At 57.4% G+C, this 44,907-nt stretch carries 35 protein-coding genes, 4 tRNA genes and 1 pseudogene; 20 read left to right on the top strand and 20 right to left on the bottom strand.

Features of this window, described 5'->3' with window-relative positions:
- Nucleotides 1-104 precede the first annotated feature (104 nt).
- From ACCC96_RS25430 to ACCC96_RS25445, 4 genes are all read left to right on the top strand, one after another.
- Nucleotides 105-740, top strand: a complete 636-nt coding sequence (locus tag ACCC96_RS25430; protein ID WP_018925180.1) for an RluA family pseudouridine synthase — start codon at nucleotides 105-107, stop codon at nucleotides 738-740.
- A gap of 272 nt (nucleotides 741-1,012) precedes the next feature.
- A complete protein-coding gene (locus tag ACCC96_RS25435; RefSeq protein WP_018925179.1) occupies nucleotides 1,013-2,302 on the top strand; it encodes a M18 family aminopeptidase in 1,290 nt (429 codons plus the stop codon).
- Between the two features lie 248 nt (nucleotides 2,303-2,550).
- On the top strand, nucleotides 2,551-2,727 hold the full coding sequence (locus ACCC96_RS25440; protein ID WP_008005668.1) for a hypothetical protein: 177 nt from the start codon (nucleotides 2,551-2,553) through the stop codon (nucleotides 2,725-2,727).
- A gap of 77 nt (nucleotides 2,728-2,804) precedes the next feature.
- Nucleotides 2,805-4,958, top strand: a complete 2,154-nt coding sequence (locus tag ACCC96_RS25445; RefSeq protein WP_413697251.1) for a mechanosensitive ion channel family protein — start codon at nucleotides 2,805-2,807, stop codon at nucleotides 4,956-4,958.
- Nucleotides 4,959-4,965: 7 nt separating this feature from the next.
- Here the strand turns inward: ACCC96_RS25445 and ACCC96_RS25450 are convergent, their stop codons facing one another.
- Complete coding sequence (locus ACCC96_RS25450; RefSeq protein WP_007940851.1) at nucleotides 4,966-5,679, bottom strand: UTRA domain-containing protein; 714 nt, start codon at nucleotides 5,677-5,679, stop codon at nucleotides 4,966-4,968.
- A gap of 351 nt (nucleotides 5,680-6,030) precedes the next feature.
- Here ACCC96_RS25450 and ACCC96_RS25455 point away from each other — a divergent pair, with 351 nt between their 5' ends.
- The 6 genes from ACCC96_RS25455 (at nucleotide 6,031) to ACCC96_RS25480 (ending at nucleotide 11,342) form a co-directional block, all read left to right on the top strand.
- Nucleotides 6,031-7,098: an ABC transporter substrate-binding protein gene (locus tag ACCC96_RS25455; RefSeq protein ID WP_413697252.1), complete on the top strand. Its 1,068-nt coding sequence runs from the start codon at nucleotides 6,031-6,033 to the stop codon at nucleotides 7,096-7,098.
- 134 nt (nucleotides 7,099-7,232) lie between these two features.
- The gene (locus ACCC96_RS25460) at nucleotides 7,233-8,039 is read left to right on the top strand and encodes an alkaline phosphatase family protein (RefSeq protein WP_018925176.1); all 807 of its coding nucleotides are present in this window, start codon (nucleotides 7,233-7,235) and stop codon (nucleotides 8,037-8,039) included.
- Between the two features lie 5 nt (nucleotides 8,040-8,044).
- Nucleotides 8,045-8,881 carry an ABC transporter permease gene (locus ACCC96_RS25465; RefSeq protein WP_169342458.1) on the top strand — a complete coding sequence of 279 codons (837 nt, stop codon included), beginning with the start codon at nucleotides 8,045-8,047 and terminating at the stop codon, nucleotides 8,879-8,881.
- Nucleotides 8,868-9,668, top strand: a complete 801-nt coding sequence (locus tag ACCC96_RS25470; protein ID WP_018925174.1) for an ABC transporter permease — start codon at nucleotides 8,868-8,870, stop codon at nucleotides 9,666-9,668. The genes ACCC96_RS25465 and ACCC96_RS25470 overlap by 14 nt, the downstream gene beginning before the upstream one ends.
- Nucleotides 9,665-10,654, top strand: a complete 990-nt coding sequence (locus ACCC96_RS25475) for an ABC transporter ATP-binding protein (protein ID WP_138866072.1) — start codon at nucleotides 9,665-9,667, stop codon at nucleotides 10,652-10,654. Before ACCC96_RS25470 ends, ACCC96_RS25475 begins: the two co-directional genes overlap by 4 nt.
- 34 nt (nucleotides 10,655-10,688) lie before the next feature.
- Entirely contained in the window at nucleotides 10,689-11,342 is a 654-nt protein-coding gene (locus ACCC96_RS25480) for an HAD family hydrolase (protein ID WP_413697253.1), read from the top strand.
- 167 nt (nucleotides 11,343-11,509) lie between these two features.
- On the opposite strand, the gene ACCC96_RS25485 is transcribed toward ACCC96_RS25480, so the two are convergent.
- The gene (locus tag ACCC96_RS25485) at nucleotides 11,510-12,472 is read right to left on the bottom strand and encodes a zinc-binding dehydrogenase (RefSeq protein ID WP_413697254.1); all 963 of its coding nucleotides are present in this window, start codon (nucleotides 12,470-12,472) and stop codon (nucleotides 11,510-11,512) included.
- A 140-nt stretch (nucleotides 12,473-12,612) separates the two neighbouring features.
- Between ACCC96_RS25485 and ACCC96_RS25490 the strand changes: the two genes are divergently transcribed.
- A complete protein-coding gene (locus tag ACCC96_RS25490) occupies nucleotides 12,613-14,694 on the top strand; it encodes a carboxy terminal-processing peptidase (RefSeq protein WP_177324930.1) in 2,082 nt (693 codons plus the stop codon).
- 134 nt (nucleotides 14,695-14,828) lie between these two features.
- Nucleotides 14,829-16,619 (top strand): bifunctional diguanylate cyclase/phosphodiesterase, encoded by a 1,791-nt coding sequence (locus ACCC96_RS25495; protein ID WP_019648201.1) that lies wholly within the window; start codon nucleotides 14,829-14,831, stop codon nucleotides 16,617-16,619.
- 289 nt (nucleotides 16,620-16,908) lie between these two features.
- Here ACCC96_RS25495 and ACCC96_RS25500 read toward each other — a convergent pair whose 3' ends face one another.
- Together ACCC96_RS25500 and ACCC96_RS25505 are read right to left on the bottom strand one after the other, a co-directional pair.
- Nucleotides 16,909-17,232 carry a hypothetical protein gene (locus ACCC96_RS25500; protein WP_026286336.1) on the bottom strand — a complete coding sequence of 108 codons (324 nt, stop codon included), beginning with the start codon at nucleotides 17,230-17,232 and terminating at the stop codon, nucleotides 16,909-16,911.
- 499 nt (nucleotides 17,233-17,731) lie between these two features.
- Complete coding sequence (locus ACCC96_RS25505; RefSeq protein WP_413697255.1) at nucleotides 17,732-19,777, bottom strand: P-loop ATPase, Sll1717 family; 2,046 nt, start codon at nucleotides 19,775-19,777, stop codon at nucleotides 17,732-17,734.
- A gap of 644 nt (nucleotides 19,778-20,421) precedes the next feature.
- Between ACCC96_RS25505 and ACCC96_RS25510 the strand changes: the two genes are divergently transcribed.
- Nucleotides 20,422-22,557: a hypothetical protein gene (locus ACCC96_RS25510; protein WP_413697256.1), complete on the top strand. Its 2,136-nt coding sequence runs from the start codon at nucleotides 20,422-20,424 to the stop codon at nucleotides 22,555-22,557.
- A 471-nt stretch (nucleotides 22,558-23,028) separates the two neighbouring features.
- Here ACCC96_RS25510 and ACCC96_RS25515 read toward each other — a convergent pair whose 3' ends face one another.
- The 8 genes from ACCC96_RS25515 to ACCC96_RS25550 form a co-directional block, all read right to left on the bottom strand.
- Nucleotides 23,029-24,534 (bottom strand): YaaC family protein, encoded by a 1,506-nt coding sequence (locus ACCC96_RS25515; protein ID WP_413697257.1) that lies wholly within the window; start codon nucleotides 24,532-24,534, stop codon nucleotides 23,029-23,031.
- Between the two features lie 246 nt (nucleotides 24,535-24,780).
- Nucleotides 24,781-25,722 (bottom strand): DHH family phosphoesterase, encoded by a 942-nt coding sequence (locus tag ACCC96_RS25520; RefSeq protein WP_413697265.1) that lies wholly within the window; start codon nucleotides 25,720-25,722, stop codon nucleotides 24,781-24,783.
- 283 nt (nucleotides 25,723-26,005) lie between these two features.
- Nucleotides 26,006-26,218 carry a hypothetical protein gene (locus ACCC96_RS25525; RefSeq protein ID WP_064619300.1) on the bottom strand — a complete coding sequence of 71 codons (213 nt, stop codon included), beginning with the start codon at nucleotides 26,216-26,218 and terminating at the stop codon, nucleotides 26,006-26,008.
- 79 nt (nucleotides 26,219-26,297) lie between these two features.
- On the bottom strand, nucleotides 26,298-26,705 hold the full coding sequence (locus tag ACCC96_RS25530; protein WP_413697258.1) for a sel1 repeat family protein: 408 nt from the start codon (nucleotides 26,703-26,705) through the stop codon (nucleotides 26,298-26,300).
- Nucleotides 26,706-27,077, bottom strand: a complete 372-nt coding sequence (locus ACCC96_RS25535) for a hypothetical protein (RefSeq protein WP_003223109.1) — start codon at nucleotides 27,075-27,077, stop codon at nucleotides 26,706-26,708.
- On the bottom strand, nucleotides 27,074-27,415 hold the full coding sequence (locus tag ACCC96_RS25540) for a helix-turn-helix domain-containing protein (protein ID WP_019648193.1): 342 nt from the start codon (nucleotides 27,413-27,415) through the stop codon (nucleotides 27,074-27,076). Before ACCC96_RS25540 ends, ACCC96_RS25535 begins: the two co-directional genes overlap by 4 nt.
- Nucleotides 27,416-27,527: 112 nt before the next feature.
- Entirely contained in the window at nucleotides 27,528-27,983 is a 456-nt protein-coding gene (locus ACCC96_RS25545) for a YkvA family protein (protein WP_019579662.1), read from the bottom strand.
- Nucleotides 27,984-28,277: 294 nt separating this feature from the next.
- A complete protein-coding gene (locus ACCC96_RS25550; RefSeq protein ID WP_019648192.1) occupies nucleotides 28,278-28,991 on the bottom strand; it encodes an FKBP-type peptidyl-prolyl cis-trans isomerase in 714 nt (237 codons plus the stop codon).
- A gap of 269 nt (nucleotides 28,992-29,260) precedes the next feature.
- Here ACCC96_RS25550 and ACCC96_RS25555 point away from each other — a divergent pair, with 269 nt between their 5' ends.
- Together ACCC96_RS25555 and ACCC96_RS25560 are read left to right on the top strand one after the other, a co-directional pair.
- Nucleotides 29,261-31,093: a di-heme-cytochrome C peroxidase gene (locus ACCC96_RS25555; protein ID WP_413697259.1), complete on the top strand. Its 1,833-nt coding sequence runs from the start codon at nucleotides 29,261-29,263 to the stop codon at nucleotides 31,091-31,093.
- Nucleotides 31,094-31,096: 3 nt separating this feature from the next.
- Entirely contained in the window at nucleotides 31,097-32,233 is a 1,137-nt protein-coding gene (locus ACCC96_RS25560; protein ID WP_413697260.1) for a catalase family protein, read from the top strand.
- A 143-nt stretch (nucleotides 32,234-32,376) separates the two neighbouring features.
- Here the strand turns inward: ACCC96_RS25560 and ACCC96_RS25565 are convergent.
- The 4 genes from ACCC96_RS25565 to ACCC96_RS25580 all read right to left on the bottom strand — a co-directional run bounded on the left by ACCC96_RS25565 (nucleotide 32,377) and on the right by ACCC96_RS25580 (nucleotide 32,918).
- Nucleotides 32,377-32,453, bottom strand: a tRNA-Asp gene (locus tag ACCC96_RS25565).
- A 19-nt stretch (nucleotides 32,454-32,472) separates the two neighbouring features.
- Nucleotides 32,473-32,548 (bottom strand) — tRNA-Val (locus tag ACCC96_RS25570).
- Nucleotides 32,549-32,746: 198 nt separating this feature from the next.
- Nucleotides 32,747-32,823, bottom strand: a tRNA-Asp gene (locus ACCC96_RS25575).
- A 19-nt stretch (nucleotides 32,824-32,842) separates the two neighbouring features.
- Nucleotides 32,843-32,918, bottom strand: a tRNA-Val gene (locus tag ACCC96_RS25580).
- A 159-nt stretch (nucleotides 32,919-33,077) separates the two neighbouring features.
- Between ACCC96_RS25580 and rdgC the strand changes: the two genes are divergently transcribed.
- From rdgC to sugE, 3 genes are all read left to right on the top strand, one after another.
- Nucleotides 33,078-33,998 (top strand): recombination-associated protein RdgC, encoded by a 921-nt coding sequence (gene rdgC / locus ACCC96_RS25585; protein ID WP_007936132.1) that lies wholly within the window; start codon nucleotides 33,078-33,080, stop codon nucleotides 33,996-33,998.
- A 177-nt stretch (nucleotides 33,999-34,175) separates the two neighbouring features.
- A complete protein-coding gene (locus ACCC96_RS25590; RefSeq protein WP_018925159.1) occupies nucleotides 34,176-35,141 on the top strand; it encodes a bile acid:sodium symporter family protein in 966 nt (321 codons plus the stop codon).
- 119 nt (nucleotides 35,142-35,260) lie between these two features.
- Nucleotides 35,261-35,575 carry a quaternary ammonium compound efflux SMR transporter SugE gene (gene sugE / locus ACCC96_RS25595; RefSeq protein ID WP_018925158.1) on the top strand — a complete coding sequence of 105 codons (315 nt, stop codon included), beginning with the start codon at nucleotides 35,261-35,263 and terminating at the stop codon, nucleotides 35,573-35,575.
- An 88-nt stretch (nucleotides 35,576-35,663) separates the two neighbouring features.
- Here sugE and ACCC96_RS25600 read toward each other — a convergent pair.
- From ACCC96_RS25600 to ACCC96_RS25615, 4 genes and pseudogenes are all read right to left on the bottom strand, one after another.
- Nucleotides 35,664-37,502: pseudogene (locus ACCC96_RS25600) on the bottom strand (MFS transporter); the annotation flags it as partial.
- Nucleotides 37,503-37,616: 114 nt separating this feature from the next.
- Nucleotides 37,617-38,768: a TDT family transporter gene (locus ACCC96_RS25605; protein WP_413697261.1), complete on the bottom strand. Its 1,152-nt coding sequence runs from the start codon at nucleotides 38,766-38,768 to the stop codon at nucleotides 37,617-37,619.
- 106 nt (nucleotides 38,769-38,874) lie between these two features.
- On the bottom strand, nucleotides 38,875-39,186 hold the full coding sequence (locus ACCC96_RS25610; protein WP_413697262.1) for a cupin: 312 nt from the start codon (nucleotides 39,184-39,186) through the stop codon (nucleotides 38,875-38,877).
- A gap of 42 nt (nucleotides 39,187-39,228) precedes the next feature.
- Nucleotides 39,229-40,422: an MFS transporter gene (locus tag ACCC96_RS25615; RefSeq protein WP_413697263.1), complete on the bottom strand. Its 1,194-nt coding sequence runs from the start codon at nucleotides 40,420-40,422 to the stop codon at nucleotides 39,229-39,231.
- Between the two features lie 91 nt (nucleotides 40,423-40,513).
- Between ACCC96_RS25615 and ACCC96_RS25620 the strand changes: the two genes are divergently transcribed.
- Both ACCC96_RS25620 and ACCC96_RS25625 read left to right on the top strand, forming a co-directional pair.
- Nucleotides 40,514-41,053, top strand: a complete 540-nt coding sequence (locus tag ACCC96_RS25620) for a TetR/AcrR family transcriptional regulator (protein WP_019648184.1) — start codon at nucleotides 40,514-40,516, stop codon at nucleotides 41,051-41,053.
- A gap of 164 nt (nucleotides 41,054-41,217) precedes the next feature.
- Nucleotides 41,218-44,688, top strand: coding sequence for a NahK/ErcS family hybrid sensor histidine kinase/response regulator (locus tag ACCC96_RS25625; protein ID WP_413697264.1), 3,471 nt, complete (start codon nucleotides 41,218-41,220; stop codon nucleotides 44,686-44,688).
- The last annotated feature ends 219 nt before the right edge of the window (nucleotides 44,689-44,907 follow it).

The raw sequence follows: 44,907 nt of genomic DNA on the forward strand, positions 1-44,907 counted from the left end.
ATCTTGTTTTAAAGCAAAATCAAAAGATCGCAGCCTGCGGCAGCTCCTACACGGGGCATTGAAGGTTCTGAGTCGCCGTTGGCGTTTGTTACGAGGCTGTTTTAATGCCGTTGTCCAACATCCGCATCATCTATCAGGACGCCGCCGTACTGGTGGTGGATAAACCGACCCTGTTGCTCTCCGTCCCCGGACGGGCCGATGACAACAAGGACTGCCTGATTACGCGCCTGCAAGAAAACGGCTACCCGGAAGCGCGAATTGTCCATCGGCTGGACTGGGAAACCTCCGGCATCATTCTGCTGGCCCGTGACCCGGACACTCATCGCGAGCTGTCTCGGCAATTTCACGACCGCGAAACCGAAAAGGCCTACACCGCCCTGTGCTGGGGACAACCGGAACTGGACAGTGGCAGCATCGATTTGCCCCTGCGCTACGATCCGCCGACCAAGCCACGGCATGTGGTGGACCACGAATTCGGCAAGCACGCCCTGACCTTCTGGCGTGTACTGGAGCGTTGTGGCGACTGGTGCCGCGTCGAGCTGACGCCAATCACCGGCCGTTCTCACCAGTTGCGCGTGCACATGCTCTCCATCGGCCACCCGCTGCTGGGTGACGGGCTCTACGCCCATCCGCAAGCCCTGGCTGCCTGGCCACGCCTGTGCCTGCACGCGAGCATGCTGAGCTTCACTCATCCGCAAAGCGGCGAACGCCTGCGCTTCGAGTGCCCGGCACCGTTCTGACTGTGCCTAGGGAGCCTCTGTAGCGAGTGAGCTGTGTGGCGAGGGGGCTGTTGTGGCGAGGGAGCTTGCTCCCGCTGGAGTGCGGAGCACTCCCAAAACCAGCGACCGTATTCTGTCGGGCACACCGTGCAAGCAGGATTTGCGGCCGCTGCGCAGCCGAGCGGGAGCAAGCTCCCTCGCCACATTAAATCTCACGCGCCGCCAACATCAGGCCCGCCGCACTTTGCGCTTTCAATACGTTAAACTGGCGCCACTGCTGTCTGGAGCTTCTTATGCGCGAAGAGTTGAACCAAGGCCTGATCGACTTCCTCAAGGCCTCCCCTACCCCGTTCCATGCCACCGCCAGCCTTGTCCAGCGCCTGGAAGCGGCCGGTTTTGTGCGCCTCGACGAGCGCGAGCCGTGGACCACCGAAGCCAATGGCCGTTACTACGTCACCCGTAACGACTCTTCGATCGTCGCGTTCAAAATGGGCCGTCATTCGCCCCTGCATGGCGGCATTCGCCTGGTCGGCGCACACACCGACAGCCCGTGCCTGCGGGTCAAACCCCAGCCGGAACTGCAACGCCAGGGCTTCTGGCAATTGGGCGTCGAAGTCTATGGCGGTGCACTGCTGGCGCCGTGGTTCGACCGTGATCTGTCGTTGGCCGGCCGCGTGACCTTCCGTCGCGATGGCAAGGTCGAGAGCCAGTTGATCGACTTCAAGGCTCCCGTTGCAATCATTCCGAACCTGGCCATTCACCTCAACCGTGAAGCCAACATGGGCTGGGCGATCAATGCCCAGACCGAGCTGCCGCCGATTCTCGCGCAATTCGCCGGTGACGAACGCGTGGACTTCCGCGCCGTGCTCACCGATCAGCTGGCCCGCGAACATGGCCTGAACGCCGACGTGGTGCTCGATTACGAGCTGAGCTTCTACGACACCCAAAGCGCCGCGGTCATTGGCCTGCATGGCGATTTCATCGCGGGCGCTCGCCTGGACAACCTGTTGTCGTGCTACGCCGGCCTGCAAGCATTGCTGACGACCGAAACCGACGAAACCTGCGTGCTGGTCTGCAACGATCACGAAGAAGTCGGTTCCTGCTCGGCCTGTGGCGCCGACGGTCCGATGCTTGAGCAAACCCTGCGTCGTTTGTTGCCCGAAGGGGATGAATTCGTACGGACCATTCAGAAATCCCTGCTGGTCTCGGCCGACAACGCCCACGGCGTGCACCCGAACTACGCCGACAAGCACGACGCCAACCACGGCCCGAAACTCAATGCCGGCCCGGTAATCAAGGTCAACAGCAACCAGCGCTACGCCACCAACAGCGAAACCGCCGGGTTCTTCCGTCATTTGTGCATGGCCGAAGAAGTACCGGTGCAGAGCTTCGTGGTGCGCAGCGACATGGGCTGCGGCTCGACCATCGGCCCGATCACCGCCAGCCACCTGGGCGTGCGCACCGTGGACATCGGTTTGCCGACGTTCGCCATGCACTCGATCCGCGAGCTGTGCGGCAGCCATGACCTGGCACACCTGGTCAAAGTGCTGAGCGCGTTTTACGCCTGCCGCGAGTTGCCATAACCCTTGTGATTAAAAGGCAACTTTTGTGGCGAGGGAGCTTGCTCCCGCTCGGCTGCGAAGCAGTCGTAACTTGGCAAACTCGGTCTGGCAGATTAGCCGATGTTGCTTTGTTTTAGGGCTGCTTCGCAGCCCAACGGGAGCAAGCTCCCTCGCCACAATGATCTTGCGATCCATTCCTGCCATACATCACCAACGCCCGCCCGAAAGCCGCCTAGACTTGCAGTAACCCCTCCGACAAGGCTGTCACCATGATCTCGATGTCTTCGTTTCACGCCATGCTGATCCCGATTCTTTCCGGGATGATCATGCTGGCCATCGGTTTCAACTTTCGCGACAAGAACGCCGGTGTGTTCGCGATGTGGGTCGGCATGCTGATGATCCTCGCCACCGTGATCTACAAGATCCTCGCCAAACTCAACGAATAAATCCTTACGCCCGGCTCGCATTGATTTTGACGGGCTCGTACACTCGGCCGATTCGCTCATCCGAGGTTGACCGCCTAGTGTTCGCTCGTCTTTTTGCCCTGCCTTGTTTGTTCCTTGTCTGCCTGATGACGCTGCTGCCGCTGACGCCTGCCCAGGCGGTCGGCTTGCCGGGGCTGCTCAGCGGCTCGGCGAAAACCCAGCCCGAAGCGCAAGCTCCACTGGGGCAGTCGCTGGACGAAGTCATCAAGTCGCTGGAAAACGATCAGCAGCGGACCAAACTGCTGGCGGACCTGAAAAAGCTGCGCGACGTCAGCAAAAAAGCCCAACCGACCACAGAAGAAGGCGTGCTGGGCCTGATCGGCGGCACCCTGGCCAGTTTCGAAAAGCAATTTTCCGGCGCCGACAGCCCCCTCACTCGCTGGTCCGAAGAAGTCGACCTGGCCAAGGATGAACTGGTGGCACTCATGCTGCCGGCCAATGAATGGCTGCCCATCATTTTTGCCTTCGCCATGATCCTGATGGTCTGGAGCCTGCTGGCCGCAGCCCTGATCTGGCTCGGCCACCGGGTGCGCATGCGCTTCGGTCTCACCGAAGAACTGCCGCAACACCCCAAGGCCCTGGACATGCTGCGCTTTGCCTTGCGCAAACTCGGGCCGTGGATGATCGCCCTGGTCATGACGGTTTACATGACCTACGCCCTGCCCTCGTCACTGGGCAAAAGCCTGGCCATGGTGCTGGCTTATGCGCTGGTGGTCGGTACCTGTTTCTCGGCGATCTGCGTCATCGCGTTTTCCCTGCTCGATGGCCCGCATCGCCATCGCGCCCTGTACATCCTGCGGCATCAGGCCTTCCGCCCGTTGTGGCTGATCGGCAGTTTCGCCGCCTTCGGTGAAGCCCTGAACGACCCGCGCCTGATCGCCAGCCTCGGTGAGCATCTGGCCCATACGGCGGCGACGTTCGCCAATGTACTGGCGGCGATCTTCACAGGTTTTTTCATTCTGCGTTTCCGCCGGCCCATCGCGCACCTGATCCGCAACCAGCCGCTGTCTCGGCGCCTGACCCGCCGCGCCTTGAGCGACACGATCGAAATCCTCGGGACGTTCTGGTATCTGCCGGCGCTGGTGTTGGTGGGCATCTCGCTGTTCGCCACCTTCGTCTCTGCCGGCGACACCAGCACCGCGCTGCGTCAGTCGCTGATCTGTACCGTGCTACTGGTGTTGTGCATGGTCATCAACGGGCTGGTGCGCCGTCATGCACTCAAGCCACAACGCGGCCCCAAGCGCCACGCGCTGTATTCGGATCGCCTGAAAAGTTTCTTCTACACCCTCGCCCATCTGCTGGTGTGGCTGGCGTTCATCGAGCTCGGCCTGCGGGTCTGGGGCATGTCGCTGATCCGCTTCACCGAAGGCGAAGGCCATGAAGTCAGCGTCAAACTGTTCAGCCTCGGCGGCACGCTGATTTTTGCCTGGCTGATCTGGATCCTCAGCGACACCGCCGTGCACCACGCCCTCACCCGCTCGCGCAAAGGCCTGGCCAATGCCCGGGCGCAGACGATGATGCCGCTGATCCGCAACGTGCTGTTCGTGGCGATTTTCATCATTGCGCTGATCGTCGCCCTGGCGAACATGGGCATGAACGTCACGCCGCTGCTGGCCGGTGCCGGTGTCATCGGCCTGGCCATCGGTTTCGGCGCGCAATCGCTGGTGGCCGACTTGATCACCGGGCTGTTCATCATCATCGAAGACTCCCTGGCCATCGATGACTACGTGGACGTCGGCGGTCACCTGGGCACAGTCGAAGGCCTGACCATCCGCACCGTGCGCCTGCGGGACATCGACGGCATCGTCCACACCATTCCGTTCAGCGAAATCAAAAGCATCAAGAACTACTCCCGGGAGTTCGGCTACGCGATCTTCCGGGTGGCGGTGCCCTCGAACATGGACATCGACGAAGCGATCAAACTGATGCGCGACGTCGGCCAGAAAATGCGCACCGACCCGCTGCAACGGCGCAACATCTGGTCGCCGCTGGAGATCCAGGGGGTCGAAAGTTTCGAGTCAGGCAATGCGATTCTGCGCGCGCGCTTCAAGACCGCGCCGATCAAGCAGTGGGAAGTGTCCCGGGCGTTCAACCTGTCGCTCAAGCGGCATCTGGATGAGGCCGGATTGGATCTGGCGACACCGCGCATGAGCATTCAGGTGATCACCCCCGGTGGCGAACAATCTGCGTAGGTGGGGTTCAGACCACATCCACCCCGACATGAATCGCATCATGGCGCCAAAACTCCAGGTCGCAATCGATCAGCCGCTGATGCTGATCGTAGTTGACCCGGGCAATCCGCAACCCCGGGCTGCCCACCGACACCCGTAAAGCCGCCGCGGCGTCCACCGACAGCGCGGTCGGCACGATCTCGAAGCGTACCCGCCCGTAGTGCAAGTCGTAATGCCGCGCATACAGTTCGGTCATCGACTGATTCAGATCGAAGTCCAGGATCCCCGGAAAATATTGCGGGTTCAGGTAGTGCTCCACATACAGCACCAATCGCCCGTCAATCCGTCGCGAGCGGCAGATCTGGATCACGCTCGACAGCGCTGGCAGCTGCAGCCAGGCACACACCGCCGCTGACGCCGGCTGCAAACGCGCGGAAATCACCTCGGTGGACGGCACCCGCCCCTGGGCGCTGACCATCGCGTGAAAGTGGCTGCGTTGCATCAGGTTATAGGCCAGCCGTGGCGGCGACACGAACCAGCCGCGCCGCTCCTCGCGATAAATCTGGCCTTGGGCCTCCAACTGCAACAACGCCTCACGCACGGTAATCCGCGTGGTACCGAACAACTCACTGAGCTTGCGCTCGGCCGGTAACTTGCTCCCGGGCGCCAACAGGCCGTGGTCGAGCTGTTCTTGCAGAACCTGCCCGATCGCTGTCACCGCTTTGGTTGTCTCGATGCGCATCAACGTTACCTATCTGGACTAGACCAGCACTGATTCAGGGCAGAACCGCGATTGAAACCGGGCTCCATCAATTGCCTGCAAGCCTAGGCACTGCAGATGACTGACAGATGACAAAGCCGCCGAACGGTTGCTTCAGACACCTGCAATTTTATGGCCAAGTCCCTTTCATATCAGCCCTTTAGCCATGGTCTACGCTTATCTCGCACCCCGCGTATCCGAGCGCAGGAAATTCAGGCCGACCGGTCGTCGACATCAAAATGTCATCCAGGACGCCTAAATTGGCTCAGGTATTGCTGACCTAGACCAACACAACCGCAATCGCAGCGTTGAAAACGCCCAAAGGAGCTTCGGATGAAACAGTTTTTCCTGGCATCACTGTTAGGCTCGACCATTGCCCTGTGCACTGCCGCCATGGCGGCGGATACCGATCTGAAAACACTCGAAGCCGCTGCGAAAGCGGAAGGCGCCGTCAACAGCGTCGGCATGCCCGATGACTGGGCCAACTGGAAAGGCACCTGGGAAGACCTGGCCAAGAAATACGGCCTGAAACACATCGACACCGACATGAGCTCGGCCCAGGAAATCGCCAAGTTCGCCGCCGAAAAAGACAACGCCACAGCCGACATCGGCGACGTCGGTGCCGCCTTCGGCCCGATCGCGGTCAAGCAGGGCGTGGTGCAACCTTACAAGCCGAGTACTTGGGCACAGGTTCCGGATTGGGCCAAGGACAAGGACGGTAACTGGGCACTGGCCTACACCGGCTCCATCGCGTTCATCATCAATAAAAAGCTGCTGCACGGTTCCGAGGCACCGACCAAATGGGCCGACCTCAAGACCGGCAAATACAAAGTCTCCATCGGTGACGTGAGCACCGCAGCCCAGGCTGCCAACGGTGTGCTGGCCGCCGCCCTCGCCAATGGCGGTGACGAGAAAAACATTCAGCCGGCCCTGTTGCTGTTCGCAGATATCGCCAAGCAAGGCCGCCTGTCCATGGCCAACCCGACGATCGCCACCATGGAAAAGGGTGAAATCGAAGTCGGCGTGGTCTGGGACTTCAACGGCCTGAGCTACAAGGCCAAGATGGCCAATCCGGATGACTACACCGTGCTGATTCCATCCGATGGCTCGGTGATTTCCGGCTACACCACCATCATCAACAAATACGCCAAGCACCCGAACGCCGCCAAACTGGCCCGCGAATACATCTTCAGCGACGCTGGCCAGATCAACCTGGCAAAAGGCAACGCCCGTCCAATTCGCGCCGAGCATTTGACTCTGCCGGAAGAGGTCAAGGCCAAGCTGCTGCCTAACGAGCAGTACAAAAAGGTTACGCCGATCAAAGACGCGGATGCGTGGGAAAAGACCTCCAAGTCGCTGCCGCAGAAGTGGCAGGAAGAAGTCATCATCAATATGCCGTAATAAAACAGCCGTAGGAGCTGCCACGGGCTGCGATCTTTTTTGGGGTCACTTGAGTTTCAAGTGAAAGATCAAAAGATCGCAGCCTGCGGCAGCTCCTACGACGTTCAGTTTCGATTTCGGAGTCTTCGCCCCCTATGAAGCACAACGTCATCCTTGTCGTGCTCGACGGCCTCAATTACGAAGTCGCGCGCCACGCCATGGGGCATCTGCAGGCTTACGTTGGCGCAGGACGCGCGGCGCTCTACAAACTGGAATGTGCACTGCCGGCCCTGTCCCGACCGCTTTACGAATGCATCCTGACCGGCGTTGCGCCGATCGACAGCGGCATCGTTCACAACAACGTCTCGCGCCTGTCCAACCAGCGCAGCATCTACCATTACGCCACCGACGCTGGTCTGAAAACCGCCGCCGCGGCCTATCACTGGGTCAGCGAGTTGTATAACCGTTCACCGTTCGTGGCTGCCCGGGACCGTCACACCGACGACCCGAAACTACCGATCCAGCACGGTCACTTCTACTGGAACGACCACTACCCGGATTCGCACCTGTTCGCCGACGCGGAAAACCTGCGCCTGCGCCATGCGCCGAACTTTCTGTTGGTCCACCCCATGAACATCGACGACGCCGGGCACAAGCACGGCCTCGACACCCCGCAATACCGCAACAGCGCCCGCTCGGCGGACGTCATCCTCGCCGACTACCTGCAAGGCTGGCTCGACGCCGGATACCAGGTGCTGGTGACCGCCGACCACGGCATGAACAACGACCGCTCGCACAACGGCCTGCTGCCTGAAGAACGCGAAGTGCCGCTGTTCGTCCTCGGCGACGCCTTCAGCTTCAACCAAGGCGCTGCGCCGAAACAAACCGAACTGTGCGGCACCGTCTGTGAACTGCTGGGCGTGCCCCATGACAAACCTGTGTGCCGGGAGCTGCTCAAGTGAATGCCATGACCCGCGGTAAATGGCTGGCCGCTCTGTGCCTGGTGCCCTTCGCAATTTTCTTCTTCGTGTTCGAGATCGCCCCGCTGCTCTGGGTGATGATCAACAGCCTGCAATCGGAAGAGTTCGGTTGGGGCCTGGCCAACTTCAGCAAAATCTTCAATTCGAAGTTCTATTTACAGGCGATCCAATACAGCCTCGAGATCAGTTTCTGGTCCAGCGTATTCGGCATCGTCATTGCCGTGCTCGGCGCCTATTCCCTGCGCCGGGTCGACTCGAAACTGCGCAACTTCGTGAATGCCTTCGCCAACATGACCAGCAACTTCGCTGGCGTGCCCCTGGCCTTCGCCTTCATCATCTTGCTGGGGTTCAACGGCACTTTCACCATCATGCTGAAACAGGCCGGAATCATTCAGGATTTCAACCTGTACTCGAAAACCGGGCTGATCATTCTCTACACCTACTTCCAGATTCCCCTGGGCGTGCTGTTGCTCTACCCGGCCTTCGATGCCCTGCGCGAAGACTGGCGTGAGTCCGCCGCCTTGCTCGGGGCCAGCGGTTGGCAATTCTGGCGGCACATCGGTCTGCCGGTGCTGACCCCGGCGCTGTTGGGCACGTTCGTGATTCTGTTGGCCAACGCCTTGGGCGCCTACGCCACGGTCTACGCGCTGACCACTGGCAACTTCAACGTGTTGCCGATCCGTATCGCGGCGATGGTGTCCGGCGACATATCCCTCGACCCGAACCTCGCCAGCGCCTTGGCCGTGGTGCTGGTGGCGTTGATGACCCTGGTGACCATCGTGCATCAGCTGCTGTTGAAGAGGAGCTACCATGTCTCGCGCTGAACTGGGGCCCGTCGGTGTCTACCACCGGGTCATCGTGTATTTGCTGTTTGCCATTCTGTTGTTGCCGCTGCTCGGAACCCTGATCTACTCGATCGCCAGCAGTTGGTCGGCGACGATTATGCCCAGCGGCTTTACCTTCAAGTGGTACATCCAGCTGTGGAGCGATCCACGTTTTCTCGACGCATTCGGTCAGTCGTTGCTGGTTTGTATCGGCTCGCTGATTCTGTCGGTGGTGCTGATTCTGCCGCTGCTGTTCGTGGTGCATTACCACTTCCCGAAGCTCGACGCGCTGATGAACATCCTGATCCTGCTGCCCTTCGCGGTGCCGCCGGTGGTGTCGTCGGTGGGGCTGTTGCAGCTCTACGGTTCGGGGCCGTTCGCGATGGTCGGTACGCCGTGGATTCTGATCGGTTGCTACTTCACCGTGGCGCTGCCATTCATGTACCGGGCGATCACCAACAACCTGCAAGCGATCAACCTGCGCGACCTGATGGACGCCGCACAACTGCTCGGCGCCAGCACTTGGCAAGCAGCCTTCCTGGTGGTGTTGCCGAACCTGCGCAAGGGGCTGATGGTGGCGTTGCTGCTGTCCTTCTCGTTCCTGTTCGGTGAATTCGTGTTCGCCAACATCCTCGTCGGCACCCGCTACGAAACCCTGCAGGTCTACCTCAACAACATGCGCAACAGCAGCGGCCACTTCACCAGTGCGCTGGTGATTTCCTACTTCTTCTTTGTGCTGGTTCTGACCTGGGTGGCCAATATCTTGAACAAGGACAAAAGCGAATGAGCTATGTAAGCGTCCAACATCTTCAGAAAGATTACTCGGGCACCACCGTATTCAGTGACATCAACTGCGAAATCAAGAAAGGCGAATTCGTCACCCTGCTCGGCCCGTCCGGTTGCGGCAAGTCCACGCTGCTGCGTTGCATCGCTGGCCTGACCTCGGTGGACGGTGGCCAGATTCTGCTGGAAGGTCACGACCTCGTCCCACTGAGCCCGCAGAAACGCGGAATCGGCATGGTGTTCCAAAGTTATGCGCTGTTCCCGAACATGACCGTGGAGCAGAACGTCGCCTTCGGTTTGCGCATGCAGAAGGTCAACGCCGACGACAGCCAAAAACGCGTCGCCGAAGTGCTGAGACTGGTAGAGCTCAATGACTTCGCCGCCCGCTACCCGCATCAGCTGTCCGGTGGCCAGTGCCAGCGTGTCGCTCTCGCTCGTTCGTTGGTGACCCGACCTCGGCTGTTGTTGCTGGATGAGCCGCTGTCGGCGCTCGATGCGCGGATTCGCAAGCACTTGCGCGAACAGATCCGTCAGATCCAGCGCGAACTCGGCCTGACCACGATCTTCGTCACGCACGATCAGGAAGAAGCCCTGACCATGTCTGACCGAATCTTCCTGATGAATCAGGGAAAGATCGTACAGAGTGGCGATGCCGAAACCCTCTACACCGCGCCCGTCGACGTGTTCGCCGCAGGCTTCATCGGCAACTACAACCTGCTGGACGCCGACAGCGCCAGCAAACTGCTGCAACGGCCGATCACCCACCGCATCGCGATCCGCCCGGAGGCCATCGAGCTGAGCCTGAACGGCGAACTCGACGCGCAGGTGCGCAGCCACAGCCTGTTGGGCAACGTGATTCGCTACCGGGTCGAAGCTCGGGGGGTGGAATTGGTGGTGGATGTGCTGAACCGCTCGGCGTCCGATCTGCATCCCGATGGTCAGCGCCTGGCACTTTCCATCGATCCGACAGCCCTGTGTGAGGTAGCCTGATGACCTTGCTGATGTTGAAGAGAGAACCGCACTGATGGCCCTGGCAATTTTTGATCTGGACGAAACCCTGATCCATGGCGACTGCGCCTCGCTATGGAGCGAACAGATGGCCCGCCTCGGCTGGGTCGATGGCGAATCCTTCCTGCGTCGCGACAAGGAATTGATGGATGCGTACGGCAGGGGCCACCTGGCCATGGAGGACTACATGGCCTTCAGCCTGGAGCCGCTGATCGGTCGCACGCCGCAAGAGCTCGAGCACTTGGTAGCGCCCTGGGTGGAAGATTTCATCGAACCGATCATCTTCAGCGACGCCACCAAAGCCATCGCCGCCCACCGCAAGGCCGGCGACCGGATTCTGGTGATTTCGGCCTCGGGCACGCATTTGGTCAAGCCGATTGCCGACCGTCTGGGCATCGACGAAATTCTCGGCATCGAGCTGGAAGTGGCGCACGGGGTGTACAGCGGCAACACCGTTGGCACCCTGACCTACCGCGAAGGCAAGATCACCCGCTTGCAGGAATGGCTGGACGCCGAAGAGGAAAACCTTGAAGGCGCGAGTTTCTACTCGGACTCACGCAACGATTTGCCGCTGCTGCTGAAGGTGGATTTCCCGCATGTGGTGAATCCGGATCCAGTGTTGCTCGAACACGCCGAAAAAGCCGGCTGGCCGATCCATATCTGGAAATAACCCGGATCCCCTGTGGCGAGGGAGCTTGCTCCCGCTGGGCCGCGAAGCGGCCCTAAAATCAGTCACTATGGCTAGTCAGGTAAAACCGGTTTTCAGGTTTTGCGGCTGCTTCGCAACCGAGCGGGAGCAAGCTCCCTCGCCACAAAGGCACTCACAGGTTCATGTTGTCAGCTCAGGCTGTCGTCAATCACCAGCACCAGCTTGCCCGACACCTGATTGGTCGCCAGCTCCGCAAACGCCGCTTCGGCCTCCTCGATCGCAAACGTCCTGGCCAGTTGCGGGCTCAAACGCCCTTCGGCAAACAGCGGCCAGACGTGCTGGCTGAGATCGCTGAACAAATCGGCCTTGAACTGCTCATCCCGATTGCGCAGGGTCGAACCCAGCAGTTGCACGCGCTTGGCCAGCACCTGCGCCAGATCCAGCTGCGCTTCACGACCGCCCATCAAACCGATCAACACCCAACGGCCATCGCGAGCCAGCAACTTTAGGTTCAGCGCCGCATAGTTACCGCCCACCGGATCCAGGATCACATCGAACGGCCCCAGATCGTTCAGGCGGTCCAGATCCTTATTGCGCACCACTCCACCCTGGGCACCCAGCGCTTCACAGTAGGCCAGACGATCCTCGGAGCCGACGCTGACCCAGCACGGGTTACCAAACGCCTTGCACAGCTGAATGGCAGCTGAACCGATTCCACTTGCTCCGGCATGCAGAAGAACTTTCTCACCCGGTTTGAGCGAAGCCAGTTGAAACAAATTCAGCCAGACGGTCGCATACACTTCCGGCAACGCCGCGGCCTCGGCCAGGGACAATCCTTCGGGAACCGGCAACACATGCCGTCCGTCGACAACTACCTCTTCGGCCATCCCACCCCCGGCCAGCAAGGCGCAAACCCGATCTCCGACCTGCCAGGACGAGCCCGGGCCGACCTCGCTGATCACCCCCGAACACTCAAGACCCAGTGCTTGACTGGCTCCCGGCGGTGGCGGATACAGGCCCGCTTTCTGCAACAAATCGGCTCGATTGAGTCCCGCTGCCGCCACTCGGATACGAACTTGTCCTACATCGCACGTAGGACTCGGCTCCTCAACCCACTCCACTCGCCCCTCAACGCCTTGCAATGCTTTCACAGTGCCTCCATAGTGAGTCTGGACTGAGCCCGAAGCTATAGCGCCGGGCTTTCTTGCATTATGCGACCGGCCCTTGTGGGAACCGGCGACTTCAAAGACGGCCTAATATGCGTGATCAATTGTCCCCGCGTCGAATCAGCATGAAGCATTTTTTCCCCAGCACCGCCCTCGCTCTTGTCATTGGTCTCGGTCTCTTGCCGATGTCGAGCAATTCGTTCGCAGCCAACAGCTGGGACAAGCTTCAGCCCGATCGCGACGAAGTCATCGCCAGTCTGAACGTCGTCGAATTGCTCAAGCGTCACCATTACAGCAAGCCGCCGCTCGACGATGCGCGCTCCGCGATCATCTACGACAGCTACCTCAAGCTGCTGGATCCATCGCGCAGCTACTTCATGGCCAGTGACATTGCCGAATTCGACAAATGGAAAACCCAGTTTGACGACTTCCTCAAGAGCGGCGACCTGAACGCCGGGTTCACCATGTACAAGCGCTATCTGGACCGCGTCAAGGCGCGTCTGGACTTTGCCCTTGCCGAGCTGAACAAGGGCGTCGACAAGATCGACTTCACCACCAAGGAAACCTTGCTGGTCGACCGCAAGGATGCCCCTTGGCTCAAGACCACCGCCGAGCTCGACGACCTGTGGCGCAAGCGCGTCAAGGACGAAGTGCTGCGGATGAAGATCTCCGGCAAAGAGCCGAAGCAGATTCAGGAAACCCTGACCAAGCGTTACAAGAATCAGCTGGCACGTCTGGACCAGACCCGCGCGGAAGATATCTTCCAGGCGTACATCAACACCTTCGCCATGTCCTACGACCCGCACACCAACTATCTGTCGCCGGATAACGCGGAGAACTTCGACATCAACATGAGCCTGTCCCTGGAGGGCATTGGCGCCGTGTTGCAGAGCGATAACGATCAAGTCAAAGTCGTGCGCCTGGTGCCTGCCGGCCCGGCCGACAAGACCAAGCAGGTGGCACCGGCCGACAAGATCATCGGCGTGGCCCAGGGCAACAAAGAGATGGTCGACGTGGTCGGCTGGCGCCTGGACGAAGTGGTCAAACTGATTCGTGGGCCGAAAGGCACCGTGGTGCGCCTGGAAGTGATTCCGGCCAGCAATGCGCCGAATGACCAGACCAGCAAGATCGTGCCGATCACCCGCGAAGCGGTGAAGCTGGAAGATCAGGCGGTGAAGAAGTCGATCCTCAGCCTCAAGCAGGATGGCAAGGACTACAAGCTCGGCGTCATCGAGATCCCGGCCTTCTACCTGGACTTCAAGGCCTTCCGTGCCGGCGATCCGGACTACAAGAGCACCACCCGCGACGTCAAGAAGCTGCTGACCGAGCTGCAGAAAGACAAGGTCGACGGCGTGGTCATCGACCTACGCAACAACGGCGGCGGTTCCTTGCAGGAAGCCACCGAGCTGACCAGCCTGTTCATCGACAAAGGTCCGACCGTGCTAGTGCGTAACGCCGACGGCCGGGTCGATGTACTGGAAGATGAAAACCCGGGCGCGTTCTACAAAGGCCCGATGGCGTTGCTGGTCAACCGTTTGTCCGCCTCGGCGTCGGAGATTTTCGCCGGTGCGATGCAGGACTACCACCGCGCACTGATCATCGGCGGCCAGACCTTCGGCAAAGGCACCGTGCAAACCATTCAGCCGCTGAACCATGGCGAACTGAAACTGACCCTGGCCAAGTTCTACCGGGTTTCCGGTCAGAGCACCCAGCATCAGGGCGTACTGCCGGACATCGATTACCCGTCGATCATCGACACCAAGGAAATCGGCGAAAGCGCCCTGCCGGAAGCCATGCCGTGGGACACTATCCGTGCGGCCATCAAGCCGGCGGTCGACCCGTTCAAACCGTACATCACGCAGCTCAAGTCCGAGCATGACGTGCGCTCGGCCAAAGACGCGGAGTTCGTGTTCATCCGCGACAAACTGGCCCTGGCCCAGAAGCTGATGGCCGAAAAAACCGTCAGCCTCAATGAAGCCGACCGTCGTGCACAACACGCCGATATCGAAGCCAAGCAACTGGCCATGGAAAACATCCGTCGCAAGGCCAAGGGTGAAGAGCCGCTCAAAGAGCTGAAGAAAGAAGACGAAGATGCCATCGCGGCCGAGCCGGACAAGACCAAGCCAGAAGACGACGCCTACCTGAGCGAGACCGGGCGGATTCTGCTGGATTACTTGAAACTCAACACCGCGGTTGCCAAGCACTAAGTGGTGACAATCAGGATGATGGCAATTTAATGCTGACGCTCCCCGGAGTGTCATCAAATAGACATCATTCTGTCGTGAAATAAAGGACCGGGAGCTTTGCGCTCCCGGTCCTTTTTTTATCGCCAGAGATCGCCATGACCACAACCGAACAGCTGAGTGCCTTGAGCTCAATACTGACTCAAAGCGGTTTGCACAGCCTGTTCCAGCCGATCATTTCTCTCTCCGAACGACAAATCATCGGCTACGAAGCCCTCAGCCGTGGCCCCTCCAACAGCCCGCTGCACTCCCCCATCGCCCTGTTCGCGGTCGCTCGCCAGGCCGGGCGCCTCAGCGAACTGGAGATCGCTTGCCGCCAAAGCGCTTGCCGACGTTTCAATGAACAGCAACTGCCCGGCAAACTGTTCCTCAATGTGTCCCCGGAATCCCTGCTCGAAGCCGCCCACCAGCCCGGACGCACCCTGCAACTGCTGCAGGATTTCGGCATACCGCCGAGCCAGGTGGTGATCGAACTCACCGAACAGACCCCGACCGACGACTTCCAGTTGCTGCAAACAGCCCTGCATCACTATCGGGCGATGGGTTTTTCGATTGCGCTGGATGATCTGGGCGCGGGTTATTCAAGCTTGCGGCTGTGGTCTGAATTGCGCCCGGATTACGTCAAGATCGATCGGCACTTTATCGACGGCATTCATCAGGACGCACTCAAACGTGAATTCGTCGGCTCGATCCTGCAGATCGCCAAGGCTTCGCGGGCAAAAGTGATCGCCGAAGGCATCGAATTGCCAGAAGAACTCGCCGTGTTGACCGAAATGGGCGTCGATCTTGTACAAGGCTATCTGCTCTGCCGGCCCCAGGAGCATCCGCCCCGCGATGCCCGAACCTTGATGCCCAAACCAACCAGCGCCGCAGCGATGCTGAACGAGGACGCCAGTGACCTCAGCGCCCTGCTCAACGACCAACCGGCGATGGCCAGCGACACCCCGACCGCCACCGTACTGGAAGCCTTCCGCCGCCAGGCCAACCTGAACTCCCTGGCGGTGCTCGACAAGCAAGGCAGGCCGTGCGGCATTGTTCACCGTCACTCACTCTCGGACGCCCTGCTCAAGCCCTTCGCCACCGACCTGTTCGCCCGCAAACCGATCAGCCGCTTGATGAGCGACGACTTCCTCGCCGTGGAACTGAGCCAGTCGCTGCAACAGGTCAGCCGCTTGATCACCAGCCGCGCCCGCCAACGCATCGAAGAAGACTTCATCATCACCCTCAATGGCGGCTATCTGGGCCTGGGCCGAGTGATCGACGTGCTCAAACTGATTACCGAACTGAAAATCCAGCAAGCCCGCTACGCCAACCCGCTGACCCTGCTGCCAGGCAACGTGCCGATCCAGCAATGCCTGACACGCCTGCTGCAACAGGAACGGGAGTCGGTGATCTGCTACGTGGACATCGACAGCTTCAAACCCTTCAACGACATCTACGGCTACGGTCGCGGGGACGAAGTCCTACTGTGCCTGGCGCAATGCCTGAACGACCGCGTCGACCCATCCCGCGACTTCGTCGGCCATATCGGCGGCGACGACTTCCTGCTGGTGCTCGGTCCGGAAGACTGGCGCAAACGCCTCAACCAACTGCTGGACGACTTCCACAGCCAATGCCGACGCTTCTACCGCAGCGAACACCTGGAAGCCGGCTGCTTCATCGCCCCCAACCGCCAGGGTGTGCGCCAGGAGTTTCCGCTGCTGTCCCTGTCCATCGGCGTGGTACATCTGCATCCACAGGCCTGCGGACAACTCGACGCGAGCCAGCTAGCGGAAATGGCCTCCCAGGCCAAACACCACGCCAAGAATGTGCCGGGGTATAGCGTGCATGTGATTGATAGTCTGGCGGTGCCAGTCGTTGAGGAAACTCTGGTTTCAGGGCACCGGTAATACCGCAAAAAAGATCGCAGCCTTCGGCGTACATCCCGTAGGAGCTGCCGAAGGCTGCGATCTTTTGATCTTGCTCTTGTGTGGCGAGGGAGCTTGCTCCCGCTGGGCTGCGCAGCAGCCCCAACCACCACAACTCCCACCCTGTGGCGAGGGGGCTTGCCCCCGTTGGGCTGCGGAGCGGCCCCAAAACCTGCATTCCGGATTTGTCAGGTACACCGCGGGGCTTGGTTTGGCGACCGCTTCGCAGTCGAACGGGGGCAAGCCCCCTCGCCACAAAAACCACTCGGTTCTAGTCCGAAGACCGAGCCCGCAACCGACGCCCAATCACATCCAGCACATCACAGCCATCGCGCAGCGGAATGGCACAGAGCAAGGCAAAATCACTGAGAATCATCGAATCGCACTCGACTGAGCCACGCATGGACAGGTTCTCAAGCACTTGGGTGACAGCGCGAATTCGATAACTGGCAGCTTCGGTCAGAATATCCAGCGGCGCGTGGGTGTCGACAAACAGGGTGGGCATGTCGGTGCAGTTGCTGGTCAACGCCATGAAGCGGTTTTTGGGGTGGGGAATTGGTTTTTCGTAGGGTGGATCAGGATGAAGTGTTGGCATTTGAGACCTTCCGATGAAAATGGGAGCTGCCAAAAGCCTTCCTACAGGCTTGGGTGGCAGCTATACGCGGGGTAGGAATACCGAGCATCGGAAACTCGACCACGCCGAAGCGTGCCCGCGCATAGCCGCCGCGACAGACATTACGGACGCACATTGACGGCCGCAAATCTGACTTCGATTGCTAACGCATTACCGATGCTTAAAGGGTTCCTACACCCCCTCACTGATATTCAGTGACCACCAAAGCCTATCGATTGAACTCAATGCGCACCAGTTCACGAAAACCGCCACAACTTGAAGGAAACTTCCGAAGACCTTGCCCAGAAATTTCGCTCAAAAAAGTCAAACGTGGGGGAAGGCTTTGCCGGAGCCTGGCTTGATTTCTCCACCGTGGGTTAGCCGGTTTAGACCTATAGCTGCCGGTAGCGACAGGCAGAAATCGCCAAAAGCAGCCAGTCAATTTTAATCTACGTGGCCTCTACAGCATCCAAAACACGCTCTAAGAGATTTGTCGGATAGTTTGATCATATTTATCTTGCAAGTGCGACTCCTTAAATGCCCCTTTTATTGCTTGTCTAAGAAAGACCTCTAGATCTTTTTGCGTGAGCACCACCACTATGCCCGATTTGTTTCGATTTATGATATTTGATATATGGCGATAATAGTTCGCCCTCATGTCCTCCCCTCGAAACGCGATAATACCAAATCTACCAAACGTATCATTTAAATAATAATTTATTTGATGGAAGTCGTCTGACTTTAATACATCATAATTTTTGCACTCCCAGACTATTTGAGTGGATCCGTACTTGTTTCTAATAACCTCCCAAAAGCCATCAGGCGCTCGATTCGAGGCTACCCAATCCCTAATCGAGGTTCCTTCAAGATCTCTCTCACGTGACTGAACATTTGTCAGAGATCGAAAAAAACATAACTTTATGATATTTCCAACTATTTCTTCAAACTCCCTTGCGCCCGCATGCCCTTTGGGAAGGGTTCTTAGATTATCAAGGGTGCCTTGGAGTGCTTCTTTGTACTCATCTCTATTAAAAGCATCTGGCAGATCTTCAAGGATCCCCTCATTTTTTAGCTGCGTTTCATCTCTTAGATCTTTCAGTAGGAGTGGTTGAAGGTTCAGTGCTTCGTGGTAAGTAGGATGAATAAAGAAAGTAGAGCTGTTGTCGAAGGATGGCTTTGCATTGGAGTCCTTTCCTGACTCCTTGTATTCAACCTCTTTTTTTCGACGAATCCCCAAAAAACCTATTCCATATAGGACCTCAACAAATCTAAAGGGGGTCGTATGATCGTAAAACCATGAGTTGCAGTATTTGTTAATTGATTCTGTGACCAACAATTTTTGTATGAAGTCCTCAATGGCCACTAAAGTATACTCGTTGCCCAAGCCAAAAAAGTATTCCAGAACAAGACTGATATTTGGGTAATTTTCAGAGTACTCGTCCCCCAAGTCCTTGAGCCGACTTGTGCTGTAACGCTTTGAGGCGACGTCCATGTCGGAATCTTTGACTTTTTGATTTCCGTGATTGATTGCTGAGTCGATAGCATAACTTGCCAGCATCAAAATATCTCTAGGGCGATTTTGACAAAGACTCATAACCGAAGATGCGCTGGTTTTCAAGCCTTCCGAATCAAAAAAACACTCCCATGCTTCTCCTCCTAACTTTGGCTTAGTTGTAAACGGTTTGACTAATCGGCGTTCAACCAATTCAGTTAGCTTTTCAGAAGACCAATCTAGGAATACTACAGATGTTTCCAGGCGGGAGAATTCATTATCGAGGGAGCGTATTCGGTCGTAAATATTCTCTCGAATAAACACATACGGTTTCACATGCTTTGTTGAAGCTATTAGTCTGACCGTGGCGTGCATTAAAGCCATGAGGCAAATAATCGCGGAATTAGATCCGTCCCAAGACTCATCTAAGCGATCAATGAGCAATACATAGTTCAACGGAGCAATAGCAGATATCTGATTTATCTCAGTGAGCAGGTTTTTGCTCCGACTAATTTGTCGAAGCCATAGCTTGTCATTATCCTTGGTATAAGCATCAAATATTTCCTCGGTCAAATTCAGCACTCGCTGATCGAAATCACAATCTTCGATCAAACCTCTTTCACGCCGGATCGTATCAGAAGTTTTCTCAAAACTTAGATTGCCTTCCGCAACCCATATCTTAATGACCTCGTCAATCAATGCTCGCTCCATCGAGTGCATTAACGATTTGAACGGACGCTGTCGCGTATCTAAAAACTGCTCGTGATCCAAAGGTAATTTAAGAAGGTCAAATATTTGAGGCACGATATTGATTGTGCGCGAAAAACGACGTTCTACTTCAAAAGTAATTGCGGTCTTACCCGCACCCCTGCGTCCGACAAAAAAACAATTTGAACTGTCTAAGTTCAATGCTGACAGAGTGGCAGGTGTCGTGACGAACAGTTCATGGTCATTTCGAATGATGTCGTACTCAGCAAATGCCTGTCCGAGCTTGATCCGCTGCAACGCATCCTTGGGCAACTGAACTTTCGCCATCGTAAATATCCCTTTTGGCCACACAACAGCGTCGTTGCTGGCGTGGAGCTATCAATAGGCTAGCTTCGATTTTGAAAGCGTCAAACCGCCATGCAACATGACCCACGGTAATAGGAGTAGTTGTCAGTCGTTCATCCCCAGCTAGAAAAAAACTGTGTCCGCTTTTGGCCGATTCTGTTGAAAAAGTCGGTCTGCCCAAACTGCCTGATCATTGGCTGGAGAAAACGCCTTTTTTTTTGCACGCTGCTACGTGAAATCCGAGTCCGGGAAGCCCTGCCAAAAGTAAAGATTTCAATCTCGGACGCGTACTTTTCTGATGCGCAAACCATGGCCGACTTTTTCAACAGAATCGGCCGAAAGCAGCTTGTCGCGAGGGGCATCACGAACAGCCATCAGCTCGGTACACCACGCAGAAGCAGTGGAGTAAACGACGTGTCGCGTTGATGAACCACGCTAGTGAGATGCTGGCAAAATGCCTCAATGCTCGGGCATCATTCATCCATCAGCTTTGGATGGAAGACGCGAAGGCAATCCAATAGATCGGTAGGAGCGGTGAGGCACGCGGCTTACTCCGAGTCTTTTTAGCCCATAGGTCGGTATGAAAGACAACTGGGAACGACTAATTTTTTCAAAGGAGCATGGCAATGGATGTCAATGGTATCGTAAGCATGCTGGGCGGGAAGACTCTTTCTAAAGAGCAGGTTGAGAGCGTAAAGTCACAGAGGTCAGCAGTTAAGCTCAGAGACAGAGAAGTAAAGGCTAAGGTTGCCGAATTGCTGACTTTAATGAGTACAAATAATATAAATGATGCCAAGGCACTTGCTCGTTCCTTGATTATATTGTCTTCCGAAAAATCGCTTCCCGAGATGAGGAGCGTCGGCGTTTTTAGAAGTTCGAAATATAACTTTAAAACCAGTACAGCGAAGGCTGTAGCCCAAGACTGCATAGCGAACAGCGACCTTTTGGGGCTTAATCCAGATCAAACTGGGTATTTCACGTCGGTCAAACACTTGCTTGATCTTGGTTCAAAGAGCCGGCAGATTAATGATGGTCTGATACAGGTAGTAAAAAGCAGAAAGAAATTTATCATAAAAACACTGTTGGCGAATATGGAAATAATGTTCGCCACGCGATTCTCGGGGTTTGATAAGAATGCCTCATCCAATAGCGTAGAGCATTACAGTAACGAAGATTTGGCTGAGGCCTTTAGCTACATCCTAAAGCTGCACAAGAATGAGTTCGGAGTAATAAATGAGCATTTTCAGAATGTGGATGAGTCGGCAACTAGCACAGAGTTGTATTGGTGCTTGCTAATTGATGCAGCCAAAATATGCCAATATAAGGATGCGGAGCTTTTATTGGATGGATTTCCATACCGGGCCACTCAAGATTTCGAGGAATTAGTAATCGAATCGATTGACCCTCGTTTGGAACAGTCAGTTAGGCTGGGCTACATGCAAACAGTACAACAGATGATTAGTCGTCGAGTTGGCTTGGAGCAGCATGTTTTTAATGAGCAAAATTCGTGTCGACCAGCCTCTATTAAAAAGTTCGCCGAGGAATTTTACGAAGCTGGTAAAGGGCAGATTATCTTTGTGAATCCGGAACCAATCCCCCGGTACGTTCTGGGGTATGCAATGGTTCCAGAGCTTTTTGAGCCATTCTCTACGAACGATCTGTTTGAAGAGGAAATCGAAGCGCTTGTTCAGTTGGGGCTAGAAAATTATGACTATGGAGCGCTGAAGGATGTTGATATCCGTGACGGCATATCAGTCCTAGATATCATGAAGGTCCAACGACTGTTTAGATTTGTGAGTGTGATTTATCAACTAGCCCTAGCTGATCATGAAGAAAACGATCGATACGCCATTGCCCTGCGGTCCGTTTTACCGACATTTAGTGAAGATCTGCTAGGGCAATGTCTCAAATTGGTTCTTCCAAATCGTGACTATAAAAAAGTTTTGGATTTGATATCGCTAGATCTTTCCAATGCTGACCATATTGACATTCAATACACTCCTCTTGTAAAGCTTAATGGGTACTATGTGACTGCCCCAGCGATTATAGCCAACTCTAACCTCGCGAGAAATATATTCTGTGGGCATAGGATCAAACATCCTTTTGTCGGCGATACAGATCCAATGCAGTCTATGCTCGCAGAAGCTTTGAAACTGCAAGGGTTTTCAGTTGCGCAGGAAATCAATATCTCTTTCCAGAAGAAAGAAATGGAAACGGATATTGTAGCTTTTAAGGATGGGTTGTTGTTTTTGATTGAGTGCAAAAACCCATACCATCCTTGTAATGTTCATGAGATGCGCAATAGTTATGATCACGTATCATATGGATCGCATCAGTTAGACGTCCGTAAAAACTGGCTTTCCTCCGTGGATGAGCAAAAAAGGCTGTTCGCAGCGGCAGGCTTTACGTATGAGTCAGTTAAAGAAATTCATACCTGTATCGCTGTGGCAAATAGGGTGTTCAACGGATACATTACAAATGGTCACCCTGTCCGCCAAGGGCACGAGTTGATAAATATGATCAAGTCTGGCGTGGTCAATTTTGCAGGTGTAGCCAGACAGGTATGGACGACAAATGAGTTTAATGTTGAAGACCTGACATCATATTTGTGTGGAGAGACGACGATAAAAGACTGCATAGAGTCGCTTGTCAACGTGAATGTTAAGTACGCATTAAAAGACAAGACACTCTCATTCTCAACCTATTTTCTTGATACCGAGCGCTTATCAGAAGTTTCTAAAAGGTATCCTGAGATCGCTTGAGTGCCAGCGCTAGGTGTGCAGCGGCTGACCCCCGATCTTCTTCATGAAACGGGTCATCCAAGATAGGTCTCTTACTTTGTAATGGCGGGGCAAGCCCTTCAGCTCCGCCTTTCAAGCAGAATTCTGCGTCGATAGGAATGACCGCTCCTGGCCGATTTCTGCCGATCACAAAGGGCGGCAACCGACCGATTCTGTTGAAAAAGTCGGATTGCCCAAAACGCTCGAATATTGATGGGCGAAAACACCTCTTTTGCACGCTGCTACGTGAAATCCGAGTCCGGAAGCCTCTGTCCAAAGTAAAGATTTCAATCTCGGACGCGTACTTTTTTGATGCGCAAACCATGGCCGACTTTTTCAACAGAATCGACCCAAAGCTGACGTTGGCGATATGTAGCTAGCGGCCAAGAGCAGGCAGTGATATTTGTCTTAATAACAACATTTTCACCCTGATGTTGCACCGAAGCGAACGCATCAGCCGAGGCCACCTGGCAAGCTGGTGTAAACATTCTCTCCCGAAATACTCTCAAGGAATTCCTGAGGAAGAATTCTCTCGAACACGTCAAGTACCGCGCGCATAACACCTAGATGCTGATCCCAATCTCCGCCCTCTACACGCCTCCATGATCCAGGCATGTACCTGACCAAAATGGACAGCGAATACAGGATGGCGAGAGAGGTTACCCTGTATTCTTGTACACCTCCTAGCACAGGTAGAATTAACGCAGAACTACTCAGATAAGGGCTTCTGTGCAACAGCAAGGCTTCATGCCAGAAATCTAATCCTGAATGATCCACTCGAACGCGATAGACGCTACCTTCTTCGGCGATCTTAACTTTCGTCAGCTCGGCAAATGGCCAATCCTGACAAGCGATTCTGACTTCGGATAGTCTCTGAGAACGATCTAAAAGAGATATGTAGCTGCTTGATGAAAATGAACCGCGTTGAGCGTGTAGGTCTGTTACATCCATATAGGGAGTAACCCACGCCGGCTCATTATCGTAAACTTGCATAAAGAGATCTTCTAGCTCGGGGATTGCTGATAGCAGAACTGACATCGGAGCAAAAGATTGCGGAGGATACTTCGCTGTATTTTCTAGATCACTTGAGGTTTTAGCCTTTGCTTTAGGAAAAAAAGAAGTGTCGTAACCCAAAAAGCTGACCCATTGCGGGAAGAAGCCAGTCGCTAGGACCCCTACGTTTAGGTCGCCAAAGCTCCCTGTCTCCGATGCTAGGGCGAAAAGCCCATGTCCCTGCTTAGTCATTCCCTCCAGCTCGTCCAAGTCAGCAGGCCCGCTGGGTGTTGCTAGCATTTCCGCGAAGGCTAAGCTCAGAGTTCCGTAATAGAGACTTAAGACCCGCTTGTTCAGACTCTCATGCGGCGCACCTTTGTAATAGTCAGCGGCGTTACCCAAGGCAAACGCTATACCAGACGCTTTGGACTGCACTTGGCAATCAGTCAATACGACCCCTTCCCGTTCAGATCGTCGCACTACAAGCTTTCTCGCTAGCTCTAAACTGGAAAGTTGATTCAGGTGCGACCAAATGCCTGCCAGCGGGCTCTCAGACACTATTCTTCTGAATGCCTTGGTCGGAGCGGGAATTTTTCTACCTACTTTTACAGGATCAAGTTCGCTGTTCCACTGGACGAGTACAGGAAAAAAGTCTCCCACGTATGACACGGGGATCGATATTCCACGTGCGAAATCTTCAACGCGGTAGAGCTGACCATTCGTAAAAATTTGGCTGACTTTCCCTTCCAGGGCTTTGTAATGCCGATTATCAGTCGCTGAGGTGTACATGAGAGCCACTGCATGCTTTTTGCCGGCTTTCTCAGCAACGATAACGAGGTACTCACCGTCTTCAGACTCTTCCGCAATCGTTGAAATCCAGCCATGAGACGATAAGGGCTTGAGGATCTGTCGATTGGCGGCATCCCGTAAAATCCCCATGCGTAGCTCTATACCACTTCCTCCCATAAGCACTCTCCGTCGTTCTCATATAGTGTTAGCGCTCGATACTACGCCAAATCCGACTGCGAGCAGTGTCACGTTACCAAGAGCTTGTTGGTGTTGATAACTGCGACGTCACAGCGCGCCGACAGTACACCATCGGGTTTTTACACACTATGGGCCGGTTGCTGCCATTCGCGAACGGCAGCTTTTGGCGATTTCCGCCTGTCGCCACCGGCAGCTATGGGTTGTGGACTCAACCGGTCGATACAGCTACAAAACCAGAAGCGGTTTACTTACAACAGAGATACTGGCCAACCCCAACTTCAACAGTTCCTTACGTAGCAGCGAGCGCTCAAGCACAGCCATTCCGGCCTGCCATTCGATCGACAGCAAATGGCTCAACTTTTGTTGGCTGACCAAGGGCTCAGCCAGAAAGTAGCTTTTGCACTCGCGGATGCTGATGACGTTCAACAGCCAGTCTCCACCCTGCGCCGCCAGCCAGTGACCGATCGTTGAACGATGCGTTCGGATCAGCGCACTGGCATCCCACACCGCCATCTGCGCGAAAACCTGCGGCAGGTTGCTATCGGCTTTCAGCCGCTTCATATCAACCGCCAACGCGCCAATCAGGTCTGACTCGATAGTGGCTTGGCACTCGGAGAAATACCGCTCGGGCCAGTCCGCCTCCAGTTTCGCCCGCCGTGCGAGGACTTCATAAGCCCGGATATCCGATTGGGTGGTCAGCTGCCCTGTGAAGTTCAGGGTATTGTCCAGAATTGCCGTGGCCAGCAAAGCAGCACTTTTTTCGCTGATCAGCGGCAACAGCTCTGCCGCTTCCCAACGCTGAAAAATCAGCGTCGCCGCTGCGCCGATCGGCAGGATGTCTGCCGCAGGTCCGAGCTTCTGCGCCCAATAGTTTTCAAAGCCTGGGTGATGGTCAATGACTTCCACCACCTGTTCAAGAACCACCACCGGGTCGAAATGCTGGTAGTCGGAGACATCCACCAACACGAACTCATCACCCGCTCTCGGCAGATAGTCGTCCAGAGATGATTGCCATCCAAGCACGGTCCTGGAGATGCTGACATTGAGCGGGGCGCTACTGACAGCCCGAGCATCAACGCCTTGGTGATTCAACAGCTCGGCGTACGCAATGCAACAGGCGTACGCGTCGATGTCCAGGTAAGCCGAGCCTGAGGTCACCACCCTCATAACACGTGGACCACAGCGTGAGCTGCCGAAACCAGTTCCGGGTCGAACGCCATGATCGAGCAATAAGCGGACTCCCGGTTGAAGCAAAGATATCGCTTACAGCATTGCTGGCTGCTCTGACAAAACATCGACATCGGCTGTCCTTAAAATCCATTTTCCATAATTAAAACAGCGCTTTAGCGTGCCGAAACATTCTGCTATGCCCTATTTTCTGCCGACAAGACTCGTATGCTTTCATTGCGAAAATATGACGGAATGGAGGTATTTTGAAGTCATGCGGATGTCAGCGCGCAATGGTGTATGAACCACTGGTATGGATGAGCAACGCTATGAAAGCCACGAAAGGAGCGAACAGCACCAAGCCGCCGACGGCGACTGCCCAGCCCCAGGCAAAACCGCTTTCTCCCTTGAAACGGCCGCCACTCAGCAAGCCAAGCACGTAAACGCCAATCCTATGAGCCAACAGGTTGATTAAGATATCAAAGATGAAATCCATTTCTGATCCCGTGGCTCCTTGTCGGTTTTCTTGAGCGTTCTAGCCGAAAGCAGCCCTTGTGCAATCGAAGGACATCGAACTACTGCGCAGTATCACCACTCGCCAACCCTTTCAACTTGATCTCAGCCAACGGATGCCCGGCCTTCAAGGCAATACGCCAAAACCGCGCCGCTTCCACCGGATCCGGCGCCTTGCTCGGCGTCCCCGCGAGGCAGATCACGCCCACCTGATACGCCGCCTTGCCATCCCCCGCCAACGCGGCCAGGCGCAGTAATCGCACGCCTTCCTCGCGAGCCCCAAGACCGACGCCGCGAAAGGTCAGGATGTGGCCGTAGAAGCTCTGCGCGCCGACATCGCCCAGGTTCGCCATGCGCGCGAACTGGCCTTCGAGCCAGCGCCAGCCTCGCGGATGGCGCGCAAACCACGACCAGTGGAACAAGCGGCGGGCCAGCCAGTAACCGGCCCGCGCCTTGAGTCGTAGGAACACTCAGGCTTCCGCCGACTCGGGGTACTCGTATTCGAACACCCGCACCACTTCCGAGGCATGCCAGGACGCGGCAGCCACGCCATCGGACGGTCCGGAGAAGCGCCCGAGGCGCTCGACACATTCGAAGAAGCCGGTGCGCGGCAAGCGGCTGGCGCCCTGGCTGATTACCAGTGAGCTGCGCAGCGGCTGCTCGGCCTTGGCATCCAGCGCGGCCAGGTGTTCAAGGGCGGCGGTCAGGGTTTGCATGGCGGGCGTGGGTAGCTGCAAACGCTCCAGCAATGCCCGATAAGTCAAAAGATGGCGCTGACGACGCGCCTGATCCAACTCCCCCAGCAATCCGTCCCAATGTTGACGACTGATGCGTACGCTCACGATTCATCCCTCCATCCCGGCACCGTCAATTCCCAGGCGAGGCTGCGGCGAATAGCAGCGTCAGGTTGACGCTCACCGCTTTCGATCAAGGCGAGATATGACGGGCTGATGCCTACCGTGCGGGCAAGCGCCTCAATGGCGATGCCCTTCCCTTCGCGCAAACTGCGTAGTTGATCCAGACCCGGAAGAGTCTGGTCTGATGTGGCCGCGGGACGCACTGAGGCTTCGCGCGGTGGTTGTTCGTTGATGCCTGCTGCTTTCAGTAGAGCCTGATACTGAGCCCATGGCAGAACCGCATATTCTGGTTCGCCTTCGCGTGTAATTATCTGAATATCCATGACTACCCCGTAGGACAACGACACGTAGCGAGTCGGCACTTTTCCCTAGAAGTGTAATCCTAACAGCGGCCAAGGTCGCGGGGGGTATGAATATGGATGATCCTGAATCGGTTCAGTTTTTTTTCGGGCCCTGTAGTTGCAGTTGTTCCGGGGTATCAGGCAGGCGTTCAACCACCGCGAGTTTTTCCGGCGCCTGATGTTTGCGCCAGGCGCGGAAGGCGTTGAGTTCGTCATCGAGGACTTTCATCAACCAAGCCAGCACGGCAATGTCGTCGAGCATGCCGAACACCGGGATGAAATCCGGGATCGCATCCACCGGGCTCAGGAAATACATCAGGCCGGCCACCACCGAAACCATCGCTTTCGGGCTGATGGCTCGGTACTCGCCACGCCAGTAGGCTAGGCAGAGTGCCTGTAACAAGCGCAGATCGTCTTTAAGTTTGCCCAGACGATTACCTTGGCTCGCACCTTTGCTGGCAACCGCGAACAGCAGGGTCGGCAAACGACCACGGGCGAGCAAGCGCCCGGCCATTGGCAGGAAGCGGGCGAAATTCCAGGGCATTTTCATCTTTTCCTCCCACTGAAATGTTATCCACACAAATTGTGGATAACCTTGTGAACAGAGCTGCATTTCACCGCTGGAAGCCCCGTTTCACAAGGGTCTTGCTCAGATCGGGCGTTTTTTACTCACATAAAAAAACCCAAGATTTCATTGACTTGGCGCACCGGTCCGTCTAGCTCGGGCACTCTCACTGGCTATGACTGCAGCGTACCGCATCCGTTCGCTTTGTTTACCTTCACCAAACCCCAGATGCAACAACGCCCCGCATAAGCGAGGCGTTGTTGTCAGAGCAGACGCGGATTACTTGGCGTCGTCTTGTTTGGCTGGATCCTTGATGGCCAGCAGCTCCAGGTCGAATACCAGCACCGAGTTGGCTGGAATCGCCGGGCTAGGGCTTTGGGCGCCGTAAGCCAGGTCGCTAGGGATGTACAGTTTGTACTTCTCGCCAACGTGCATCAGTTGCAGGCCTTCGACCCAACCCGGAATCACACCGCTGACCGGCAGATCGATCGGGCTGCCGCGCTCGACGGAGCTGTCGAAAACGGTGCCGTTGGTCAGTTTACCGGTGTAGTGAACAGTCACTACGTCGGTCGGCTTAGGCTGTGCGCCGTCGGCCTTCTTGACCACTTCGTATTGCAGGCCGGAAGCTGTGGTGACGACACCGGCTTTCTTGCCATTCTCTTCGAGGAATTTCTTGCCGGCGGCTGCCGACTCTTCGCTCATCTTGGCCAAACGCTCTTCGGCACGCTTCTGCAGCGCTGCGAAGGCTTCAACCAGTTCCTCATCCTTCAGTTTCTGTTCTTTCTTGCCGACGGCATCTTCGATGCCTTGGGCTACGGCTTTGGAGTCCAGATCATCCATGCCTTCCTGAGCCAGACTTTTGCCCATGTTCAGGCCAATGCCGTAGGAAGCTTTTTGCGCCGGGGTTTTCAGCTCTACGCTGGTCTGCGAATCACAACCCGCAAGTACCAGGCCAACCAGGGCCACCGCCGCCGCCAACCGATGCTGTTTCATGCTATTTCCTTGTTCATGCGCCTAAAGGGCAATCGAGTAAAGCCGCGAGCTTATCAGGCGGCCACGACCAATGGCTACCGGCATGAGAGCAGGAAACTTCCGATAAGTTCAGGTGTTTAAACGCATTTCGGGATTAGAAGGATGAAGCTTCTGTCATCTGGCTCTCACAGACCCCGATGCCGGTTCCCACAGCCCTTGCCGTAATGGCCTCTTGCCGCACTTCATCAGCTGAGGCATAAGAGAGGTACAAATTGACAAGGATGTTTATCGTGCGCCTCATAATCCGCTTGCTGATTCTGATCGTAGCACTGCTGGGGCTAGGCCTCGCCGTGGTGCTGTACTACGTCGCCAACCCGAAATTACCGGCCTGGTCACCGGCGCAACAGGTGCATTACCTGGAGCAATGGAGCGCCGCAGACCGCCAGGCCTACTACTTCACGCCTCAAGGCACCCAGGTCAAAGGCTTGCGCTATGACTGGTTCAACGCCCTCGAACTGCCCTTCTCGCAAAAACGATTCGCCGCCCCCGAATACCTCGCACGCTTTGGTTTTCTGATCGATCCAGGCCAGAAAGCCACGCCGAGCAACCCTGGCAACCTGCCCGTCGGTTTCGCCCGTCATCAGAATCCGGGCAGCCAGGAAGAGTTTCTGGACATCACCTGTTCCGCCTGCCACACCGGCGAATTACGCTTCAATGGCCAGGCCGTGCGCATCGACGGCGGCTCGGCCCAGCATGTGTTGCCGTCCAGCGTCCCGACCCTGCGCGGCGGCAGCTTCGGCCAGGCACTGGTGGCCAGCCTCGCCTCGACTTACTACAACCCGTGGAAATTCGAACGTTTCGCGCGCAACGTCCTGGGCCAGGATTATGACGTCCGGCATCAACAGCTACGCCAGGACTTCAAAAGCTCACTCGATACCTTCTTGAAAGTGGCCTGGAACGACACCCATCGCGGGCTCTACCCCACCGAAGAAGGCCCCGGCCGTACCGACGCCTTCGGGCGCATTGCCAACGCCAGCTTCGGCGATGCCATTTCGCCGGCCAACTACCGCGTGGCCAACGCGCCGGTGGACTACCCGCAACTGTGGGACATGTGGACTTTCGACTGGGTGCAGTGGAACGGTTCGGCGCAGCAACCGATGGCCCGCAATATCGGCGAGGCCCTGGGTGTCGGCGCCACTCTGAATTTCTTCGACGGCAGCGGGCAGCCCCTCAAGGGCGACGACCGCTATCCGTCCAGCGTCCGGGTGCGCGATCTGCACCGGATCGAACAAACCCTGCAACGACTCAAACCGCCCACCTGGCCGGAAGCCCTGTTGGGCACCATCGACAAGCCCCTGGCCGCAAAAGGCCGCGCTCTATTCGCTGAAAACTGCGCCGGGTGCCACGTCCCCCGCGTCACCCAAAGCGACGGCAGACCGGTGCAACATCTGAAATTGCTGCCTGTGGAGATGATTGGCACAGACCCCGGCGCCGCCAACAATATCGCCGACCATCGCTTCGATCTGACGGCCTTGAAGTGGGATCCGGCAGAGCTAGCGCAACTGGACGTGCAATTGCATCCAAAACCCACGGAGCCCTTGGATTTGAGCCAGTTGTCAGTGGCCAAGGGGCTGGCCTACGTCACTGCTTTTGTGGGGAACCAGGCCTATCGCGCAGCCAATGTGACGCCGGCGGAGCGCCCGAACCTGGACGGTTTCGGCCTGCCTATCGGTGTCCAGGAATTACGCAGCTATAAAGCCCGACCATTGGCGGGCGTCTGGGCCACACCGCCGTTTCTGCACAACGGCTCGGTGCCGAGCATTTATCAACTGCTCTCGCCCCAGGATGAACGCGCAACAACGTTCTACAAGGGCACCTTCGAATACGATCCCAAACACCTGGGCTATCGCACCGAAGCCTTCACCAACGGTTTTGTGTTCGACACGCGTATTACCGGCAATCACAACAGCGGCCACGAATTCCGCACCGGCGAGCGCGGAAATGGCGTGATCGGTCGCCTGCTGCAACCGCAGGAGCGCTGGGCGCTGCTGGAATACCTGAAAGTGTTGGGCGGCCCGCTGGAGTCGCAATTGCCAGACCACCTCATCAGTCAAAAGGAATGACCCATGCTGATCACGCTCTGGCTGCGTCTGGGTGCCTTCCTTGGTAAAACCCTGCTGTGGTTGTTGGGTTTGGGGGTACTCGGCTGGGCGCTGGCCATGGCATGGCTCGCCTGGCAACATCGCGGCCCGGTTTCGGCTGAAGAACTGATTCCGGACGGCGAAGCGGCGATGACCCGGGACATCATCCAGACGGCGGTACGGATCGTCGATCAACACCGCGAAAGTACTCGCTATCTGCGCGACGCTCACGCCAAGGCCCATGGTTGCGTGAAGGCCGAGGTTCAGGTGCTGCCGGATCTGGCGACGGCGTTGCGCCAAGGCGTGTTCAGCGAACCCGGCAAAACCTGGCAAGCGACGATGCGTCTGTCCAACGGCAATGCCTATCCGCAGTTCGACAGCATCCGCGATGCCCGGGGCATGGCGATCAAGTTGTTCGATGTGCCGGGTAAACAGTTGCTGAGTGATCGACAAGGGCGCAGCGAACAGGATTTCGTGATGTTCAACCATCCGAACTTCTTTGTCAGCGATGTCGCCGAGTATCGTCAGAATGTGGCCGCTCAGGCTGACGGCAAAACGATAATGGCGTTCTTCCCGGCTTGGGACCCGCGCACCTGGCAGGTTCGTCATCTGTTTATTGCGCTGGCGACACTCTCCCCTGCCCCGGCGAGCCCGACCCAGACCACCTACTTTTCGGTTTCGCCGTACAAGTTTGGTGAGGCCAACGTCAAGTTCCGGGTAATGCCGGATCCGGAGAGCTGCCCGACCTACACGCTGCCCACGCAAAATCAAAACCTGCCGAATTTCCTGCGCAGTGCGCTGAACCAGCAGCTGTCGACTGATCGGGTGCCGGCCTGCTTCGTGTTACAGGTCCAGCGCCAGGATCCGAGCCAATACATGCCGATCGAAGACACCAGCATCGAGTGGCGTGAACAAGACGTGCCTTTCGAAACCGTGGCGAGGATCAAGCTGCCCGCCCAGGATTTCGACACCCCGGCGCTGAACCTGCAATGCGACAACCTGTCGTTCAATCCATGGTTCGGCCTTGAAGCCCATCGGCCGATTGGTGGGATCAACCGGTTGCGCAAAGCGGTGTACGAAGCGGTCAGCGACTATCGACACAGCCGCAACGCCGAACAATAAATAAGGCAGGAACGAAAAAAGCGACCGGAACAGGTCGCTTTATTCAGTGAATCCGGTAAAAAGCCAAATCCCAGACAGCAAAAAGCCCGCATTAAGCGGGCTTTCTGTGGTGATCTGGCGTTCAGTGTTCCAGATACCGAATATGGCGCAGCGGACGGGACTCGAACCCGCGACCCCCGGCGTGACAGGCCGGTATTCTAACCGACTGAACTACCGCTGCGCGAAACGCTTGAAACGAATGGTGGGTGATGACGGGATCGAACCGCCGACATTCTGCTTGTAAGGCAGACGCTCTCCCAGCTGAGCTAATCACCCTTCGCTTCGTTACGGGACGCATTATGCCACAAGTTTTCGTAAAATGTTGATTTAATTGAAGTTTTTTTCAAAAAAATCCGAAAACCGGTGAAACGACACAACCCGATGAAACAAGGTACAAACTTGAGACAGAAAAAAACCCGCCTCAGCGGGTTTTTCCGTGGTGACCTGGCGTTCAGTGGTCCAGATTACCGAATATGGCGCAGCGGACGGGACTCGAACCCGCGACCCCCGGCGTGACAGGCCGGTATTCTAACCGACTGAACTACCGCTGCGCTAAACACTTGAAACGAATGGTGGGTGATGACGGGATCGAACCGCCGACATTCTGCTTGTAAGGCAGACGCTCTCCCAGCTGAGCTAATCACCCTTCGCTTCGGTGTGGCGCGCATTCTACGGAGCGACCCAACCTCTGGCAAGCACTTTTTTAAATAATTTTCTCAGGCCTTCCAAAGGCTTAGAGAAGGGTTGGCCTATGACCCGGCGAAGACAATAATGCCCCCCTTTGTATAAAGGAGAGACTCACCCCATGTGGTTCAAAAACCTGCTTATCTATCGCCTGACCCAAGATCTGCCTTTTGATGCCGAGGCGTTGGAAACTGCACTGGCCACCAAACTGGCGCGTCCATGTGCAAGCCAGGAGTTGACCACCTACGGTTTCGTCGCGCCATTCGGCAAGGGCGAAGACGCACCGCTGGTACACGTCAGCGGAGACTTCCTGCTGATCGCCGCCCGTAAAGAAGAACGCATTCTGCCGGGCAGCGTCGTGCGTGACGCAGTGAAGGAAAAGGTCGAAGAGATCGAAGCCGAACAAATGCGCAAGGTCTATAAAAAGGAACGCGATCAGATCAAGGATGAAATCATCCAGGCCTTCCTGCCCCGCGCCTTTATCCGTCGCTCGTCGACCTTCGCCGCCATCGCGCCGAAACAGGGCCTGATCCTGGTGAACTCGGCCAGCCCGAAACGTGCCGAAGACCTGCTGTCCACCCTGCGTGAAGTGATCGGCTCGCTGCCGGTACGTCCGCTGACGGTGAAGATGTCCCCGACCGCGACCATGACCGAGTGGGTTACCACTCAGAAAGCCGCAGACGATTTCTTTGTGCTGGACGAGTGCGAACTGCGCGACACCCACGAAGACGGTGGCATCGTGCGTTGCAAGCGTCAGGACCTGACCAGCGAAGAGATCCAGCTGCACCTGAGCACCGGCAAAGTGGTCACTCAACTGTCGCTGGCCTGGCAGGACAAACTGTCGTTCGTGCTCGACGACAAAATGGTGGTCAAGCGCCTGAAGTTCGAAGACCTGCTGCAAGATCAGGCGGAACAGGACGGTGGCGACGAAGCACTGGGCCAACTGGACGCCAGCTTCACCCTGATGATGCTGACCTTCGGTGACTTCCTGCCGGCACTGGTTGAAGCGTTGGGTGGTGAAGAGACCCCACAGGGTATCTGATTGCCTTAGGGCGCCGGCCTTGATCGGCGGCGCCTGGTAAGAAAAGATCGCAGCCTTCGGCAGCTCCTACAGAGGATCGCATTTCAAATGCAGGAGCTGCCGAAGGCTGCGATCTTTTTGCAGGCAACCCAAGTTCCAAGCCCTACCCGCTTTTAAACACATAACAAGGATCAGGCCATGCGCGCACTCGCAGCATTGAGTCGTTTTGTCGGCAACACCTTCGCTTACTGGGTACTGATTTTCGCCATCGTGGCGTTTCTGCAGCCGGCCTGGTTCATTGGCTTGAAAGGCGCAATCGTGCCGCTGCTGGGGCTGGTGATGTTCGGCATGGGCCTGACCCTCAAGCTCGAAGACTTCGCCGAAGTCGCTCGCCATCCGTGGCGCGTGGCCCTGGGCGTGGTCGCCCATTTCGTGATCATGCCCGGTATGGCGTGGTTGCTCTGCCAGGTATTCCACCTGCCGCCAGAGATCGCCGTCGGGGTGATTCTGGTCGGTTGCTGCCCGAGCGGCACTTCGTCGAACGTGATGACCTGGCTGGCTCGCGGCGACCTGGCGTTGTCGGTGGCCATTGCCGCCGTCACCACCCTCCTCGCGCCATTGCTGACACCGGCGCTGATCTGGCTGCTGGCCTCGGCCTGGTTGCCGGTGTCGTTCATGGAGCTGTTCTGGTCGATCCTGCAAGTCGTGCTGTTGCCGATCGTACTTGGCGTGGTTGCCCAACGCGTGCTCGGTGATCGGGTTCGTCACGCGGTAGAAGTGTTGCCACTGGTGTCGGTGGTGAGCATCGTGATCATCGTCACGGCCGTGGTGGCTGCCAGCCAGGCGAAGATTGCCGAATCCGGTCTGCTGATCATGGCCGTGGTGATGCTGCACAACAGCTTCGGCTACTTGCTGGGTTACTTCACCGGGCGCCTGTTCAACCTGCCGCTGGCCCAGCGCAAATCCCTGGCACTGGAAGTCGGTATGCAGAACTCCGGCCTGGGTGCGGCGCTGGCCAGTGCGCACTTCTCGCCACTGGCGGCGGTGCCGAGCGCGCTGTTCAGCGTCTGGCACAACATTTCCGGGGCGCTGCTCTCGACGTATTTCCGTCGCATGAGCGAGAAAGAGGATCGGAAAATCGCTGCTCAGCAGGTGGCTGACTGATCCGAAAACTTGATCCTCGGGTTAATGATGGGCACTCTATTGCGCAACGCGGGGACGACCTCGCGGCTCGATCGAGTGCTTAATCCGGGGACGACCCCATCCATCGATGGAGGTCTTCCATGTCCTGGATCATTCTGTTTTTCGCCGGCCTGTTCGAAGTCGGCTGGGCCGTTGGCCTGAAATACACCGACGGCTTCAGCCGCCCTCTCCCTACCGCATTGACCGTTGCCGCCATGGCGATCAGCCTTGGCCTGCTGGGCCTTGCCATGAAGGAATTGCCGCTGGGCACGGCCTATGCGATCTGGACCGGCGTGGGTGCGGTGGGCACGGTGATCGCCGGAATCATTCTGTTTGGTGAATCCATGGCACTGTTTCGGCTGGCCAGTGTGGCGTTGATCATTACCGGGTTGGTTGGGCTCAAGGTCAGCGCTTAGGCTTATGGCGCCAAACCCGGCTTTCCCCCGCATGCGCCCCCCCACATAACAAAAATAAAAACGCCCCACCCAAAAACCCCCCCACCCCCTGCAACATAGCAGGCTCAGCCACTTCAACGGCCACCGCCGGCCCAGCCACCAAGGTCACCCGCGACCACAACCGACGGAACAAGCCCTTGTTCGGATCGCGGCTGAAGAAACTCCCCCACAACCCCTGCAACGCCAGCGGAATCACCGGCACCGGCGTTTCTTCGAGAATTCGCGTCAGCCCGCCCTTGAACTCGTTGATCTCACCATCGGCGGTCAACTTGCCTTCAGGGAAAATACACACCAGCTCGCCATCCTTCAGGTACTGGGCGATTCGGGTGAAGGCTTTTTCGTAGATTTGAATGTCTTCCTGGCGACCCGCTATCGGAATCGTCCCGGCCGTGCGGAAGATGAAGTTCAGCACCGGCAGGTTGTAGATTTTGTAATACATCACAAAGCGAATCGGCCGACGCACCGCACCGCCAATCAGCAACGCATCGACGAACGACACATGGTTGCAAACCAGCAGCGCAGCACCCTCATCGGGAATCAGCTCAAGGTTGCGATGCTCGACGCGGTACATGGAATGGCCGAGCAGCCAGATCATGAAACGCATGCTGAACTCGGGGACAATTTTGAAGATGTACGCGTTAACGCCGATGTTCAGCAGCGACACCACCAGGAACAGCTGCGGGATCGACAGCTTGGCGATGCTCAGCAAGACGATCGACACAATCGCCGACACCACCATGAACAGGGCGTTGAGAATGTTGTTGGCGGCGATCACTCGGGCCCGTTCGTTCTCGACAGTGCGGGACTGGATCAGCGCATACAGCGGCACGATGTAGAAACCGCCGAAAACTCCAAGCCCGAGGATGTCGATCAACACCAGCCAGGTGTGACCGAACCCAAGGATTTCGATCCAGCCATGGCCGGCAACACTGTCTGGAATTCCACCGGAATGCCACCACAGCAGCAGGCCAAATACCGTCAGGCCGAATGAGCCGAACGGCACCAGACCGATCTCGACTTTGCGCCCGGAGAGTTTCTCGCAGAGCATCGAACCCAGTGCGATACCGACCGAGAACACGGTAAGAATCAGCGTCACCACGGTCTCGTCGCCGTGCATCCACTCCTTGGCATACGCCGGGATTTGCGTCAGATAAATCGCCCCGACAAACCAGAACCATGAGTTGCCGACGATCGAACGCGAGACCGCAGGGGTTTGCCCCAGGCCCAGCTTCAACGTGGCCCAGGACTGGCTGAAGATATTCCAGTTCAGGCGCATTTGCGGCGATGCCGCCGCGGCCCGGGGAATGTTGCGGCTGGCCAGGTAACCGAGCACCGCGATGCCGATGATTGCCGTGGACACCACCGGCGCGTAGTTGCTGGCGGACATCATGATGCCGGCGCCAATCGTCCCGGCGAGAATTGCCAGGAAGGTGCCCATTTCCACCAACCCGTTGCCACCCACCAGCTCTTCTTCGCGCAAGGCCTGCGGCAGGATCGAGTATTTCACCGGCCCGAACAGCGCCGAGTGGGTGCCCATGGCAAACAGCGCCAACAGCATCAGCGACAGGTGATCGAACATGAAACCGACCGCGCCCACCGTCATGATGACGATTTCCCCGATCTTGATCAGACGAATCAGCGCGTCCTTGGCGAACTTCTCCCCGAACTGCCCGGCCAGGGCCGAGAACAGGAAGAACGGCAGGATAAACAGCAACGCACACAGGTTGACCCAGATCGAGCGGTCACCCTCAATCGTCAGTTTGTACAAAATGGCTAGGATCAGCGACTGCTTGAAGATGTTGTCATTGAAAGCCCCAAGGGACTGCGTGACAAAAAAAGGCAGGAAGCGCCGAGTGCGAAGCAAGTTGAACTGCGAGGGGTGACTCATCTTCCATGTGTCCCTGATATTGGGTAGCTGATTTTGGGTAGAGAGCGGCGTGAATACTGTTATTGGAATGTCGAACGTCGATCCAGGCCACACACATTACCTAATCTTTGCCGGTTATTTCTTTAATCCTGCGATGCAAGGCGAGACAAACAACTCGCCCCGCCACGCGCCCTGCACCGTGCGTTTGGCGACAATCAGCCACATCACTGCCAGCATGGCCACCAACACGCAACCAAAGACACTGAAGAACGTCAGGTTCAAAGTGCTGGCCAGTTTCAGCGTAGTCAGGGAATAGACACCCAGCGGGAAAGTGAACCCCCACCAGCCGAGGTTGAACGGGATGCCAGCGCGCAAGTAACGCACAGTGATCAGCAGTGCTATCAGCATCCACCAAAGCCCGAAGCCCCACAGCGTGATACCGGCGACTAACCCAAGCCCCTCAGCTATTTCACCGATCCCCGGCAGACTGTTGGCGGCAAAGATCGCCGGTGCGTCGGCGCCCATCAACAACATGCCCAGCGCACCCGTGCCAATCGGCCCAAGCGCCAGCCAGCTCGAGGCGGCCATGTTTTCGTGGGGCAATTTATGCAACGCCATGCGCAGCAACAGGATGGTCAGAATGCTGAACGCCACTGGCAGGGAAAAAGCCCAAAGCACGTAGCTGGTCACCAGCACCACTAACTGCGAATGAGCATCGGCGAGGTGCGGCGCCAGCAAGCCACCACTGGCAGCCGCCACTTCCGCCGCCACCACCGGCAACAGCCAGACAGCGGTCATCTGGTCGATGCTGTGTTCCTGCCGGGTGAACATCATGTAGGGAATCAGCACGCCGCAGGCCAGCGACATCGCCACGTCCAGCCACCACAGCACTTCGGCGAGATGAATCACACCGTCGCCCCAACGCGGCAGGCCGAACAGCAGAAAGCCATTGATGATGGTCGCCAGGCCCATGGGAATGGTGCCGAAAAACATCGAAACCGTGGAATGGCCGAAAATCCGCCGCGCCTCGTCGAAGAACATGACCCAACGCGCGGCATACATGGCCGTGAACAACACAAACAGAACAATATTGAACAGCCACAAACCTTCGGCCAACTCACGCAGGCCGGGTATTGCGAGGGGCAGTTGCGCGAGCGCGAGTGCCAATACCCCGGTGCCCATGGTCGCGGCGAACCAGTTCGGGGTGAATTGGCGGATGGCTTCTCTAGGGTGCTGCAGATGACTGAGCGGTTTGATACCGGGTTTAACGCTACGGGTGCAGGTCATGGTGAACTCCTGTCCTCTAATGAGGTAGGAACTCATGATAGATCCGAATAGAATATCGATATAACGGGTAATTTCTCTAACTGTTATCTGTTTTGCAGATATAGCATCAAACGCTGCCTTCAGTCTCGATCACCAATATCCTCGCCACACCCTGCGGATAGGCCACATGTTCGGTGCCCACCGAGGCATAAAAAATATCGCCGACCTCCAGCAGGGTTTCCTTTTCGAGGCCTGCTTCGCGATAACGCATCTGCACCTGACCGTCGAGCACCACGAACACTTCCTGGCCATCGTTGACGTGCCATTTATACGGCTGATCGGTCCAGTGCAAACGGGTGGTGATGCCGTTCATGTTGGCGATATCCAGCGCTGCCCAGGCGCGGTCACCGGTGAAGGATTTGCTGCGGATGATCTTCATGGGTCGGTCCGTCGAAATGAATGGCGGTGCCAAGGCTAACGGTCATCGGACATCGACGCCACAAGCTTTAACGGACCGCTCGCGAAGCAAGCCGATTAGCGCAGCGAGCGACAGGATGATCAGTGCCGCGCCGTAACCGTCAGTGGTCGCCACCAGCCCAAAGGTGCGGGTCAGATTACCGGCCAGCAACGACGGCAAGCAGAACGCCAGATAACTGAGCACATAAAACGCCGACATCAATCCGGCCCGTTCATGGGGCAAGGCCAGCGGCACGAGGCTGCGCAAGGCACCCAGGAAACCCGCACCAAAACCGCCGCCCGCCACCAGCGTGCCGAAGAAAAACAATGGCAGGCTGGCGCTGTGGACCGCCAACAGAATCAGCGCAACGCCTGCGGGCAGCAAGCTCGCGCCCAGCAGCAAGACCTTGTCGGCCGGCCGATTACGCAAGGTGTAGATCATCGAGGCGCCGGTCACCGTCAACACGGCCACCGTCGCACCGCCAATCAGGTTCGACGTGGACCCGGTGGCTGTCCGCACCAGGGACGGCGCCAGGGAGGCGAAAAAGCCACCGAGCGCCCACACCGCGAGGTCTATCGGCAGCACCCGCCACAACATTCGCCGCGCCTGAATCGGCACATGCAGGGTCGGGCGCAGCGAGGCCCAGGCACCCGGCTGTCGACTGACGCTTTCCGGCAGGCGCCAGACGTACAGCGCTTGCATCACAAACAGCGCGAACAACACCCAATAGGTCAATTGCAGCGGCAGGGGCGCAAACTCGGCCAATAATCCGCAACCCATGGCCCCCAGCGCCATGCCCAGCAACGGCGCAACACTGTTGACCATCGGTCCTTGCTGGCGATCAGTGTCCAGCAGCGCCGCACTCAAGACGGCGGTGGCCATTCCCGTCGCAAACCCCTGAAGTACTCGCGCTCCGATCAACCAGGCGACGCTGTCGGCGTTGATGAACAGCAACATCGCCAGCATATTCAGCAACACGGCGGTAAAAATCACCGGTTTGCGCCCCAGATAATCCGACAGCGAACCGACCGTGAGCAGCGCCGCCAGCAAGCTGAGGGCGTAGACACCGAAAATCAGGGTCAGGGTCGCAGCCGAGAATTGCAGGTGTTCCTGATAGAGGTGATACAACGGGGTCGGCGCGGTGGAAGCGGCGAGAAAACTGAGTAAGGTGATCGCCAGAAACCACAGGCTGGAACGATTTGTCGCTGGAAGAGACATGAGCACACTCCGCAAAAGCTAATTTTTTGCTTTTGCGGAGTGTGCTACTGGCCTTCTCTTAAAGCAAATTCTTTGTGTTAAGGTCCATTGCATGGCTATTAAAGAAGGTTTACGCCCCGGTGGCAGAAGTGCCAGGGTTCAAGAGTCGATTCATTCGGCCGTCCGCGCGCTCCTTGAAGAGCAGGACCGCGCCTGCGTGACGGTGCCGCAAATTGCTGCCCGGGCCGGGGTGACGCCGTCGACCATTTACCGGCGCTGGGGTGATCTGTCGGCACTGCTGGCCGATGTCGCCCTCGCCCGCATGCGCCCTGACAGTGAGCCGGCCAATACCGGCAGCCTGCGTGGGGACGTGCGGGCCTGGGCGGAGCAGTATCTGGACGAAATGAGTTCCGAACCCGGGCGCAACATGATGCGCGACGTGCAATCCAGCGCCACGCCGGGCTATTGCGTGACGATCATTGGCGGGCAGTTGCAGACGATTCTGGATCGCTATCCCGATCAACCACGGCCAAGTGTCGACCGGCTGATCAATATGGTGGTGGCACCGACGGTGTTTCGCATCCTGTTTGCGGCGCAGGCGCTGGAGGTTGAAGAGTTGCATCGGCTGATCGATATTGCGTTGAGTCAGTGAGGCTTGCCCGCGAAGAGGCCCGAAAAGACTCCAGCAATCCAACTGACTGCCAACCTGCGACACCCCGCCACGCCACGACCTTGGTCGACACTGACTAACTCAGGCGGTCATGCGAGACTGTCTGGATCGGGCGCAGTCCCGGATGTCTTTTGTCTGGAGTTACCATGTCGCTGTCCACCGGGCTGATCGCCACTGTCGCCCTGGCCTATATGGCCATCCTGTTCGCCATCGCCTTTTACGGCGACCGTCGCAGCACGCCGTTGCCGCCACGGGTGCGTGCCTGGGTGTACAGCCTGTCGCTGGCGGTTTATTGCACCAGCTGGACGTTCTTTGGCGCCGTGGGCCAGGCGGCCGAACAACTCTGGTCCTTCCTGCCGATCTACCTCGGGCCGATCTTGCTGCTGGTGTGCGCGCCGTGGGTCCTGCAAAAAATGGTGATGATCAGCAAGCAGGAGAACATCACCTCCATCGCCGACTTCATCGCCGCCCGTTACGGTAAATCCCAGTCCCTGGCGGTAGTCGTCGCGCTGATTTGCCTGGTCGGCGTGCTGCCCTACATCGCCTTGCAGCTCAAGGGCATCGTGCTGGGCGTGAACCTGTTGATCGGCGCCGGCGCCGACGCCATGGGCACGCGCGCGCAGGACACCGCACTGATCGTATCTTTGGTGCTGGCGCTGTTCACCATCGTTTTCGGTACCCGCAACCTCGACGCCACGGAACACCACCGCGGCATGGTGCTGGCGATTGCCTTTGAATCGCTGGTCAAGCTGTTTGCTTTTCTCGCGGTCGGCGCGTTCGTGACCTACGGCCTGTACGACGGTTTCGACGACCTGTTCGACCAGGCCATGCTCGCCCCGCGCCTGGAAGAGTACTGGAAGGAAACCATCAACTGGCCGTCCATGGTGGTGCAGACCGGTGTGGCGATGATGGCGATCATCTGTCTGCCCCGGCAATTTCATGTGACCGTGGTGGAAAACATCGATCCCCAGGATCTGCGCCTGGCCAAGTGGGTGTTCCCGGCCTATCTGGCGCTGGCGGCGCTGTTTGTGGTGCCGATCGCTCTGGCCGGTCAGATGATGCTGCCCAGCTCAGTGCTGCCGGACTCATTCGTCATCAGCCTGCCGCTGGCCCAATCTCACCCTGCCCTGGCGATGCTGGCGTTTATCGGCGGCGCTTCAGCGGCGACCGGCATGGTGATCGTGGCCAGTGTGGCGCTGTCGACCATGCTCTCCAACGACATGCTGCTGCCATGGTTGCTGCGGCGCAACAACGCCGAACGGCCATTCGAAGTGTTCCGCCAGTGGATGCTTTCGGTGCGCCGGGTGAGCATTGTGGTCATTCTGCTGCTGGCCTACGTCAGCTATCGCCTGCTGGGCTCGACCGCGAGCCTGGCGACCATCGGCCAGATCGCCTTCGCCGCCGTGACCCAACTGGCCCCGGCCATGCTCGGCGCGCTGTACTGGAAACAGGCTAACCGCCGTGGCGTGTTCGCCGGGCTGGCCACCGGGACATTCCTCTGGTTCTACACCCTGGTGTTGCCGGTTGCCGCCAACAGCCTCGGCTTGCCCTTGAGCAGTTTTCCGGGCCTGGCCTGGCTGCAAAGCAACCCGCTGAACCTGCCGATCACGCCGCTGACTCAAGGCGTGGTGTTGTCCCTGGCGGGTAACTTCACCTTGTTCGCCTGGGTCTCGGTGCTGTCACGCACGCGGGTTTCGGAGCACTGGCAGGCCGGTCGTTTCATCGGCCAGGAAATCAGCCCCCGCCCCAGCGCCCGCTCGATGCTGGCGGTACAGATCGACGATTTGCTGCAACTGGCTGCCCGGTTTGTCGGCGAAGAACGGGCCCGTCAGAGCTTCATCCGTTTCGCCTACCGCCAGGGCAAAGGTTTCAACCCGAACCAGAACGCCGACGGTGAATGGATCGCCCATACCGAACGCTTGCTGGCCGGTGTACTCGGCGCCTCTTCGACTCGGGCGGTGGTAAAAGCCGCCATCGAAGGTCGGGAAATGCAACTGGAGGACGTCGTACGGATCGCCGACGAAACCTCGGAAGTGCTGCAATTCAACCGTGCCCTGCTGCAAGGCGCCATCGAGAACATCACCCAGGGCATCAGCGTAATCGACCAGTCGCTGAAACTGGTGGCCTGGAACCGGCGCTACCTGGAGCTGTTCAACTACCCCGACGGTTTGATCAGCGTCGGCCGGCCGATTGCCGACATCATTCGCTACAACGCCGAACGCGGCCTGTGTGGCCCCGGCGAAGCGGAAGTGCATGTCGCCCGCCGCTTGCACTGGATGCGTCAGGGCCGTGCCCATACCTCCGAGCGACTGTTCCCCAATGGCCGAGTGATCGAGCTGATCGGCAACCCGATGCCCGGCGGCGGTTTCGTCATGAGCTTCACCGACATCACCGCGTTCCGCGAAGCCGAACAGGCGCTGACCGAAGCCAATGAAGGCCTTGAGCGGCGGGTCGCCGAACGGACCCACGAACTGTCGCAACTCAACCTTGCCCTGACCGAAGCCAAGGGCACCGCCGAATCGGCCAACCAGTCGAAAACCCGTTTCCTGGCCGCCGTCAGCCATGACTTGATGCAACCGCTGAACGCCGCGCGGCTGTTCTCTGCCGCCCTCTCCCATCAGGAAGAGGGTTTGTCCAGCGAAGCGCAGAAGCTGGTTCATCACCTGGACAGCTCACTGCGTTCGGCCGAAGACCTGATCAGTGATCTGCTGGATATTTCCCGCCTGGAAAGCGGCAAGATCAACCCTGATCGCAAGCCCTTCGTGCTCAATGAGTTGTTTGACACGCTGGGGGCCGAGTTCAAGGCACTGGCTCAGGAACAGGGGCTGAAATTCCGCGTCCGGGGCAGCACGCTACGGGTCGACAGCGACATCAAACTGCTGCGACGGATCTTGCAGAACTTCCTGACCAATGCCTTCCGCTACGCCAGAGGCCCCGTGCTGCTCGGCGTTCGGCGGCGCAACGGCGAGCTGTGCCTGGAGGTCTGGGACCGTGGACCGGGTATTCCGAAAGACAAACAACAGGTGATTTTCGAAGAGTTCAAACGCCTCGACAGCCACCAGACCCGGGCCGAGAAAGGCCTGGGCCTGGGACTGGCGATTGCCGATGGACTGTGCCGCGTGCTCGGTCACACTTTGCGCGTACGCTCCTGGCCGGGGCGCGGCAGTGTATTCAGTGTCAGCGTGCCATTGGCTCGGGCACAAGCCGCGGTGCCGGCCAAGGTTGCCGAACTCAATGGCCATTTGCTCGGCGGCGCGCAGGTGCTGTGCATCGATAACGAGGACAGCATTCTGATCGGCATGAACAGCCTGCTCACGCGCTGGGGTTGCCAGGTCTGGACCGCGCGCAACCGTGATGAATGCGCGACGCTGCTCAACGACGGGATGCGGCCGCAGTTGGCGCTGGTGGATTACCACCTGGACGATGGCGAGACCGGAACCGACTTGATGGCGTGGTTGCGCACGCAATTGGGCGAGCCGGTGCCGGGGGTGGTGATCAGCGCCGATGGACGGCCGGAGACCGTGGCCCAGGTGCATGCAGCGGGCCTGGATTACCTGGCCAAACCGGTGAAGCCGGCGGCGTTGCGGGCGTTGTTGAGTCGGCATTTGCCGTTGTAATAAATGCGTCTGGCTAGCCCAGAACCTGTGGCGAGGGAGCTTGCTCCCGCTAGACTGCGCAGCAGTCGCAAAACACGCAACGCGGATTGCTTTACGGGAAACGGGGGCTGCTGCGCAGCCCAACGGGAGCAAGCACCCTCGCCACAAAGGGTGGATTCCTGCGGTCTTTCAGGGAATACCTATCCTGATCGATATCCAGCTTGCTGAACGTCACATCCC

This window comes from Pseudomonas sp. Pseusp11 (assembly GCF_047304405.1).
Classification (GTDB): Bacteria; Pseudomonadota; Gammaproteobacteria; order Pseudomonadales; family Pseudomonadaceae; genus Aquipseudomonas.

Excerpts from the sequence above, each read along its gene's own strand:
- ACCC96_RS25610 (WP_413697262.1), bottom strand. The coding sequence starts at position 39,186 with ATGAAGATCATCCGCAGCAAATCCTTCACCGGTGACCGCGCCTGGGCA.
- ACCC96_RS25440 (WP_008005668.1), top strand. The coding sequence starts at position 2,551 with ATGATCTCGATGTCTTCGTTTCACGCCATGCTGATCCCGATTCTTTCC.
- ACCC96_RS25540 (WP_019648193.1), bottom strand. The coding sequence starts at position 27,415 with ATGGATATTCAGATAATTACACGCGAAGGCGAACCAGAATATGCGGTT.
- ACCC96_RS25435 (WP_018925179.1), top strand. The coding sequence starts at position 1,013 with ATGCGCGAAGAGTTGAACCAAGGCCTGATCGACTTCCTCAAGGCCTCC.
- ACCC96_RS25550 (WP_019648192.1), bottom strand. The coding sequence starts at position 28,991 with ATGAAACAGCATCGGTTGGCGGCGGCGGTGGCCCTGGTTGGCCTGGTA.
- ACCC96_RS25515 (WP_413697257.1), bottom strand. The coding sequence starts at position 24,534 with ATGGGAGGAAGTGGTATAGAGCTACGCATGGGGATTTTACGGGATGCC.
- ACCC96_RS25465 (WP_169342458.1), top strand. The coding sequence starts at position 8,045 with ATGACCCGCGGTAAATGGCTGGCCGCTCTGTGCCTGGTGCCCTTCGCA.
- ACCC96_RS25615 (WP_413697263.1), bottom strand. The coding sequence starts at position 40,422 with ATGTCTCTTCCAGCGACAAATCGTTCCAGCCTGTGGTTTCTGGCGATC.
- ACCC96_RS25625 (WP_413697264.1), top strand. The coding sequence starts at position 41,218 with ATGTCGCTGTCCACCGGGCTGATCGCCACTGTCGCCCTGGCCTATATG.
- ACCC96_RS25460 (WP_018925176.1), top strand. The coding sequence starts at position 7,233 with ATGAAGCACAACGTCATCCTTGTCGTGCTCGACGGCCTCAATTACGAA.
- ACCC96_RS25450 (WP_007940851.1), bottom strand. The coding sequence starts at position 5,679 with ATGCGCATCGAGACAACCAAAGCGGTGACAGCGATCGGGCAGGTTCTG.
- ACCC96_RS25605 (WP_413697261.1), bottom strand. The coding sequence starts at position 38,768 with ATGACCTGCACCCGTAGCGTTAAACCCGGTATCAAACCGCTCAGTCAT.
- ACCC96_RS25430 (WP_018925180.1), top strand. The coding sequence starts at position 105 with ATGCCGTTGTCCAACATCCGCATCATCTATCAGGACGCCGCCGTACTG.
- ACCC96_RS25505 (WP_413697255.1), bottom strand. The coding sequence starts at position 19,777 with ATGGCGAAAGTTCAGTTGCCCAAGGATGCGTTGCAGCGGATCAAGCTC.
- ACCC96_RS25480 (WP_413697253.1), top strand. The coding sequence starts at position 10,689 with ATGGCCCTGGCAATTTTTGATCTGGACGAAACCCTGATCCATGGCGAC.
- ACCC96_RS25500 (WP_026286336.1), bottom strand. The coding sequence starts at position 17,232 with ATGCCAACACTTCATCCTGATCCACCCTACGAAAAACCAATTCCCCAC.
- sugE (WP_018925158.1), top strand. The coding sequence starts at position 35,261 with ATGTCCTGGATCATTCTGTTTTTCGCCGGCCTGTTCGAAGTCGGCTGG.
- rdgC (WP_007936132.1), top strand. The coding sequence starts at position 33,078 with ATGTGGTTCAAAAACCTGCTTATCTATCGCCTGACCCAAGATCTGCCT.
- ACCC96_RS25490 (WP_177324930.1), top strand. The coding sequence starts at position 12,613 with ATGAAGCATTTTTTCCCCAGCACCGCCCTCGCTCTTGTCATTGGTCTC.
- ACCC96_RS25545 (WP_019579662.1), bottom strand. The coding sequence starts at position 27,983 with ATGAAAATGCCCTGGAATTTCGCCCGCTTCCTGCCAATGGCCGGGCGC.
- ACCC96_RS25475 (WP_138866072.1), top strand. The coding sequence starts at position 9,665 with ATGAGCTATGTAAGCGTCCAACATCTTCAGAAAGATTACTCGGGCACC.
- ACCC96_RS25590 (WP_018925159.1), top strand. The coding sequence starts at position 34,176 with ATGCGCGCACTCGCAGCATTGAGTCGTTTTGTCGGCAACACCTTCGCT.
- ACCC96_RS25620 (WP_019648184.1), top strand. The coding sequence starts at position 40,514 with ATGGCTATTAAAGAAGGTTTACGCCCCGGTGGCAGAAGTGCCAGGGTT.
- ACCC96_RS25520 (WP_413697265.1), bottom strand. The coding sequence starts at position 25,722 with ATGAGGGTGGTGACCTCAGGCTCGGCTTACCTGGACATCGACGCGTAC.
- ACCC96_RS25470 (WP_018925174.1), top strand. The coding sequence starts at position 8,868 with ATGTCTCGCGCTGAACTGGGGCCCGTCGGTGTCTACCACCGGGTCATC.
- ACCC96_RS25510 (WP_413697256.1), top strand. The coding sequence starts at position 20,422 with ATGGATGTCAATGGTATCGTAAGCATGCTGGGCGGGAAGACTCTTTCT.
- ACCC96_RS25495 (WP_019648201.1), top strand. The coding sequence starts at position 14,829 with ATGACCACAACCGAACAGCTGAGTGCCTTGAGCTCAATACTGACTCAA.
- ACCC96_RS25560 (WP_413697260.1), top strand. The coding sequence starts at position 31,097 with ATGCTGATCACGCTCTGGCTGCGTCTGGGTGCCTTCCTTGGTAAAACC.
- ACCC96_RS25455 (WP_413697252.1), top strand. The coding sequence starts at position 6,031 with ATGAAACAGTTTTTCCTGGCATCACTGTTAGGCTCGACCATTGCCCTG.
- ACCC96_RS25525 (WP_064619300.1), bottom strand. The coding sequence starts at position 26,218 with ATGGATTTCATCTTTGATATCTTAATCAACCTGTTGGCTCATAGGATT.